The organism is Microbacterium sp. A20, assembly GCF_004794515.1.
In the GTDB taxonomy this organism is placed as follows: Bacteria; Actinomycetota; Actinomycetes; order Actinomycetales; family Microbacteriaceae; genus Microbacterium.
In genome coordinates, this window is the sequence record NZ_SSDF01000091.1 from 114030 (window position 1) to 170651 (window position 56622).

Annotated in this window: 52 protein-coding genes and 2 tRNA genes (2 of these 54 running past the window's edge); 36 read left to right on the forward strand and 18 right to left on the reverse strand. The window is 68.5% G+C overall.

Features of this window, described 5'->3' with window-relative positions:
- The 11 genes from DW298_RS17575 to DW298_RS17625 all read left to right on the forward strand — a co-directional run.
- Nucleotides 1-723, forward strand: the 3' portion of a protein-coding gene (locus tag DW298_RS17575; protein ID WP_136043756.1) for an MFS transporter. Its footprint begins 813 nt before the window's first position; 723 of the gene's 1536 nt are visible here — the last part of the coding sequence; its start codon lies beyond the left edge, outside the window; the stop codon is at nt 721-723.
- Nucleotides 724-802: 79 nt separating this feature from the next.
- A complete protein-coding gene (locus tag DW298_RS17580) occupies nt 803-1846 on the forward strand; it encodes a 3-isopropylmalate dehydrogenase (RefSeq protein ID WP_136043757.1) in 1044 nt (347 codons plus the stop codon).
- A gap of 60 nt (nt 1847-1906) precedes the next feature.
- Complete coding sequence (locus DW298_RS17585) at nt 1907-3007, forward strand: branched-chain amino acid aminotransferase (protein ID WP_136043758.1); 1101 nt, start codon at nt 1907-1909, stop codon at nt 3005-3007.
- An 830-nt stretch (nt 3008-3837) separates the two neighbouring features.
- Nucleotides 3838-4167 (forward strand): hypothetical protein, encoded by a 330-nt coding sequence (locus DW298_RS17590; RefSeq protein ID WP_136043759.1) that lies wholly within the window; start codon nt 3838-3840, stop codon nt 4165-4167.
- 169 nt (nt 4168-4336) lie between these two features.
- Complete coding sequence (locus DW298_RS17595) at nt 4337-5113, forward strand: fumarylacetoacetate hydrolase family protein (RefSeq protein WP_136043760.1); 777 nt, start codon at nt 4337-4339, stop codon at nt 5111-5113.
- Nucleotides 5110-6369, forward strand: a complete 1260-nt coding sequence (locus DW298_RS17600) for an MFS transporter (protein WP_136043761.1) — start codon at nt 5110-5112, stop codon at nt 6367-6369. The genes DW298_RS17595 and DW298_RS17600 overlap by 4 nt, the downstream gene beginning before the upstream one ends.
- 71 nt (nt 6370-6440) lie before the next feature.
- The gene (locus tag DW298_RS17605) at nt 6441-7130 is read left to right on the forward strand and encodes a class I SAM-dependent methyltransferase (RefSeq protein WP_240745184.1); all 690 of its coding nucleotides are present in this window, start codon (nt 6441-6443) and stop codon (nt 7128-7130) included.
- Nucleotides 7131-7183: 53 nt separating this feature from the next.
- The gene (gene gltX, locus DW298_RS17610) at nt 7184-8689 is read left to right on the forward strand and encodes a glutamate--tRNA ligase (RefSeq protein WP_136043763.1); all 1506 of its coding nucleotides are present in this window, start codon (nt 7184-7186) and stop codon (nt 8687-8689) included.
- 98 nt (nt 8690-8787) lie between these two features.
- Nucleotides 8788-8859: transfer RNA gene (locus DW298_RS17615), tRNA-Gln, on the forward strand.
- A gap of 230 nt (nt 8860-9089) precedes the next feature.
- A complete protein-coding gene (locus tag DW298_RS17620) occupies nt 9090-10364 on the forward strand; it encodes an MFS transporter (protein ID WP_240745201.1) in 1275 nt (424 codons plus the stop codon).
- A gap of 125 nt (nt 10365-10489) precedes the next feature.
- Complete coding sequence (locus DW298_RS17625) at nt 10490-11503, forward strand: DNA topoisomerase IB (RefSeq protein ID WP_136043765.1); 1014 nt, start codon at nt 10490-10492, stop codon at nt 11501-11503.
- Here DW298_RS17625 and DW298_RS17630 read toward each other — a convergent pair.
- Nucleotides 11469-12455 carry a hypothetical protein gene (locus DW298_RS17630; RefSeq protein WP_136043766.1) on the reverse strand — a complete coding sequence of 329 codons (987 nt, stop codon included), beginning with the start codon at nt 12453-12455 and terminating at the stop codon, nt 11469-11471. The genes DW298_RS17625 and DW298_RS17630 overlap by 35 nt on opposite strands.
- A gap of 23 nt (nt 12456-12478) precedes the next feature.
- Entirely contained in the window at nt 12479-12976 is a 498-nt protein-coding gene (locus DW298_RS17635) for a hypothetical protein (protein WP_136043767.1), read from the reverse strand.
- A gap of 144 nt (nt 12977-13120) precedes the next feature.
- Between DW298_RS17635 and DW298_RS17640 the strand changes: the two genes are divergently transcribed.
- Nucleotides 13121-15577, forward strand: a complete 2457-nt coding sequence (locus DW298_RS17640) for a tetratricopeptide repeat protein (protein ID WP_136043768.1) — start codon at nt 13121-13123, stop codon at nt 15575-15577.
- 50 nt (nt 15578-15627) lie between these two features.
- A complete protein-coding gene (gene pepN / locus DW298_RS17645) occupies nt 15628-18126 on the forward strand; it encodes an aminopeptidase N (RefSeq protein ID WP_136043769.1) in 2499 nt (832 codons plus the stop codon).
- Here the strand turns inward: pepN and DW298_RS17650 are convergent.
- Both DW298_RS17650 and DW298_RS17655 read right to left on the reverse strand, forming a co-directional pair.
- Nucleotides 18123-18653, reverse strand: coding sequence for a GNAT family N-acetyltransferase (locus DW298_RS17650; RefSeq protein ID WP_240745185.1), 531 nt, complete (start codon nt 18651-18653; stop codon nt 18123-18125). The two genes, pepN and DW298_RS17650, sit on opposite strands and share 4 nt — an antisense overlap.
- Nucleotides 18650-19288 carry an MBL fold metallo-hydrolase gene (locus DW298_RS17655; RefSeq protein WP_136043770.1) on the reverse strand — a complete coding sequence of 213 codons (639 nt, stop codon included), beginning with the start codon at nt 19286-19288 and terminating at the stop codon, nt 18650-18652. The genes DW298_RS17650 and DW298_RS17655 overlap by 4 nt, the downstream gene beginning before the upstream one ends.
- 149 nt (nt 19289-19437) lie before the next feature.
- Here DW298_RS17655 and DW298_RS17660 point away from each other — a divergent pair.
- Nucleotides 19438-19510: transfer RNA gene (locus DW298_RS17660), tRNA-Glu, on the forward strand.
- A gap of 112 nt (nt 19511-19622) precedes the next feature.
- Here DW298_RS17660 and DW298_RS17665 read toward each other — a convergent pair.
- Together DW298_RS17665 and DW298_RS17670 are read right to left on the reverse strand one after the other, a co-directional pair.
- Entirely contained in the window at nt 19623-20741 is a 1119-nt protein-coding gene (locus tag DW298_RS17665; RefSeq protein WP_136043771.1) for a DUF4349 domain-containing protein, read from the reverse strand.
- Nucleotides 20738-21298, reverse strand: coding sequence for a sigma-70 family RNA polymerase sigma factor (locus DW298_RS17670; RefSeq protein WP_136043772.1), 561 nt, complete (start codon nt 21296-21298; stop codon nt 20738-20740). Before DW298_RS17670 ends, DW298_RS17665 begins: the two co-directional genes overlap by 4 nt.
- A gap of 263 nt (nt 21299-21561) precedes the next feature.
- Here DW298_RS17670 and DW298_RS17675 point away from each other — a divergent pair, with 263 nt between their 5' ends.
- Nucleotides 21562-22566 (forward strand): TerC/Alx family metal homeostasis membrane protein, encoded by a 1005-nt coding sequence (locus tag DW298_RS17675; protein ID WP_136043773.1) that lies wholly within the window; start codon nt 21562-21564, stop codon nt 22564-22566.
- 23 nt (nt 22567-22589) lie between these two features.
- Here DW298_RS17675 and DW298_RS17680 read toward each other — a convergent pair whose 3' ends face one another.
- Nucleotides 22590-23903, reverse strand: a complete 1314-nt coding sequence (locus tag DW298_RS17680) for an LLM class flavin-dependent oxidoreductase (protein ID WP_136043774.1) — start codon at nt 23901-23903, stop codon at nt 22590-22592.
- Nucleotides 23900-25195: a PLP-dependent transferase gene (locus tag DW298_RS17685; protein ID WP_136043775.1), complete on the reverse strand. Its 1296-nt coding sequence runs from the start codon at nt 25193-25195 to the stop codon at nt 23900-23902. Before DW298_RS17685 ends, DW298_RS17680 begins: the two co-directional genes overlap by 4 nt.
- A 189-nt stretch (nt 25196-25384) precedes the next feature.
- On the opposite strand from DW298_RS17685, the gene leuC reads away from it, so the two are divergent.
- The 6 genes from leuC (at nt 25385) to DW298_RS17715 (ending at nt 31759) form a co-directional block, all read left to right on the forward strand.
- Nucleotides 25385-26857 (forward strand): 3-isopropylmalate dehydratase large subunit, encoded by a 1473-nt coding sequence (gene leuC, locus DW298_RS17690; protein WP_136043776.1) that lies wholly within the window; start codon nt 25385-25387, stop codon nt 26855-26857.
- Entirely contained in the window at nt 26857-27453 is a 597-nt protein-coding gene (leuD, locus tag DW298_RS17695; protein WP_136043778.1) for a 3-isopropylmalate dehydratase small subunit, read from the forward strand. The genes leuC and leuD overlap by 1 nt, the downstream gene beginning before the upstream one ends.
- Nucleotides 27454-27519: 66 nt before the next feature.
- A complete protein-coding gene (murA, locus tag DW298_RS17700) occupies nt 27520-28887 on the forward strand; it encodes a UDP-N-acetylglucosamine 1-carboxyvinyltransferase (RefSeq protein WP_136043779.1) in 1368 nt (455 codons plus the stop codon).
- Nucleotides 28884-29648 carry a lysophospholipid acyltransferase family protein gene (locus DW298_RS17705; RefSeq protein WP_136043781.1) on the forward strand — a complete coding sequence of 255 codons (765 nt, stop codon included), beginning with the start codon at nt 28884-28886 and terminating at the stop codon, nt 29646-29648. Before murA ends, DW298_RS17705 begins: the two co-directional genes overlap by 4 nt.
- Nucleotides 29638-30771 carry an NAD(P)H-dependent glycerol-3-phosphate dehydrogenase gene (locus tag DW298_RS17710; protein ID WP_240745186.1) on the forward strand — a complete coding sequence of 378 codons (1134 nt, stop codon included), beginning with the start codon at nt 29638-29640 and terminating at the stop codon, nt 30769-30771. The genes DW298_RS17705 and DW298_RS17710 overlap by 11 nt, the downstream gene beginning before the upstream one ends.
- Nucleotides 30677-31759 carry a D-alanine--D-alanine ligase family protein gene (locus tag DW298_RS17715; protein WP_136043784.1) on the forward strand — a complete coding sequence of 361 codons (1083 nt, stop codon included), beginning with the start codon at nt 30677-30679 and terminating at the stop codon, nt 31757-31759. The genes DW298_RS17710 and DW298_RS17715 overlap by 95 nt, the downstream gene beginning before the upstream one ends.
- 21 nt (nt 31760-31780) lie before the next feature.
- Here the strand turns inward: DW298_RS17715 and DW298_RS17720 are convergent, their stop codons facing one another.
- Nucleotides 31781-32266: a DUF3515 family protein gene (locus DW298_RS17720; RefSeq protein ID WP_136043786.1), complete on the reverse strand. Its 486-nt coding sequence runs from the start codon at nt 32264-32266 to the stop codon at nt 31781-31783.
- A 23-nt stretch (nt 32267-32289) separates the two neighbouring features.
- Here DW298_RS17720 and thiL point away from each other — a divergent pair, with 23 nt between their 5' ends.
- Nucleotides 32290-33285, forward strand: a complete 996-nt coding sequence (gene thiL / locus DW298_RS17725) for a thiamine-phosphate kinase (protein WP_136043788.1) — start codon at nt 32290-32292, stop codon at nt 33283-33285.
- On the opposite strand, the gene rsmD is transcribed toward thiL, so the two are convergent.
- Nucleotides 33255-33869, reverse strand: a complete 615-nt coding sequence (gene rsmD, locus DW298_RS17730; protein WP_136043789.1) for a 16S rRNA (guanine(966)-N(2))-methyltransferase RsmD — start codon at nt 33867-33869, stop codon at nt 33255-33257. The genes thiL and rsmD overlap by 31 nt on opposite strands.
- Before the next feature lie 62 nt (nt 33870-33931).
- Here rsmD and DW298_RS17735 point away from each other — a divergent pair, with 62 nt between their 5' ends.
- The 6 genes from DW298_RS17735 (at nt 33932) to mutM (ending at nt 39021) form a co-directional block, all read left to right on the forward strand.
- Complete coding sequence (locus DW298_RS17735) at nt 33932-36106, forward strand: ATP-dependent DNA helicase RecG (RefSeq protein WP_136043791.1); 2175 nt, start codon at nt 33932-33934, stop codon at nt 36104-36106.
- A gap of 27 nt (nt 36107-36133) precedes the next feature.
- Complete coding sequence (gene coaD / locus DW298_RS17740) at nt 36134-36631, forward strand: pantetheine-phosphate adenylyltransferase (protein ID WP_136043793.1); 498 nt, start codon at nt 36134-36136, stop codon at nt 36629-36631.
- A gap of 70 nt (nt 36632-36701) precedes the next feature.
- Complete coding sequence (locus tag DW298_RS17745; RefSeq protein ID WP_136044039.1) at nt 36702-37250, forward strand: DUF177 domain-containing protein; 549 nt, start codon at nt 36702-36704, stop codon at nt 37248-37250.
- Between the two features lie 2 nt (nt 37251-37252).
- Nucleotides 37253-37462 (forward strand): 50S ribosomal protein L32, encoded by a 210-nt coding sequence (gene rpmF / locus DW298_RS17750; RefSeq protein WP_017830754.1) that lies wholly within the window; start codon nt 37253-37255, stop codon nt 37460-37462.
- A 10-nt stretch (nt 37463-37472) separates the two neighbouring features.
- A complete protein-coding gene (gene rnc, locus DW298_RS17755; RefSeq protein ID WP_136043795.1) occupies nt 37473-38165 on the forward strand; it encodes a ribonuclease III in 693 nt (230 codons plus the stop codon).
- Nucleotides 38158-39021 (forward strand): bifunctional DNA-formamidopyrimidine glycosylase/DNA-(apurinic or apyrimidinic site) lyase, encoded by an 864-nt coding sequence (mutM, locus tag DW298_RS17760; RefSeq protein ID WP_136043796.1) that lies wholly within the window; start codon nt 38158-38160, stop codon nt 39019-39021. The genes rnc and mutM overlap by 8 nt, the downstream gene beginning before the upstream one ends.
- 39 nt (nt 39022-39060) lie before the next feature.
- Here mutM and DW298_RS17765 read toward each other — a convergent pair whose 3' ends face one another.
- The 4 genes from DW298_RS17765 to DW298_RS17780 all read right to left on the reverse strand — a co-directional run bounded on the left by DW298_RS17765 (nt 39061) and on the right by DW298_RS17780 (nt 42599).
- Entirely contained in the window at nt 39061-40383 is a 1323-nt protein-coding gene (locus DW298_RS17765; RefSeq protein ID WP_136043797.1) for an FtsX-like permease family protein, read from the reverse strand.
- The gene (locus DW298_RS17770; RefSeq protein WP_136043799.1) at nt 40380-41075 is read right to left on the reverse strand and encodes an ABC transporter ATP-binding protein; all 696 of its coding nucleotides are present in this window, start codon (nt 41073-41075) and stop codon (nt 40380-40382) included. The genes DW298_RS17765 and DW298_RS17770 overlap by 4 nt, the downstream gene beginning before the upstream one ends.
- A 101-nt stretch (nt 41076-41176) precedes the next feature.
- Nucleotides 41177-42256 (reverse strand): GNAT family N-acetyltransferase, encoded by a 1080-nt coding sequence (locus DW298_RS17775; protein WP_136043801.1) that lies wholly within the window; start codon nt 42254-42256, stop codon nt 41177-41179.
- Nucleotides 42257-42317: 61 nt separating this feature from the next.
- On the reverse strand, nt 42318-42599 hold the full coding sequence (locus DW298_RS17780; RefSeq protein ID WP_136043803.1) for a hypothetical protein: 282 nt from the start codon (nt 42597-42599) through the stop codon (nt 42318-42320).
- A gap of 526 nt (nt 42600-43125) precedes the next feature.
- Between DW298_RS17780 and smc the strand changes: the two genes are divergently transcribed.
- Genes smc through DW298_RS17795 form a run of 3 tightly spaced genes read left to right on the forward strand, consistent with a single transcriptional unit; the run spans nt 43126 to nt 48143 of the window.
- The gene (gene smc / locus DW298_RS17785; protein WP_136043804.1) at nt 43126-46671 is read left to right on the forward strand and encodes a chromosome segregation protein SMC; all 3546 of its coding nucleotides are present in this window, start codon (nt 43126-43128) and stop codon (nt 46669-46671) included.
- Nucleotides 46672-46725: 54 nt separating this feature from the next.
- Complete coding sequence (ftsY, locus tag DW298_RS17790) at nt 46726-47598, forward strand: signal recognition particle-docking protein FtsY (protein WP_136043805.1); 873 nt, start codon at nt 46726-46728, stop codon at nt 47596-47598.
- A gap of 44 nt (nt 47599-47642) precedes the next feature.
- Entirely contained in the window at nt 47643-48143 is a 501-nt protein-coding gene (locus DW298_RS17795; RefSeq protein WP_136043807.1) for a DUF2004 domain-containing protein, read from the forward strand.
- A gap of 36 nt (nt 48144-48179) precedes the next feature.
- On the opposite strand, the gene lipA is transcribed toward DW298_RS17795, so the two are convergent.
- Complete coding sequence (gene lipA / locus DW298_RS17800) at nt 48180-49169, reverse strand: lipoyl synthase (RefSeq protein WP_136043809.1); 990 nt, start codon at nt 49167-49169, stop codon at nt 48180-48182.
- Entirely contained in the window at nt 49166-49819 is a 654-nt protein-coding gene (gene lipB / locus DW298_RS17805; RefSeq protein ID WP_136043812.1) for a lipoyl(octanoyl) transferase LipB, read from the reverse strand. The genes lipA and lipB overlap by 4 nt, the downstream gene beginning before the upstream one ends.
- 94 nt (nt 49820-49913) lie before the next feature.
- Between lipB and DW298_RS17810 the strand changes: the two genes are divergently transcribed.
- The 4 genes from DW298_RS17810 (at nt 49914) to ffh (ending at nt 53277) form a co-directional block, all read left to right on the forward strand.
- Complete coding sequence (locus tag DW298_RS17810; RefSeq protein ID WP_136043814.1) at nt 49914-50501, forward strand: TetR/AcrR family transcriptional regulator; 588 nt, start codon at nt 49914-49916, stop codon at nt 50499-50501.
- A 64-nt stretch (nt 50502-50565) separates the two neighbouring features.
- Nucleotides 50566-51201 carry a hypothetical protein gene (locus tag DW298_RS17815; RefSeq protein ID WP_136043815.1) on the forward strand — a complete coding sequence of 212 codons (636 nt, stop codon included), beginning with the start codon at nt 50566-50568 and terminating at the stop codon, nt 51199-51201.
- On the forward strand, nt 51198-51704 hold the full coding sequence (locus DW298_RS17820; RefSeq protein ID WP_136043816.1) for an RNA polymerase sigma factor: 507 nt from the start codon (nt 51198-51200) through the stop codon (nt 51702-51704). The genes DW298_RS17815 and DW298_RS17820 overlap by 4 nt, the downstream gene beginning before the upstream one ends.
- A 13-nt stretch (nt 51705-51717) precedes the next feature.
- Nucleotides 51718-53277: a signal recognition particle protein gene (gene ffh, locus DW298_RS17825; RefSeq protein WP_136043817.1), complete on the forward strand. Its 1560-nt coding sequence runs from the start codon at nt 51718-51720 to the stop codon at nt 53275-53277.
- Nucleotides 53278-53284: 7 nt separating this feature from the next.
- Here the strand turns inward: ffh and DW298_RS17830 are convergent, their stop codons facing one another.
- Nucleotides 53285-54202, reverse strand: coding sequence for an EamA family transporter (locus DW298_RS17830; RefSeq protein ID WP_136043818.1), 918 nt, complete (start codon nt 54200-54202; stop codon nt 53285-53287).
- A 78-nt stretch (nt 54203-54280) separates the two neighbouring features.
- Here DW298_RS17830 and DW298_RS17835 point away from each other — a divergent pair, with 78 nt between their 5' ends.
- Nucleotides 54281-55207, forward strand: coding sequence for a LysR family transcriptional regulator (locus DW298_RS17835; RefSeq protein WP_136043819.1), 927 nt, complete (start codon nt 54281-54283; stop codon nt 55205-55207).
- A 7-nt stretch (nt 55208-55214) separates the two neighbouring features.
- Here the strand turns inward: DW298_RS17835 and glpK are convergent, their stop codons facing one another.
- Nucleotides 55215-56622: the 3' portion of a glycerol kinase GlpK gene (gene glpK / locus DW298_RS17840; protein ID WP_136043820.1), read on the reverse strand. The gene runs 107 nt beyond the window's last position; only the last 1408 of its 1515 coding nucleotides appear in the window; its start codon lies beyond the right edge, outside the window; its stop codon occupies nt 55215-55217.

The window sequence follows — 56622 nt, forward strand, 5'->3', positions numbered from 1 at the left end:
TTCCGGCGCGGTTCGTTCTCCGGGGCGATCCTGGTGAACCTGCTCAGCGTCGTCGCGCTCGTCGGCTTCCTCTACTTCGTGTCGCAGCATCTGCAGCTGGTCCTCGGGCTGTCGCCGATGATGGCGGGCTTGGCGCTCGTGCCCGGCATGCTCGCGATGATCGTCGCCGGCCTCTCGGTCGTGCCTGTCTCGCGCCGTGTCCCGCCGCACATCGTGATCCCGGTCGGACTCGCGTTCTCGGTGGCGGGCTACCTGATCGTGGCGTTCACGACCCATGAGCATGGCGTGCTCCCGCTCGTGGTCGCCTTCGTCGTGCTCGGCATCGGCATCGGCGCGGCCGAGACGATCTCCAACGAGCTGATCCTCTCCAGCGCCCCCGCCGCAAAGGCGGGTGCGGCGAGTGCCGTCTCCGAGACGGCCTACGAACTCGGCGCCGTGCTCGGCACCGCGGTACTGGGCGGCATCATCACGGCGTTCTACCGTGGTGCACTCGTGCTTCCGGAGGGGCTGCCGGCCGACGTCGCGCACGCGGCGGGGGAGACCCTCGCCGGTGCCTACACCGCGGCCCAGGAGCTTCCGGCTGCTCTCGGCACGGCTCTCTGGGACGCCGCGGCCGCCGCGTTCGGCTCGGGCGTCATGGTGACGTCGCTGATCGGCGCCGGCCTCGTGGTCGTCGCCGGCGTCATCGCGGCCGTCACACTGCGCAAGGCCCCCTCGCACTGACCAGTACGCTGGGAGGACCGGCCCGCTCGACCTCGTCGGGCCCGGCCGGTCCATCCCCGTGCAGTGCGCAAGGAGTGTCATGTCGCGTGTCGTGAAGCTGGCCGTCATCCCCGGTGACGGCATCGGTCCCGAGGTCATCGCCGAGGCGGAGAAGGTGCTCGACGCCGTCACCGCCTCCAGCGGCGTGGTCTTCGACAAGACCCGTTTCTCGCTGGGCGCCGGACGCTTCCTCGAGACCGGCGATACCCTCACGGACGAAGACCTCGCGTCGATCTCGGCGAACGACGCGATCCTCCTCGGCGCGGTCGGCGGCACTCCGGGCGACCCGCGTCTGAAGGATGCGAACATCGAGCGGGGACTGCTGCTGAAGCTGCGCTTCACGCTCGACCACTACGTGAACCTGCGGCCGTCAAAGCTCTTCACCGGTGCCCCCGGCCCGCTGGCAGCTCCCGGAGAGATCGACTTCGTCGTGGTCCGCGAGGGCACGGAGGGTCCGTACGTCGGCAACGGGGGCGCGATCCGCAAGGGCACGCCGCAGGAGGTCGCGAACGAGACCTCGGTGAACACGGCCTTCGGCGTGGAGCGCGTCGTGCGATACGCCTTCGAGCTCGCCGAGCGCCGTCGGAAGAAGCTGACGCTCGTGCACAAGACGAATGTCCTCGTGCACGCCGGCGCGATCTGGCAGCGCGTCGTGAACGAGGTCGCCGCCGCGCACCCCGACGTGACCGTCGACTACCTGCACGTCGACGCAGCCACGATCTTCCTTGTCACCGATCCCGCGCGCTTCGACGTGATCGTCACCGACAACCTGTTCGGCGACATCCTCACCGACCTCGCCGGAGCCGTGACCGGCGGCATCGGCCTCGCCGCCTCGGGGAACATCAACCCCGACGGCGCGTTCCCCTCGATGTTCGAGCCCGTGCACGGTTCGGCGCCCGACATCGCTGGCCAGCAGAAGGCCGACCCGACCGCCGCGATCCTCTCGATCGCACTGCTGCTCGACCACCTCGGCCTCGCCGAGGAATCTGCTCGCGTGAGCGCCGCGGTCGAGGCCGACATCGCCGCCCGCTCCGGCGCGCGCACCACTGCGGAGATCGGCTCCGCGATCACTGCACGCCTCTGACTGCAGGCGTAGGCTGAACGGGCGCGAAGATGCGCCCACCCACGAGGAATGGATGATGAGATGACGACCATCGATGCCGAGGCGACCGTGGCTCCACTGGAGTTCCTCGTCATGAAGAACCTGAACGCTGTGTCACCCGACCGTCTCGCCGAGGCGCTGGAGAATCCGGGCTTCGGCGTGGTCTTCACCGATCACATGGTCGACATCTGCTGGTCCGCCAAGGGCGGGTGGCACCGTCCGCGCGTGCAGCCGTACGGTCCGATCCCGCTCGACCCCGCGGCATCCGTCCTGCACTACGCGCAGGAGATCTTCGAGGGCATCAAGGCCTACCGCCACGCCGACGGCTCGATCCACACGTTCCGCCCCGACCGCAACGCGGCGCGCCTGCAGGCCAGCGCCCGCCGACTCGCGCTGCCGGAACTCCCGACCGAGTACTTCATCCAGTCGCTGCGTGAGCTGATCGCCGTCGACGGCCGCTGGGTGCCGTCCGGCGCCGACCAGAGCCTCTACTTGCGGCCGTTCATGTTCGCCAAGGAGGCCTTCCTCGGAGTCCGTGCCGCGCAGAAGGTCGCCTACTACGTCATCGCCAGCCCCGCGGGCGCCTACTTCACCGGTGGTGTGAAGCCGGTGCGCATCTGGCTTTCCGAGGAGTACGCGCGCGCAGGCAAGGGCGGCACGGGCAAGGCGAAGACCGGCGGTAACTACGCGTCGAGCCTCCTCGCGCAGAGCGAGGCCAGCGCGAAGGGCTGCGACCAGGTCGTGTTCCTGAACGAGAAGCGCGACGTCGAGGAGCTCGGCGGCATGAACGTCGTCTTCGTCTTCAAGGACGGACGCGTGGTCACCCCCGAGTCCGACAGCATCCTCGAGGGCATCACCCGCGACTCGCTGCTGCAGCTCGCAGAGGACCGCGGCTACACGGTCGAGAAGCGGCCGATCTCGATCGACGAGTGGCGCGAGGGTGTGGCCTCCGGCGACATCGTCGAGGTGTTCGCGTGCGGGACGGCCGCGGTCGTCACCCCGATCGGCGCACTCGTCGGCGACGGGTTCGACGAGCCGCAGCCGCTGGGCGAGCTCGCGCTCTCGCTGCGCGAAGAGCTGACCGACATCCAGTACGGCCGCCGGGAAGACAAGCACGGCTGGCTCCTGCGCCTCGACGCCTGAGCTCCTCCGCCGAGACCCCGCCTTTCCGTCGAGACCCCGCCTTCTCAACTCCAGGAAGGCGGGGTCTCGGCGTTTACTCGGGGTCTCGGCGGCCGCCAGTCTTCCTACACATCGGTGATCTGCGTCGACGAGCCTGTGGACCGCGGGTTGTCCCGCATTCCGTGCGGCCAGAATGGTGGATGCCACGAAAAATCGACCTCGATCGCGCCGAGTGCCTGCTGCAGTCGCGGGAGGATCTACTGCTTCGAGGATTCTCGGAGAGGACGCTGCGGGACGCGGTCGACCGCGGTGCACTGCGCCGTGTCCACCGAGGGCATTACATCGAGAGTGCCGCCTGGGAGGACCTGTGGCCGGAGGGACGGCAGCTGGTTCACCTTGTCGCCGTCCGGCGGGCGAGCCCAGGTGACGGTCCGGTGTTCTCGCACGCCTCCGCCGCGGCACTGTGGGGTCTGCCGTTGGTCGGACCGGTCAGTGACGTCGTCCACACAGTCATCCGGGGTCGTCGCCACAGCCGCACCGAGTCGGGGGTCGCGCGTCACGCCATATCGCTCGACACCGGGGACATCGTGCGGCACCACGGAATGCTCTGCACGTCCCTTGCGCGCACGCTCTTCGACGTCGCCCGAGTGCTTCGACCTGAGGCCGCGGTCGCCGCGGCGGATGCTGCTCTTCGGCTCGTCTCGATACGGGGGCATGACATCGACCTCGAGGCCGACTCCGCCTGGCGAGATGATTTCCGAGGGAGGTGCGCCGCGGGGTTGCGTGGTGTTCGGCGAGCCAGATGGGTGGGGGACTTCGCGGACTGTCGGGCACAATTGCCGGGCGAGAGCGTGAGCAGACTTCAACTCCACCGGCTCGGGTTCCGAGACATCGAGCTTCAGGTGCCGATCGTGGGCGCAGCCGGAGCGGATTGTTTCGCAGACTTCGGATTCCGCCGCTCCCGCGCATTCGGCGAGTTCGACGGTGAGGGCAAATACCTCGAGTCGGACCTGCGGCTCGCGCCCACGCCCGTGGACGCCGTCCTCGCGGAGAAGCGTCGTGAGGACGACATCCGCGGGGTCACCGGGTGGCGGGTCGTTCGCTGGGGCGGGGCGCACATCCGGACGGCGGAGGCTCTCGGCGCGCGGCTTGCCGCGTTCGGCATCCGTCCGCCGGGGTGAGTGCGCGCCGACACCCCGGGTTCGCGTCGAAGCCCCGACCTACCGTCGTCTGAAACACGGGGCCTCGGCGTCAACACGGGGTCTCGACAGAAGAAGCGGGAGGGGGCGGGGAGCGCGAGGGGGAGCGGGACCGCGAGGGGAAGCGGGAGCGCTCGCTAGGCTGGATGCCATGAAGATCGCCCGGTTCAGCCACGACGAAGCCATCATGTACGGGATCATCGACGAGCGCGAGCTCGTGGTGCTCGCCGGAGACCCGATGTTCACCGGGTACGAGACCACCGGCGCGCGTGTACCGCTCGCGGATGCTGCTCTGCTCGCCCCGGTGATCCCACGGTCGAAGGTGGTCTGCGTCGGCAAGAACTATCACGATCACGCGGCGGAGATGGGGGGAGTCGCTCCCGAGGAGCCGCTGCTCTTCCTGAAGCCCAACACCTCCGTGATCGGTCCCGGCGACGCGATCGTGCGCCCGACCCTTTCGGAGCGTACCGAGTACGAGGGCGAGCTCGTCGTCGTGATCGGGAAGATCGCGAAGAACGTGAAAGCCGAGAACGCGCTCGACTACGTGCTGGGCTACACGATCGGAAACGACGTGACTGCTCGTGACCTGCAGCGCAAAGACGGCCAGTGGTCCCGCGCGAAGGGCTTCGACACGTTCTGTCCCCTCGGACCCGTGATCGAGACCGACTTCGACCCGGCGAACGCCACGATCGAGACGCGGGTGAACGGCGAGGTGCGACAGCACGCGCCGCTCACCGACATGATCCACTCGGTGCCGGCGATCATCGAGTACGCGTCCGCTGTCTTCACGCTGCTGCCCGGTGACGTCATCATGACCGGCACCCCGGCCGGAGTCGGCGCGTTCGAGGCGGGCGATGTGGTCGAGGTCGAGATCTCCGGGCTGGGCATCCTGCGCAACACCGCGCGCGACGCCGTCCCCGCGCCATGAGTGATGTCGCCCTGACGGCGGCGCAGCAGACGGCGGTCCAGCGACGCACCGTGCTGGTGCTGTCGTTCGGGCAGGTTCTCGGCGGCATCGCCTTCGGGGCCACGGTCTCACTCGGCGCGCTCCTGGCCGCGGACATCTCGGGGAACGATGCCCTTTCCGGCCTGGCGACGGCGTCGGTCACGCTGGGGGCGGCGGCGTGCGCGATCCCGCTCGCACGGCTCGCTGCGCGCGTCGGACGTCGGCGCGCGCTCACCCTCGGCAATCTCTTCGCGCTGGTCGGCATCGCCGTCGTCATCCTCGCCGCTTCCCTGCGCGTCTTCCCCCTGCTGCTCGCCGGCATCCTGATGATCGGCGCCGGAAATGCGGGCAACCTACAGTCCCGATTCGCGGCGACCGACCTGGCAGCTCCGCAGCACCGGGGCCGTGATCTCTCGATCGTCGTCTGGTCGACGACCATCGGCGGCGTCGCCGGGCCTCTGCTCCTCGGACCCGGAGAGATCGTGGGGCAGGCGGTGGGCATGCCGCCGCAGACCGGCTCCTATCTCTTCTCGTTCGTCGCGCAGTGCGCGGCTCTGGTGCTGTACATCGTCGCGCTCCGACCGGATCCGCTGCTGGCAGCGCAGCGCCTCGCCAAGGTGGCCGCGGCGACGACCGGAGCGGTGGTGCTCGACCGTCCTCGCGTGGCCCGCTACGCGATCTTCGCGGTCGCCGGATCCCACGTGGTGATGGCATCCGTGATGGCGATGACGCCGGTGCACCTGTCGCACATGGCGCACGGTGCGCACGGCATGGCGGCCACCCCGGCGGATGTGTCCGCGCTCGTGGGGATCACGATCGCCCTGCATGTCGGAGGCATGTATGCCCTGTCGCCGGTGTTCGGCGTGCTGGCCGACCGCTGGGGGCGGCTGCGCGTGGTGCTGCTGGGGCAGGCGCTGCTCGCCGGCGCACTGGCTTTCGCGGTGTTCACCGGCACGGAGGCATGGGGCGTCATAGTCGCGCTCATCCTGCTGGGGCTGGGATGGAGTGCGGCGACGGTCGCCGGCGCCGCACTGCTCACCGAGGCTTCGGCGCCCGAGCTGCGCACCCGTCGGCAGGGGCGCAGTGACTCGCTGATGAGCCTGTCCGCGGCAGCAGGATCAGTGCTGGCAGGGGTCGTGCTGGCGAACTTCCAATATGCGGGGCTCGGCGTGGCGGCGTCCATTCTGGTCATCGCGATCGTCGCGCTTTCTCCGCTGGCCCGCTCCGGCACCCGATGAAGGACTGGGTCGGAGTCGGCGAGGCCTTCTCCGCCTCGTACGCGGACCTCTGCGCGGGGACCTTCTCGACGATGCAACGCGCACTCGGCGCGCCCGCCGGCCGCAGCCTGCTCGATGTCGGTGCGGGCGACGGCAGGCTCGCTGCTGCCTGGGCAGATGCGGGCTGGATCGTCCGGTCGTGCGAGCCCGAGGCATCGATGCGTGCAGTGTCGCGGCGCCGCCATCCGCAGGTCGACACGGTCAGCGGGGCACTCCCGGATCTGCCGTTCGAGGACGGCGCGTTCGACGTGGTCGTCGCGAACTTCGTCCTGAATCACGTCGCATCTCCGCGGAGATCGGCAGCCGGGCTGCGGCGCGTGAGCCGTGGCGCCGTGGTCGCGACGACGTGGACGCTCTCGCCGTCGTGGTTCTGGGCCGAGATCACGGAACGCGCCGGGGTGGAGCCGTTCGCCGGCGCGAAGCTCTCCGGCGCTGAGGACTTCGAGCGGACGGCAGACGGATTCGCGCGGATGCTGCGGGAGGCGGGCCTGGAGCGCGTCACCGTCGCCGAGCATGTTTGGACCTGGAACGCGGAGCCCGATGCGCTCTGGCTCTCGGTCGAAGGCGGAGTGGCCGGTGCGGGCGCTCTATACACCGGACTGAATGCGGGGGATCGTCGACGATTCCGCGCGGCGTTCGACCTCGTCATCGAGGAGCGGCGCACGGGTGGTGTTCTGCCCCTCGAGCACCGGGCAGCGATAGCCGTGGCGACGGCCGGCTGAGCGCCCACCACCCGCCAGCGGAGACGACCCCGCCCCCGTAGAATCGAAGGGCTATGGCTACCCCTCACCCCCTCACCACGACTGTCAGTGGTGCCGACGTCCGCGTCCGCTTCTGCCCATCGCCGACCGGACTGCCGCACGTCGGCATGGTCCGCACGGCGCTCTACAACTGGGCGTACGCACGCCACAACGGCGGGAAGATGGTGTTCCGCATCGAGGACACCGATGCCGCCCGCGACAGCGAGGAGAGCTTCCGTCAGCTCGTCGACGCGCTCACCTGGCTCAAGATCGACTGGGATGAGGGTGTCGAGGTGGGAGGGCCGCATGCTCCCTACCGGCAGTCCGAGCGCCACGACATCTACCGCGGCGTGATCGACAAGCTCATCGCCACCGGAGCGCTGTACGAGAGCTACTCCACCGCGGAGGAGATCGACGCCCGCAACGAGGCCGCCGGCCGTGCCAAGCAGCTCGGTTACGACAACTTCGATCGCGACCTCACCGACGAGCAGAAGGCGGCGTTCCGCGCCGAGGGGCGTCAGCCCGCGCTGCGACTGCGCGTGCCGGACGAGGACCTCACCTACGTCGACCTCATCCGCGGCGAGGTCACCTTCCCCGCCGGTTCGTTCCCCGACTTCGTGGTCGTGCGACCGAACGGCGTGCCGCTGTACACGTTCGTGAACCCCGTCGACGACGCGCTCATGGGCATCACCCACGTGCTGCGCGGCGAGGATCTCATGCCCTCCACCGCACGCCAGCTCTCGCTGTATGCGGCGCTGATCGAGGCCGGTGTCACGACGTTCGTGCCGCGCTTCGCCCACATGCCGCTCGTGCTCGGTGAGACCGGAAACAAGAAGCTCTCCAAGCGCGACCCGCAGGCCGACCTGTTCCTGCACCGCGACCGCGGTTTCATTCCGGAGGGGCTGCTCAACTACCTCGCGCTGCTCGGCTGGTCGATCGGCCCCGACCGCGACGTCTTCTCGCTGGACGAGTTCACGGCGGCATTCGACATCGTGAACGTGAACCCGAACCCGGCCCGCTTCGACCAGAAGAAGGCCGAGTCGATCAACGGCGACCACATCCGGATGCTCGGGGAGAAGGACTTCGCCGAGCGCACGATCCCGTACCTCGCCGCAGCCGGCCTCTTCGACGAGCCCACGCACGAGCAGCTGGTGATAGCCTTCCGTGTGGCACCGCTCGTGCAGGAGCGCGTGCAACTGCTGGGCGAGGTCCCCGGCATGGTCGGCTTCCTGTTCGAGGACGAGGTGTCCTACGCCGAAGACGCCCTCAAGGGTCTGCCGGCGAATGCCGCCGAGGTTCTCGATGCGTGTGTCACCGCTCTCGAGCCGGTGGAGGAGTTCACGCCCGAGAAGATCCAGGAGGCGTTGGCGACCGCGCTCGTCGAGCAGCTCGAGCTCAAGCCGCGCGTCGCGTACGGTCCGCCCCGCGTCGCCATCACCGGCCGTCGGATCTCGCCGCCGCTGTTCGAATCGATGGAGCTGCTCGGCAAGGAGGAGTCGCTGCGTCGTCTGCGCTCTCTGTCGGCGTTCCTCGGAAGCTGAGCGCGACGCGCCCGAGCGGCAGCAGACGCCGGTGGTTTTGGTGTTCGGCCGCCGCTCGGGTAGGCTTGATTCTCGGTGCGAGGCTCCGGTTTCGCCCTTGGGGTATGGTGTAATTGGCAACACGACGGTTTCTGGTTCCGTTATTCTTGGTTCGAGTCCAGGTACCCCAGCAAGACGAAAACCCCCGCTCAGGCGGGGGTTTCGTCGTTTCCGGAGGACGGTTCTCTTGGCGCGGGGCGGCGTCACATGAGCAGCTGCAGCGGTTCTTCGATCATGCGGGCGCAGGAACTGGGCGCCGAGGGCTCCGTCGATGCCGTGGCGAGCAGCCGTTTCGGCGGAGGACGTTGACGCCCTGGTCGGCGATGTCCCCGGCATCCGGAAGAATGTCGAGGTGATCGGAATGAAGAGCTTCTGGAGCGCCTTGCCCACCGAGGGGCGGTGGCTGCTGTCGACCGCGGCGATCCAGACGCTCGGACGCGGGATGACGCTGCCGTTCACCATCATCTACTTCCACGAGGTACGCGGCTTCGATCTCGGAGTCTCGGGTGCGCTGATGAGTCTCATCGCGATCACCGGCCTCATCGTGACGGGCCCCGGTGGAACACTCATCGACCGGTTCGGTGCACGTCGCGTCTTGGTCGTGGGCCTCCTGTCGATGATCGCCGGCTGCACGCTGCTGGCGTATGCGACCCATCCGGTCGTCGCCGCCGTCGCGGTGATGCTCATCGGAGTGAATTTCGGGGTCTCATGGCCCGGATTCAATGCCCTCATCGCCTCCGTGGTCGACGGAGAGGTGCGCCAACAATACTTCGGAGTCAACTTCGCGCTCGTCAATCTGGGTATCGGCGTGGGCGGGATCATCGGCGGCTTCTTCGTCGACGTCACCGACCCTTCGACGTTCACGACGATCTTCCTGGTCGATGCCGCGACCAGCTTGATCCCCCTCGCGCTGCTGCTAGGACCGCTGCGGCGCGTGCGGACACAGCATGAGGCCGAGGTCGGCGCGCCCCCGGTCGGCGGCTATCGCGAGATCCTGCGCCGACCTGCTGTCCTGTGGCTCACGCTTCTCACGTTCCTCGCGATCTTCATCGGCTACGGGCAGATGGAGGCCGGGCTGCCCGCGTTCGCCCGACAGGTCTCGGAAGTCTCGACCCAGGTCGTGGGTCTGGCCTTCGCCGTGAACACCGCGGTGATCGTGCTGTTGCAGTTCGCCGTTCTCGCACTCATCTCCGGCAAGAGACGCACCAGGGTCATGCAGTTCATGGCGCTCGTCTGGGCGCTGTCTTGGGTGGTGCTGGGCGCCACGGGGTTTCTCCCCGGCTCACTCGCGGCGGCGATCGGTGTGATCGCCTTCATGGGCATCTTCGCGTTCGTCGAGACGATGATGCAGCCCACGATCCCCGCCATCTACAACGATCTCGCCTCGGACCGCACGCGGGGCCGGTACAACGCCATCAACTCCGCTGCCTTCCAAGCGGGTGCCATCTCGGGTCCGCTCGTCGCCGGTGTGATGCTCGGCGGCGGCCTGGACGAGTGGTTCATCGGCGTGATGATCGCGGGGAGCCTCGCGATCGGAGTGCTGGCGCTCGTGCTCGAGCGATCCGTCACTCCTGCGGCGAACGGTGTATCCGTCACCGACGCCGCGGCCGAAGATTCATCGTCAGTTCGCTCCTGACGATGCCGATCGCCGCGTTCAGCCCCGATATCGGATAGCACGGCGGGGCGTGCGACGCCACTCCCTACCGCTGTCTTGCCGGGACCTGCATCCTCGACGGAGACGAGATCAGGGGAGGAACACGGATGGCCAGACTGGTTCGAGTCGCACCGGATGAGGATCCGGGGTTCCGGCGGGTTCGCTCGGGGTCGGGCTTCCGCTATGTCGACCCCGCAGGCGAGACCGCACCCGAGGCGGACCGCGAACGCATCAGCGATCTGGTCATCCCGCCCGCGTGGCACGACGTGTGGATCGCGGCGGACCCGCTCGCGCACATCCAGGCGGTGGGGATCGACGGCGCGGGGCGCAAGCAGTACCTGTATCACCCGCTGTGGCGCGTGAGTCGTGACCGTCGCAAGTTCGTGCGGGCGCTCGACCTCGCCGCCGCGCTTCCCAGCGCCAGAGCTCAGGTTACGAGGGCGCTCAAGGAGGAGGGACAGACCAAGGAGCGCGCTCTGGCGATCGCCTTCCGCCTGCTCGACGACGCGGCGCTCCGCATCGGCTCCGAGCGATACCTCGTGCGGCACGGCAGCCGTGGGCTCACGACGCTCCGCCGGCGCGACGTGCGCGTGTCCGGCAGCGACGTGGCGTTGTCCTTCCCCGCGAAGAGCGGCCGAACCGCCTCGATCGAGATCACCGACGAATCCCTCGCCGATGCGCTGACCGATTTCGCGGCGGGGAAGTCGGCGGCTTTCCTACTGGCCTATCGACGCGGTCGCCGCCGCGTGCGCATCACTCCGGCCGAGGTCAACTCGTATCTTCGCGAGGTGACGGGGGCGTCTTTCACCGCCAAGGACTTCCGGACCCTGCACGGAACCGTCATCGCAGCCGATGCACTGGCGCGGATCGGCGAGCTCGACCGGCGCAAGGATCGGGACCAGGCTGAGCGGCTCGCCGTGCAGGCAGCTGCGACCGCGCTCGGGAACACGACCGCCGTCGCGCGCGGCAGCTACATCGATCCACGGGTCTTCCGCCAGTACGCACGCGGACGCACGCTGGACCTTTCGGTGACGCCGGAGACGGCCATCCGACGGCTCCTGGGTGGACCGGAGATCTCGAAGAAGGTCACCCGGCGAGCTGCAGCCAGACGACCGCGATGAGCATCGGGATGAGTGGCGTGACCACCGCGGCGATCACCGGCCACCACCCCACGCGGGTGTCCACGGTCCGGGCGCGCTCGGTGAGGGTGTCGCCTTCGCGGCGGTAGGACTGCGGATCGAGAGGTTCAGCGGCCCCATCGCGGTACAGCAGCGTCCGCCGTCCGAACCGATCGTGCAGCGCGGCGATCACGGTGAGGAACCTGCGGAGCTCGATCTCATCCGTGAGATCGACCGCGGGAAGGTACAGGTGCAGCGTGCGGTCGACGATCTCCAGATCGAGGTCGGCGCTCTCATCGAGGAGGATCGCCATCAGGTCGGGGGTGAGCACATAAAGCGCGTCGGTCTCATAGCCGTGCGGGACGGACACCTCGAACACGTCGCTGAAGTCGCCCTCCAGCCGCAGCTGCGAGCGGCCGGTCGGACGCCGCGGAAGCACGCTGAGCGCTCCGCCTCCCCGTCGCGAACGGAGCGTGATCCTCGGCGCTTCCGCGGGGAGGGGGATGCGCACCGCTCGCGCGGTGTGTGTCGTCGCTCCCTCTCGATCGCCGACGACGAAGATGCGCTCGACGCTGTCGAACGGGAGATCGGTGTGGAGAGCATCGAGATGATCCTGGGCGGTCCTGCTCCCGCGGTCTATCTGCTCATCGATGGATCCGCCCCAGATTCGGTCGCCGACGTCTGCGCGGTATGTCCACCCGAGCGTGTGCGCGATGGCTTCGAGGTTGGCGCGTCGCCGCCGATGCTGCACGATCGTGAAGGCCGAGGTGGCGACGAGTGCGGCGCCCGCGATGATCGTCCCCAGCTGAGCGAGCAGCAGGGCGGCGCCGTCGAGCCCGAACCCGACCGGCAGCAGATAGAAGGCGACGCTGCCGGCGATCGCCAGGTAGGCCGCCGACGCGGTGATCAGTCGGACGCCGCCCCGCACGCGGGTTCCTGCGTGCGGGGCGGGCATCGGGTCCGAGTGCGCGAGCACCGTCAGGGCTTGTAGACGATGGCGATGTTCAGTTGGCCCTTCTCGCGTGCCCAGGCGAGCCAGCGGGGTTCGTTCAGCCCGTTGAGACGCTGGATCGGGACGACGTAGATGCCCTGATCGATGCGGCTCAATGCGCGGAACTCCGGCTTCTTCGAGATCCAGATGGTGCCCCCGCCGTCCCACGGCTCGAGGCACGTGTACACATACCCGTGCTCGCGGAGATTGATCCGGTCGGTGAGACTCTCCGCCTCCTGCCGGAGCTCGGCGACGACGTCGGCGGGAACCGTTCCGTCGAGGGTGAACGCGGCGACGTCGTACACGTTGCCCTCGCCGAAGTCCCGCGTGGTGAGGATGGTCAACTCCGTGACCCCCTTGTCGGAGGTTCGGGTCCAGAGCGCGTGCGAGTTCTTCGCGCGCTTGTTCATCAGGAACCCGCCGAAGTTCACCTTCTGGAACGCGAAGTCGTCGAGCTTCGCGGCGATCTCTGCGCGTGTCGTCATGAGGGAGTCTCTCCTTGTCCGGGAGGTCGGGCGGCCTCTCCGTCGAGCGAGCCTAGGCGCCGGCGTCGAGGCGCCGTCGGACCCCGAACGAGTCCGAACGAAGCTCCGCGCAGATGCCGCCGCAGCCTGCCATAGGCTCGACTCATGCCCGCCCCGCGCACCCTCGATGAGCTCTGCGCCGGGCTGGGGCGGATGCGTACGGATGCCGGATCCCCCTCGTACGCGGAGATCGCCCGGCGTATCGGACGGCTGCGCGGGGGAGCGGAACCGGCGAAGGTCACGGTCTACGACTGTTTCCGTCCTGGCAGGAGACGGGTCGACGATCGGCTCGTCGGAGACATCGTCCGAGCCCTCGGCGGCGAGGAGACCGATTCCGAGCTCTGGCGCGAGACGGCGCGCGTGCTCAACGGCGAGCGGTCGGGAGTGCACATCGAGGTCGCGCACGCTGCGCGGAACTCTCCCGGTGCGGAGATCGGTCGGGAAGCGCTGCTCGCCTCCGTGCCCGCGGCGGACGTGCTCGTTCTCACCGGGCTGCCCGGCTCGGGGAAGAGCACCTTCGCCTCCGCGCTGGTCGGCACGGAATCCGTGCTCACGGTGCAGCTGCGCGAATCCGAACCCGATCGTCCGCACGCCGACCCCATCGACATCATGAGACGCATGCTGGGTGCGCTCGGCGTCCGTTCGCTGCCCTACGAGTTGCCCCGGCTGCGCGAGACTCTCCAGCTCGTCGCTCGCGGCACGACCGTGATCGTCGAGGATGCGGGTGACGCACGGCGCCTTGCGGCCCTGATCGTCCCGGGGGTGCGGTTCCTCGTCACCTCCCGGGTCGACCTCGCCGAGCTCGAGCAGCGCCTGCGCCCACTGACCCTGACCGTCGCTCGTGTCGTCGTTCCGCCGATGACGGATGCCGACGCGCAACGGCTCCTCTCGCATCTCATCCCGGAAGAGGGGACGGAGCCGCTCGCCGGCTCGGACGTCGACGTCCGTGCAGGCGCGCTCCGACGCATCGTGGCCGTCGGGGGTGGTCTCCCGCTCGACCTCGTGATGCTCGCGGGGATCGTCCGGGAGCACGAGGGGTGGTCGTTCCAGGATCTCGCGTCGCGCTTCGAGCACGAGCCGCGTGATGCGCGGATCCGTCCTGTGCTCGAAGCCGCCACCCGCTCGTTGTCGCAGAGCGAGGCTGATCTGCTCGCAGACGCCGCGCTGTTGGACAGAGACATCGACGCCGAGGTGCTGCTCGCGGCCGGCGGTCCGTCGGCCGAGGCGGATCTGCGTCGCCTGCATGCCCGCCATCTCGTGGAGCTCCGCGACGGGCATCTGTACATCCATGCCACCGTCTTGGCATTCGCCGCGGAGAGATCGCGCTCGCTTCGTCCGTCCTCGGAGCGCCAGGCGTTCGTGCGGAAGGCGGCGGCTGCGGCGGTGGCGAAGATCCGCTCGGATCCGGACTATGCGGCGCGGGAGGTCGTGACCGTGCTGGCAGTCGCGGCGGCAGCGCGAGAGCATGCCGCCGATTCCGCGGTGGAACAGCTCGCCATCGAGGCGCACCCCGGGCTCTCGCGGTGGTCGTTGTGGAACGAGTCGCTGCGTCTGCATGACCTCGCAGCGCGCGGGGAGGGGCTCGACCTCGTGCCGGAGATCGCACTGGGCGTCGCGCACTGCGCCGAGAAGCTGGGGCGTCTGGATGAGGCGCTGATCACTCTGCATCGGGTGCGACGCATCGCGACCGGGGCGTCACTCGCACGCACCTGGAATCAGATCGGCAACGTCCAGCGGTGGATGAGCCATCTCGACGAGGCGCTGCGCTCGTACGAGGTCGCTATCGGTCATGCGCGGGCCGCGGGGGATCGGATCGTGGAGGGGCGGGCGACCGGCAACCATGCCGACACGCTGCGCATACTCGCCCGCTACCCGGAGGCACGCGACCGTTACGCGGTGGCCTTGAGGATGGCTCAGGAGGAGGGCGATGACCTCAACGTCGCGGTCGTCCGCGGCAACCTGCCGCTGCTCCTCCTGGCCACGGGGCAGCTCGATGACGCGGCCGACGAGCTGCAGGAGCTGCTCGACGAGTCGAGCGTCGACTCGCTGCCGTTCGTGCGGAGGACACTGGCCCTGGTGGCCGAGGCGACGGGCGACGACGAGCGTGCCCGCGAGCTGTGCGCGACAGCGAGACAGGCGCTGCAGACGGCGGGGGAGTTCGCGACCTCGGCGGACCTCGACCTGCTGGAAGCACGGATGGACGGCCGCGCCGGCGACTTCGTGAGCGCGCGATCCATCGCCGAACGGACGCTGCGCGAGGCCGAACGCGCCGGCTCGCCGTTGATCGCGACCGAGGCGGCGAACTCGCTGGCTGAGATCCTGGCGCGCGCTGCGGCGAGCGACTCGACGGCCGCCCACCACCTGCTGGACGACGCGGAGCGGCACGCCGCGGAGGCGCGGAGCATCGCTGAGGCGACCGGCGATCGGGCGGAGGTGGCACGCAGCGACGCCGTCCTCTCGTCGATCGCGGCTCTGCGGGGCGATCACGCGACGGCTGAGATCCTCGCGGCGGCTTCGACGCGGCTCTACGCGGAGATCCGCCATCGCCTGCGCGGTGCCTGAGGTGTGAAGGTGGGGCGGTCCGCGTCTCGTCCGGATGCCAGGATGGAGGAATGGACACCGCCAACCTCACCCGGGAGGAGACCGCCGCGCGATCCGCCGCGGTCACCCTGCATCGCATCCGCGTCGAACTCGACCTGACGGGGGCGCCCGAGCGGGCTCGCACCGGGTTCCCGACGGTGACGACGCTCGAGTTCGACGCCACGGCGGAGTCGACCTGGCTCGACTTCATCGGCGAAGAGGTCCGCCGTGTCGAGGTGAACGGCGTCGACCAGGATGTCCTGTGGGACGGAGCACGGATCTCGCTCGCCGGCCTCGCCGCCTCCAACGTCGTCCGCGTCGAGGCGATCGGGGCGTACAGCCGTTCCGGCGAGGGACTGCACCGCTTCCACGACCCGGCCGACGACGAGACGTACCTGTACACGCAGTATGAACCGGCGGATTCACGTCGCGTCATGGCGTGCTTCGAGCAGCCCGACATGAAGGCCGAATACACCTTCGTCGTCGATTCCCCCTCCGAGTGGGAGGTGCTCTCCAACCAGTCGCCCGCGCACGTCGACCTCGGCGTCGGCGTGCAGCGGGTGGAGTTCGCGCCCACCCTGCCGATCTCGAGCTACATCACCGCGGTCGCCGCCGGCCCTTACACGCGTGTCGACGGCGAGTGGCGGCGCGACGAGCAGCAGATCCGCCTGGGGGTCTTCGTCCGCCGGTCCCTGGCGCCGTACCTGGAGGCCGACGAGATCCTCGACGTCACCCGGCAGGGGCTCGACTTCTTCACTGACGCCTTCGCGTACCCCTATCCGTGGGGCAAGTACGACCAGATCTTCGTTCCCGAGTACAACCTCGGGGCGATGGAGAACCCCGGCCTCGTGACGTTCACGGAGTCGTATCTCTCCCGCGGCGCGGCGACGGAAGCGCAGCGCGCCGCACGGGCGAACACGATCCTGCACGAGATGGCCCACATGTGGTTCGGCGACCTCGTCACGATGACCTGGTGGGACGACCTCTGGCTCAAGGAGTCGTTCGCCGACTACATGGGGGCGCACGCCTCCGCCGTCGCCACCCGTTTCCATGACGCCTGGGTGAAGTTCGCCGCGAGCCGGAAGGCCTGGGCGTATCAACAGGATCAGCTGCCCACGACACACCCGATCGTGGCGGACATCACCGACCTCGAGGCCGCGAAGCTGAACTTCGACGGGATCACGTATGCCAAGGGCGCTGCGGTCCTCAAGCAGCTGGTCGCCTTCGTCGGCGATGACGCGTTCTTCGAGGGCGCTCGGCGCTACTTCGCGGCGAATGCGTTCGGGAACACCACGCTCGACGACTTCCTGGTGCAGCTCAGTGCCGTCTCCGGCCGCGACATGAGCGACTGGTCGGCGGCATGGCTGCAGACCTCCGGTGTGTCGACGCTGTGGACCGAGACGGATGACGAGGGCCGCAGCGTCCTCGTGCAGACCGATCCGCGCCCGCACCGACTGCGCATCGGCCTGTACGAGCACCAGGACGGACGCGTCGTCCGGCGCGAGCAGCGGGAACTCGACGTGATCGGCGAGCGGACCCCGCTGGACCTGCCCGAAGCCGATCTGGTGCTCCTCAACGACGACGACCTCACCTACGCCAAGGCGCGGCTCGACGAGCGGTCTCTGCGTACGGTCGAGGCGTCGCTCTCGGAGATCGAGGAGCCCCTCGCGCGGGCGCTGGTGTGGTCGTCGCTGTGGAACGCCACGAGAGACGGAGAGCTCGATGCAGCGCGGTACGTGGCGATCGTGCGCACGCACGGCCCCGCCGAGTCCAACATCGGGCTCTTGACGGGTGTCCTCGCGAACGCCGCGTACGCCATCCGGCACTTCGTCGCGGACGACGACCGTGCTGCAGAACAGCGCAGCTGGACGGACGCCGTGTGGGATGCGCTGCAGGCCGCGGACGCCGGCAGCGACGCGCAGCTGTCGTGGGCGCGGGCACTCGCGACCGCATCCGCATACGACGACGCGCACCACGAGCAGGTGCGCGCCCTCCTCGACGGAGACGTGCCCACAGGACTCGTGGTCGACCCCGACCTGCGCTGGCAGTTGCTGACGGCGCTCGTCACGACGGGACACGCCGACCTCGCGGACATCAGCGCCGAGCAGGAGCGCGACGACACGGGCAGCGGACGGACGGCAGCGCGGCGCGCACGGTCGTCGCGGCCCGATGCCGCCGTCCGGCGCGAGGCCTGGGACTCCGCGTGGAACGACCTCTCGCTCAGCAACGATCACCTCGACGCCGAGATCGAAGGATTCCGGGCCGGTGGCCGCCGCGATCTGACCGAGGCGTTCGACGCCGAGTACTTCGCCCGTATCGCGGGAGTCTGGGGGGATCGCAGCATCGAGATCGCTCGGCGACTGGTGCTCGGTCTGTTCCCGGCGACCGAGTCGTTGCAGGCCGTCGACACCTGGCTCGCCGAGAATACGGAGGCGCCTGCGGCTCTGCGGCGGCTCATCGTTGAGCAGCGCGATCACCTGGAGCGCGACCTCAGGGTACGCGCCGCGCAGGGTGCCACCGCACGCGATTAGGCGGGAGAGACCTGCATCCCCATCACGGTGCGCACGATCCACGGGTGGGCGTGGTCGTCGTCGATGTGCGTCATGCCGATGTTCTCCGCGACGCCCCGCGAGGCGTCGTTGGCGGGGTGGATGATCGCGGTCAGCAGTGTCGGCGCGAACTCACGGGCGACGAGTTCGACGCAGGCGCGAGCCGCCTCGGTCGCATACCCCTGGCGCTGCATGGACCGGCTCACGTGATAGCCGACCTCCAGCACCGGATCGCCGTTGACGGACTGCCAGGTCAACCCGCAGTCGCCCACGAACGCGCCCGCATGCGTCTCGATGATCCACAATCCGTGGCCGTGCTCCCGGTACCGCTTCTGCATGCCCGCGAGCCACTCGGCTGTCTCGGTGCGGCTCTTCGGCGCCGGATAGAACGCCATCACTTCCGGATCGCCGAGGAGGTCGGCCATCCGGTCCAGGTCGTCCTCCGTCATCTCCCGGAAGACGAGTCGCTCGGTCGGTGGGGGGAGGAGCCGTCGCGTCGTGCCGCTCACAGATCGAGCGATTCGCCGGGCTCCAGCACGAAGAACTCGCCGCCGCCCTGCTCGGTGGCCCACTGCAGCCGCTGACGGTGCATGTTCTTCCCGATGACCGAGAGCGTCATGTCGTGGGTGCCGAAGGCGCGACGCGGCGCAACGGCGAGCACGTAGTCCATCGCCTCGCCGATCTTCAGCCAGGGCGCTCCGAGCGGCGCGGCGAGCGTGCCGACCGCGATCCCTTCCGGTACCGCATAGGAATCGCCGGGGTAGTAGAGCTCGTCGTTCACCAGCACGCCGACGTTCTCGACGACGGGCAGCGACGAGTGGATGACCTCGTGCGTGCCGCCGAAGAACCGGAGTGAGAAGTCGCCGACCTCGACCGAGTCCCCGGGGGAGACCACGGTGATGTCGTATCCCTCGGCCGCGCGAGCCACCCCCGACGGCGCGAAGATGGGCGTGCCCGGCGCGGCGCGCAGGAGGCGGTCGAAGTGATCGGACGTCCAGTGGTCGGGGTGCTCGTGAGTGATCACGATCCCGACCAGGCTGTCGAGATCCACCAGCGGTGCGGTGAAGGAGCCCGGGTCGATCAGGAGGGTCTTCCCGCCGACATCGAGGCGGAGGGCGGCATGTTCGAACTTGGTGACGCGCATGAGACGAGTCAACTCCTTCATCCGGCGCACGGCAAACGGATTCTGCGCGCCACGCCCGGGAGTCAGGTCGGCGTGGCGTCGATTTGGCGGACCGAGAAATGCCATGGCATACTTGAACGGTTGTCGCGCGACGGAAACGTCCGCCAGACGGCCCCATCGTATAGCGGCCTAGTACGCTGCCCTCTCACGGCGGTAACGCGGGTTCGAATCCCGCTGGGGTCACACAACATGAGAAAGCCTCCGGTTCGCCGGGGGCTTTCTTGTTTTCCGCACATGCGAAGAGGCCGCTTCCTGTTATCGGAAGCGGCCTCCGCGGGGTTTTCGCCCGACGACGTCAAGCGTCCTCGGCGCCCGCCTGCTCCGCATTCGTCGGGGGAGCGGAACGACGGTTCCGGCGCGCTCGACGGATCAGCCACACGATCAGCACCACGACGCCCACGACCGCGAGCCACGGGAGGACGAAGCCCACCGCGATCACGAGGGCGTTGAGCGAGACGACGAGGCCATTCCATCCGGCGAGCAGACCGTCGGCGAATCCCGCGGGGTCGGCGGTGGTGGCCGTCGTCTCCCGGGTGAGTTGCACCTGAAGCGATGACATGGCGACCTGATCCTGCAGAGCCTCGAGCTGCTGCTCATACGACTCGAGCTGCGCCTGCCGGTCGGTCAGTGCGACCTCCGCCTCGATCAGCTCGGAGACGCTGCCCGACTGCGACATCAGCTCGGTGAGACGATCGACGGAGGCCCGCGTGGAGTCGACGCGCGCCTGGAGATCGATGGAAACCGACGTCACGTCCTGCTTCGACGTGGACGACGAGAGGACCTCACCGGTTTCGCCGAGCGCGGCGATCACCTCCGGCAGATCCGCGGAGGGTACGCGGATGCTGATCCAGCCGTACGCCGAGTCGGCGGGCGCAGGTTCCGACGTGGTGTCGAGGGCGACCGATTTCCCAACCTCGGTGCTCTCGACGTAGCCGTCGTGCTCCTCCGCGAGCGCGGCGATCGCCGACGCAGCGTCCGCGATGCTCTTCACCTGGACGGTCGCCTGCGCGGTCGCGATGATCTCGCGGTCGGCCTCGGCACTGTCGTTGCCGGCGACGGCGGAGTCGGAGACATTCCCGGGAAGCGATTCGGGTGCCGACTCGGACATCTGATCCGGGGATGACGACGAGGAGTCCATCGAGACGCCGCCGGGGAGGCTTCCCCCATCGGCCGTCGACGATGCACTGCCGCCGACGGCGCCCAGTATCGGGGGAGTGACGAGGACGCCGACGACGAAGGCGGCGGCGATGCCGGCGCCGGTGAGCCAGCGCCGGCGGCGCTTCCTGGCGCGCTCGGCCCTCGGATGCGCAGGGGAGCGTTCTGCGGCGATCTCGGTGAACACGGCGGTCTCCATGCGGGCGATGGTCTCGTCCGACAGCACGGGCAGATCGCTGCGGGGAATCTGGTCGTTCATGCGTCTCTCACTTCCTTCACGGCGCCGCGCAACCGGGTGCGCACTCGGGAGAGACGATTGCGGACGACCGCGTGCGTGATGCCCAGTTCTTCGGCCGCGGCCTGGTAGGCGTATCCCTCGGATGCGCACAGGCGGAAGATCTCACGGTCGAGATCGTTCAGGTTGCCCACCTCAGCGGCGATCCGCGCGGCGAGCTCGGCCGTGATGACCTGTTCTTCCACGCTGACGATGTCGGGGAGCAGGGTCTCATCGACGGCATCGGCGGTGTGCGCCTGGTCACGGCGTCGCTGGCGCAGCCGATTCGCGGCCTGGAAGCGGCAGATCGTGGCCAGCCAGGGCAGGATCGACTCGCCCTGGAGCTCGAGGGCGGGGAGTTTGCGCCATGCGACGACGAACGTCTCCTGCGTGACGTCCTCCGCATCGGCGGGCGACGCGAGGATGCCCTGGGCGATCCAGTAGACCGGCCGCACGTGTGCGCGGTACAGCTCGCGGAAGGCGTTCTCGTCGCCGGCCGCGGCCTGCGCCGCCCATTTCTGATCACTCGTCTGCACGGGCATCCTGATTCCGTTCGGTGTCTCTCACCAGGGAAGTGTCGATCGCTGCCTCATCGTCTCAGATTCGGTCGTCGCGTTCGCGTGTTCGCTGTTCCCCGAGATGCCGCGGCTCCGGTAGCATTGCCCGGCGAGAGGGAGTATCCCGGATCCGCGCGTAACGTCATCACGAGCACCGTCATCGCTGCTCCGGGCGCGCGACGCACATCTGTGCGGGGGAGAGACTTTCGACGTATTCCCGACCCCTCCGCGAAAGGCCCAGTGCGCCCTTGGAAATCCCTGTCTGGTTCGAGATCACCTCGATGGTCGTCCTCACGATCATCCTGATCGGCGACCTGCTCCTCATCCGGCTGCGGCCGCACATCCCCTCGACGAAGGAGTCCACCCTGTGGGTGGTCTTCTATGTGGGCCTCGCACTGCTGTTCGCGGTGCTCCTGGGCAACGTCGGCGGCTGGCAGAACGCCGGCGACTTCATCACCGGCTGGGCCCTCGAATACAGCCTGTCGATCGACAACCTCTTCGTCTTCGTCCTGATCATGGCTCAGTTCGCGGTGCCACGGCGCCTGCAGCAGCAGGTCCTCATGGTCGGCATCATCATCGCGCTGGTGCTGCGTGGCCTCTTCATCCTCGCCGGTGTGGCGATCGTCGAGAACTTCTCGCCGATCTTCTACATCTTCGGTGCGTTCCTCATCTGGACGGCGATCCGTCAGGCCATGCCCGACGGCGACCACGAGGGCGAGGTCAAGCGTGAGAACTTCATCGTGCGGTTGCTGCGGCGCCGCGTCGACATCAGCGAGGAGTACGACGGATCGAAGATCCGCACCACGGTCAACGGCAAGCGCATGTGGACGCCGATGGTGATCGTCTTCATCACGATCGGTGTCACCGACCTGATCTTCGCGATCGACTCGATCCCCGCGATCTTCGAGATCACCACGAACGGCTTCCTCGTCTTCGCGGCCAACATCTTCGCGCTCATGGGTCTGCGCCAGCTCTACTTCCTGCTCGGCGACCTGCTCGATCGTCTCCGCTACCTGCACTACGGCATCGCGGTGATCCTCGGCTTCATCGGCATCAAGCTGATCCTGCACGCGCTGCACGTGAACGAGCTTCCGTTCATCAACGGCGGAGAGCACGTCGAGTGGGTTCCCGACATCAGCAACATGGTCTCGCTCGGCGTGATCCTGGCCTCGATGACCATCGCGACGGTCGCGAGCCTCATCGCCTCCTCGCGCGACAAGCGCGCGGAGAAGAAGGCCGCGCTCAGCGAGTAGTCCTTGCGGCGGACCTGCGCGCTTCAGAACGCGCGCAGGTTCGTCTGCAGGCCGCCGTCCGCGTACTCGCGACGGAGGATGCCACGGCGCCGCAGGACGGGCACGAGCTCGTCGAGCGTGCGGTGCAGGGTGACCGGGTGGAAGTCACCCCAGAGCAGCACGCCGTCATTGCCCCACTCGCCGAGTTCCTCGATCAGGTCGGCGAACTCCTCGGCCGTTCCCACGAACCCGGAGCGGTCCGTGATCCGGCCCGTGCGTGCCAGCGCCGTCAGATGAGCGCGCAGCGGGGCCTCCTCGCCGCGGTCTCCGATCAGACGCTGGATGCTTCCGCGGGAGACGTGGGCGCCGAAGATCGAGAGGTCGAGCGCGGTGTCGAGGTCGAGGGACGTCAGGTCGGTCTCGAGGTCGCTGGACTGCTTGCGGGCGATCTGCACCAGTGCTGCGTCGTCGGGGTGGGCGGAGGCGGCGACGATGCGATCCGCCTCCTCGCGCGATGAGGTGATCACGGGCTGGATGGCGAAGAGGATCTTGATGTCCTCGGGCCGCCGCCCCTTCGCGATCGCCGCCTCGTGCACTCTGGCGCGGTAGTCGCGGACGGACTTCTCGTTCAACGGGGCCAGAGCGAGCTGGACATCGGAGTTCGCACCCGCGAAGCCCAGTCCACGCCCGGAACCGCCGGGGGAGACGATCGCGGGATCCCCATCCGTGAACGGGAGGGCGTTGAGCGGGCCGTCGAAGGCGAAGTGCTCGCCTCGGTGGCGGACCGGCTGCAGCTTCGCGCCGTCTGCGTAGACGCCGGTGTCTCGGTCGGACACGAGCGCACCGTCGTCCCAGCTGTGCCACAGGGCGCGGATGCCGGCGAGCCATTCCTCCGCCCGGTCGTACGCCTCGTCGTGACCGAGCTGCGGCGCGTCGGAGAAGTGTCGCGCGCTTCCGGTGTCCGTGACCACGTTGAGACCGAGCCGATGCCCGCTCAGGTGCTGCAGCGTCGCGAACTGGCGCGCCGCGGTGTATGGCAGGTACGCGGCGGGATTGACGGTCGGCACCACGCCCAGGTGCCTCGTCGCCTGGAACAGGTACGGGGCGAGGAGGAGCGGATCGTGCTTGGGGCCGCCGAAAGCATGGCGGACCCGCAGGTCGATCGTGGACGGCGACCCCAACGACGGCGCGTCCTCGATGATGACCAGGTCGAAACCCGCCTGCTCGAGGGTGCGAGCAGCGTCCTGGTACACCTCCGGACGCGTCCAGTCGTAGTCCCAGTCGAGCGAGGGATAGCCCCAGCCCTGCGGACCGAAACCGCGCGCGAGGAACCAGCCGAAGTGCTGGGGGCGGCTCATGCCACCGTCTCCCGCACGCCCTGGAGCACGTGCGACAGGTCGGCGATGAGATCGTCGACATCCTCGATGCCGATCGACAGACGCAGGGTTCCCGGTCGTACGCCGAGAACCTCGCGCTCCTCATCGGTGCGCTGCGCATGACTCGTCGTCCCTGGATGCAGCACCAGGGAGCGGACGTCGCCGATATGGGTCATGTGCGTGAAGACCTGCACGTTCTCGACGAATCGGCGTGCCGCGGGGAGCCCGCCGCGCAGGGTGAACGTGAAGATCGACCCCGATCCACCGTCGAGGTACCGCTTCCCGAGCTCATGGTCGGGATGAGAGGGAAGCCCGACGTAGTCGACGCTCTCGACAGCGTCGTGCTGTTCCAACCACTGGGCGATCTGGAGGGCGTTGCGGGACTGCCGCTCGACGCGGAGGCCGAGCGTCTCCACACCCTGGCCGATCAGGAAGGCGTTCAGCGGAGACGGCGACGCTCCGAAACGCGGTGCCACCGACTCCCGGGCATAGGCGATGCGAGCGCGACCGCCGTGACGAGCGAAGACGCTGGGCGCGTCGCCGCGTCCGGGAAGGACGAGGTGCGGCGCGTTGTGTCCCGCGAGCTCGGCGTCGAAGCGACCGTCGTCGATGATCACGCCGCCGAGGACGGATCCGTGGCCGGCCAGGAACTTCGACGCGGAGTGGACGACGATCGCCGCGCCGTGCTCGATCGGTCGCAGCAGGGCCGGGGTCGCCAGGGTGTTGTCCACGACCAGCGGGATCGCGAGATCATCGGCGATGTCGCTGATGGCACGCACGTCGAGCACATCGTTGCGCGCGTTCGCGAGTGACTCGGCGAACAGCGCGCGCGTATTCGGACGGATCGCCGCACGCCAGGCATCCGGGTCCGAGATGTCTTCGACGAACGTCACGTCGATGTCGAGACGCGCCAGGTTGTCGAGGAAGAGGCCCCTGGTGCCCTCATAGATGTGCGTGGAGGAGACGATGTGATCGCCGGCGCCCACGACGGTGAGCAGGGCGGTCGCTACCGCCGCCTGTCCGCTCGCGACCAGCACCGCGTCCGCGCCCGACTCCAGAGCCGCGAGCTGGCGCTCCACGGCCCGAACCGTCGGGTTGCCCGTGCGGGTGTATCCGAAGCCGGTGCCGGTGCTGAAGTGGTCCGCTGCGTGATCGAAGTCATCGAACTCGAAGCCTGCCGTGAGGTAGATCGGGGTCGCGCGAGAGGACGCCGTCTCACGGCTTCTCGCCGCGTGGACCGCACGGGTGGCGAAGCGGGCGGTGTCGACGGTCATGCGGTGCCTCTCAGTCGTTCGGGTGTCAACAGAGTGTCATGACGGGTCGGAGCGCGTCCGAGCGGTGGTAATCTGACGTCATGCGGACCGTGCTCCTTCTTCTTAGCGGCCGCGACGAGACCTCGATCTGAGCCCCTCCTCGTCGCGGAGTCCATCGTGGGCCGAACCGCCAGCCACAGGAGACACGCAATGACCACCCCCGCAAACGGTGCCGATTCCGCACGCCGCCGGACCCTCGCCGAGAAGGTCTGGGACGAGCACCTGGTCGTCAAGGGCGAGAACGGCGAGCCCGACCTCATCTACATCGATCTGCACCTCGTGCACGAGGTCACCAGCCCGCAGGCGTTCGACGGCCTCCGCAGCGAGGGGCGGCCGCTGCGTCGCCTGGACCTGACCATCGCGACCGAGGACCACAACACCCCGACGCTGGAGATCCACAAGCCGATCGCCGATCTGACCAGCCGCACGCAGATCGAGACACTGCGCCGCAACGCCGCCGAGTTCGGGGTGCGTCTGCACTCTCTCGGTGACGCGGAGCAGGGCATCGTGCACGTCGTGGGACCCCAGCTCGGACTGACGATGCCCGGCATCACGGTGGTCTGCGGCGACTCGCACACCTCGACGCACGGCGCGTTCGGAGCCATGGCCTTCGGCATCGGGACCAGCGAGGTCGAGCACGTCATGGCCACGCAGACGCTACCGCTGAAGCCGTTCAAGACGATGGCGATCAACGTCGAAGGCACACTGCGCGAAGGCGTCACCGCGAAGGACATCATCCTCGCCGTGATCGCGAAGATCGGCACCGGCGGCGGTCAGGGCTACGTGCTCGAGTATCGCGGCAGCGCCATCCGCGCCCTCTCCATGGAGGGCCGCATGACGATCTGCAACATGTCGATCGAGGCGGGAGCGCGGGCCGGGATGGTCGCGCCCGACGAGACCACCTTCGCCTACCTCGAAGGTCGTCCGCACGCCCCGAATGGCGCGGACTGGGACGACGCCGTCGCCTACTGGCGCACCCTGCCGACCGACGAGGGCGCGACGTTCGATGCGGAGGTCTTCATCGACGCCGACGAGCTCGAGCCGTTCGTGACCTGGGGGACGAATCCGGGTCAGGGAAGCTCGCTGTCGTCGTCGGTGCCGAATCCCGCCGAGATCGCAGACCCGAACGAGCGGGCTGCGGCCGAGCGGGCGCTGGAGTACATGGACCTCACGCCGGGAACGCCTCTCAAGGAGGTCCCGGTGGACGCGGTCTTCATGGGCTCGTGCACCAACAGTCGCATCGAGGACCTGCGCGCCTTCGCCTCGATCATCCAGGGCAAGAAGAAGGCCGACGGCGTGCGCGTCATGGTCGTCCCCGGGTCCGCGCGCGTGCGCCTCGAGGCCGAGGCCGAGGGCCTCGACAAGGTCATCACCGACTTCGGAGCGGAATGGCGCTTCGCCGGCTGTTCGATGTGTCTGGGCATGAATCCCGACCAGCTCGCACCGGGGGAGCGCTGTGCTTCCACGTCGAACCGCAACTTCGAAGGACGACAGGGCAAGGGAGGGCGCACACACCTCGTATCGCCGCTCGTCGCCGCCGCGACCGCGATCCGCGGCACGCTTTCGAGCCCGAGCGACCTGACGGATGCTTCGACAGGCTCAGCAACCCAGGAGGGAAACTGATGGAGAAGTTCATCACGCACACGGGCATCGCGGCACCTCTGAAGCGCTCGAACGTCGACACCGACCAGATCATCCCGGCTGTGTTCCTGAAGCGCGTCACGAAGACGGGCTTCGAAGACGCGCTGTTCCACGGCTGGCGGCAGGACCCCGATTTCGTGCTCAACCAGGCGCCGTTCCAGGGTGCATCCGTGCTGCTCGCCGGACCCGATTTCGGCACGGGGTCCAGCCGAGAGCACGCGGTCTGGGCGCTGCGGGACTTCGGCTTCAAGGTCGTGCTCAGCCCTCGGTTCGCCGACATCTTCCGCGGGAACTCCGGCAAGCAGGGGCTGCTCGCGGCGACGATCTCAGAAGAGGATCTCGAGCGTTTCTGGGCCGAGATCGACCGGAATCCCGGGGTTCGGATGACCGTCGACCTCGAGGCGCGCAGCGCGTCGATCGGTGACGTCCAGGCCGACATCGGGATCGACGATTACACTAGATGGCGGCTCCTCGAAGGGCTCGATGACATCGGGCTCACGCTGCGCAACGAAGACAAGATCGCGCAGTTCGAGGCCCGTCGCGAGTCGTGGCGGCCCCGAACCCTTCCCGTTCAGTAGACGGCGGGGGCGGGGGAGCCCAGGGGCAACCCGCCCCCGAAATCCGTAGATGAAGTGAGGCTCCGAATGACGACACCTGTGCGCGACGCTCTCCCGGACGGAGTCCCTGCACTCACCGGAGACGTCCTCGCCATTCGAGGCGGACGCCCGCTTCGCGGTCGCGTCGACGTCAAGGGGGCGAAGAACCTGGCGACCAAGGCCATGGTCGCCTCGCTCCTCGGCGAGACCGTGAGCACCCTGCGCGACGTGCCGGCGATCAGCGACGTCGCCGTCGTGCGCTCCCTGCTCGAGGTGCACGGTGTGCGAGTGACTGAGGGCGATGAGCCCGGCTCCCTCATCTTCGACCCGAGCGACGTCGAATCCGCCCACTTCGAGGAGATCGACGCGCACGCGGGTGCATCGCGCATTCCGATCCTGTTCTGCGGCCCGCTCCTGCACCGCCTCGGTCAGGCGTTCATCCCCGACCTCGGCGGATGCCGCATCGGCGACCGCCCGATCGACTTCCACCTGGATGCGCTCCGCAAGTTCGGTGCCATCGTCGAGAAGCTCCCCAGCGGCATCCGCCTCTCCAGGGGCGGAAACCGCCTGCACGGGGCGAACATCCACCTCCCGTACCCGAGCGTCGGTGCGACCGAGCAGGTGCTGCTCACCGCCGTCCGAGCCGAGGGCGTCACGGAGCTGCGCAACGCCGCCATCGAGCCCGAGATCATGGACCTGATCGCGGTCCTCCAGAAGATGGGCGCGATCATCTCCTACGAGCCGAATCGCGTCATCGTCATCGAGGGCGTCGAGAAGCTCCGCGGGTACGACCACCGGTCGATCTTCGACCGCAACGAGGCGGCGTCCTGGGCATCTGCAGCTCTGGCGACCGACGGCGAGATCTTCGTCGGCGGAGCCAAGCAGCAGGAGATGCTGACGTTCCTCAACGTCTTCCGCAAGGCGGGCGGCTGGTTCGACATCCAGGAGGACGGCATCCTCTTCCGCCGCGACGGCGAGATCAAGCCCGTCGTCGTCGAGACCGACGTGCACCCCGGCTTCATGACCGACTGGCAGCAGCCGCTCGTGGTGGCGCTGACGCAGGCCCACGGGCGTTCGGTGGTGCACGAGACGGTGTACGAGAACCGGATGGGTTTCACCGACGCGCTGGTCAAGATGGGCGCCGACATCGTCGTGCACCCGCACGGTCTGCAGGCGGGACCGCGTCGCGTTCCGCGCCGTGAGCTCGAGCAGGCCGCTGTCATCACCGGTCCGACGCCGCTGCACGGAGCCGAGATCGTGGTTCCCGACCTTCGTGGCGGTTACAGCCACGTGATCGCGGCCCTCACGGCCACCGGCGAGTCGCAGGTGTCGGGAGTAGACATCCTCAGCCGCGGCTACGAGAAGTTCCTCGCCAAGCTCGACGCGCTCGGCGCCGACTTCGACGTCATCCGGTGAGCCGGATGGCACGGCGGTCGGCGGAGACGACGCGACCGAGCGTCTTCTGGCCGCTCGCCGCACTGGTGATCCCGCCGGTCGCGCTGATCGCGAAGATCCGCGTCTCCGGCGGCGAGAAGCTCCCGCAGGAGGGGTCGTTCATCCTCGCGCCGAACCACTATTCGGAGTTCGATCCGCTCATCGTGGCGGTCGCCGTGTGGCGGATCGGTCGTGCGCCGCGGTTCATGGCGAAGGAGAGCCTTTTCAAGGTCCCCGTCCTCGGGTGGTTCCTGCGTCGTACGGGCATGATCCCGGTGGCACGCACCTCTTCCGCGGCATCTGCGCGGCAGACGATGAAGCAGTCCGAGGAGCTGGTGGAGCACGGTCGCGGAGTCATCGTCTATCCCGAGGGAACCCTCACACGTGACCCCGACCTGTGGCCGATGCGCGGCAAGTCCGGTGCGGTGCGTCTGGCCCTCGCCGACGGCATCCCCCTGATCCCGATGGCGCAGTGGGGTACCCAGGAGATCATGGGGCGCTACCAGAAGGGCCTGAGCCTCTGGCCGCTGCGCAAGCCCGTGCGAGTGCTCGTCGGCGATCCTGTCGACGTGTCGGACCTGCGCGGACGCGCGGGCGAACCGGCGGCGCTCACCGAGGCGACGAACCGGCTGATGAACGCGATCACGGCGCTCCTGGAAGAGCTGCGTGACGAGAAGGCGCCGGCCGAGCGCTGGAACCCGGCAAGCCATGGGCAGAAGGAGACCGGACGCCTTGACTCCTAAGAGAACAGCGCCTGTCGGGCCGCGCGTCACCGTCATCGGAGCCGGCAGCTGGGGGACGACTTTCGGCAAGATCCTCGCCGACGGCGGCGCCCAGGTGACGATGTGGGCCCGCCGCGCCGAGCTCGCGCAGGAGATCAACGAGGCCAAGCGCAACTCCCGCTACCTGCCCGGCATCAATCTTCCCCGCACGATGGCCGCCACTCATGAGCTCGCGACATCGCTCGACGGCGTCGAACAGGTTTACCTGTCGGTGCCCAGCCAGTCACTGCGCGAGAACCTGAAGGCGCTGCGTCCGCTGCTCGCCGACAGCGACACCAAGGTCATCAGTCTCATGAAGGGTGTCGAGCGCGGCACCGGATTGCGCATGAGCCAGGTGATCCAGCAGGAGCTCCGCTGCGACCCCGACCGCATCGCCGTGGCGTCCGGCCCGAACCTCGCGCTGGAGATCGCCCGCGAGCAGCCGACCGCCGCCGTGATCTCCTCGCGCAGCCAGGAGACGGCCGAGATCGTCGCGCGTGCCGCTCGCAACAGCTATTTCCGCACGTTCGTGAACACCGACGTGATCGGCACCGAGTTCGGTGGAGTGCTCAAGAACCTGATCGCGGTCGCCATCGGCATCGTCGATGGCGTGGGCTACGGCGAGAACACCAAGGCGTCGATCATCACGAGAGGTCTCGTCGAGATGACGGACTTCGCCGTGGCGAACGGCGCGCATCCGGAGACGCTGCAGGGGCTCGCCGGCCTCGGTGACCTGATCGCCACCTGCCAGTCGCCGCTGAGCCGCAACAACACGGCCGGGCGCCTGCTCGGGCAGGGATACAGCTTCCAGGACGTCGTGAAGCAGATGCAGCAGACGGCGGAGGGGCTGGCATCGGTCGCGCCGATCCTGCAGCTCGCACGCGAGGCTGAGGTCGACATGCCCATCGTCGAGCAGGTGAAGATGGTGCTCGACGGCAAGATGGATCCGCGAGACATCGCACCCCACCTGACGACGGACGACGACACCCCGCAGGGTGAGAGGACCAACCATGGACAAGCAGACGGTGGTGGTGCTCTTCGGCGGGCGCTCCAGCGAGCATTCGATCAGTTCCGCAACGGCGGGGGGCGTGCTGGGCGCGATTGATCGCGACCGCTACACGGTGATCCCGGTGGGTATCACCCGCGAGGGAGCCTTCGTCCTGGAAGACGACGATCCCGCGAAGTTCCCGCTGGACGCCGCACATCTTCCCGAGGTCGTCGACAACGGCACCCGCGTGTTGTGGCCCGAGCCCGGTGGCGACCGCACACTGCGCGTCGTGCAGGTCGACGGCTCGGTCGAGGGCCTCGGCGCCGTCGATGTCGTGCTCCCGATCCTGCACGGGCAGCACGGCGAGGACGGCACGATCCAGGGGTACTTCGACACACTCGAGGTGCCGTACGCCGGTGGCGGTGTCCTCGACTCCGCCCTGTGCATGGACAAGCACTTCATGAAGATCGCCCTCCAGGCCGCGGGCATCTCGGTGGCGCCCTGGGTGACCGTGCGCCGCGCGGACTGGGATCGCGATTCAGCGGACATCCGCGCGCGTGCCGCCGCCCTCGGCCTGCCGCTGTTCGTGAAGCCGGCCCGCGCGGGCTCGAGCGTCGGCGTGTCCAAGGTCGACGTCGCCGAGGAACTCGATGCGGCACTGGCGGTGGCGTTCGCCGAAGACGACAAGGTGCTCATCGAGACCGGTGTGAGCGGCCGCGAGATCGAGGTCGCCGTGCTGGAGACCGCCGAAGGCGTGCGTGCCTCTCTTCCGGGGGAGGTCGTGCTCACCTCGCGCGGGTTCTACGACTTCGAGGGCAAGTACCTCGGCGGTGACGGCGTCGACGTCGTCTGCCCGGCCGAGGTGAGTCCAGACGAGACGGCGGCCATCCAGGAGGCGGGCCTGCGCGCGTTCGAGGCTGTCGACGGCCGGGGACTCGCCCGCGTCGACATGTTCCTGACGCCCGAGGGCGAGCTGGTCGTCAACGAGCTCAACACGATGCCGGGCTTCACGCCGATCTCGATGTTCCCGAAGTGCTGGGTGGCATCCGGCCTGAGCTACGGCGAACTGATCACCGAACTCATCGAGGCGGGTCTGCGCCGCTGACGTCGGCGCCTCCGCCCGCGGTCAGCTCGCGGGGAACTCGACGCGGTCGGTGCACTTCGCCGTCGCCGGCGCCAGTCCGGACTGGATGCTCGTGGAGATCGAGTCCACGATGGACTGGAAGTCGACCTGCTCGCCGCGACGGATGTTGACCTCGACGGCGGGCTCGCGCCCGTAGGTGACCAGGCGCTGCCGCTCCTCCTCCTGCTCGAGGACCAGCCAGTCCACACCCCCGAGTGTCGTGCAGACGAGTGCGGAGGGGGCGGGCGGCTCGACGCCACAGCGCAGCGCGACCGTGGTGGGCTCTCCCCACGCTCCGGTGGCCTGAGCATCCGTCCAGACCCGGTCGAAGCCGCCGACGCTGTCCGGCAGCAGCACCGAGACCGAGGCGCAGGCCGGATCGTTCGCATCATCGGCCGGCTCGAGGTGCACGGTCGTGGAGCATCCGGCGAGGGCGGCGGAGAGGATCACCGCGCCTGCGAGGGCAGCGAGGCGACGGGAACGGAGCATGCTTCCAGGCTACCTTTGACAGCATGCCCTCCCGACCCGATGCCGATGATCCGCGCCTGGGCGATGTCTCCGAAGGACGCATCCTGCAGGCGATCCTGACCCGCACCGCACCGGCCGCGCACACCTTGATCGGGCCGGGTGATGATGCGGCCGTGATCGCGACGCCGTCGGGCAGCGTGGTGGCGACGACCGACACGCTCGTGCACGGACCCGACTTCCGCCTCGCGTGGTCCAGCGGGTACGACCTCGGCTGGAAGGCCGCAGCCGTGAACCTGGCGGATGTCGCGGCGATGGGGGCCCGGCCGACGGCTCTTCTGGTCGCGCTGGCTGTTCCGCGGGACCTGCGTCTTTCCTTCGTCGAGCGTCTCGCCGACGGCTTCCGTGACGCGTGTGACGCTTTGGCGCCGGGCTGTGCCGTGGTCGGCGGAGACCTCACGGTGTCCGATGTGCTGACCATCGCGGTGACGGCACTCGGGGATCTCGAGGGTCGCGCTCCGGTCACCCGCAGCGGCGCTCGTCCCGGTGACGTCGTCGCCGTCGCCGGCGAGCTGGGCCATGCTGCACGCGGGCTCGCCGTGCTGTTCGGACGTTTCCGCGACGGCGACGTCCCGGTGCCGGTCGATGTCGCGCAGTTGGCCGCGGGGGAGTCCGCTGCTGTGGCCGCGCAGCTGCGCCCCTCGCCCCCGATCGGTCTCGGCACGGTGGCGGCGACGGTCGGCGCCACGGCGATGATGGACATCTCCGACGGGCTCGCTCTCGATGCGCGCCGGATGGCGGCGGCATCCGGAGTCACGATCGCTCTCGACCGGGCGGCGCTGGGCACAGATCCGGAGCGGGCGATCGCCGGGGGAGAAGACCATGCACTGCTCGCGACGTTCCCCGAGGGACTGCTCCCGCCCGGGTTCCGCGTGATCGGACGGGTCATCCCGAGCGGCGACGACGATCTGCTGTGCGACGGACTTCCCGTCGACCTCAGCGGATGGGATCCCTATCGGGACTGGGACTCTGTCTCCGGCTGACCATCCGATGACGAGCTCTCGTCCGCCGCGGGCTCCGCCCACCAGAGCGTGGTGTCGCCGTAGGACTTCTCCCGGAACAGCTCCAGACCCGCGGCGCCGAAGTCCGGAGGCGTCGAGCGGCGTGCTCGTTCCACGACGACGACCGCGTCCGCGGACAGCAGCGGGGCGAGGGCGACGAGGTCGGCCGTCATGGTCGCGTCGTCGAGGTCGTATGGCGGGTCGGTGAAGACCAGATCGAAGGGGCCGGTCGCGCGCTGCAGGAACGCATGGACCGTGCCCTCATGCACCCGACCGGCCGACACGCCACCGGCCTTGGCGACGACGGCGGCGTTGCGGCGGACGATGGCCGCAGCCGGGCGGCCGCGCTCGACGAGGTCCGCGCTGACCGCACCCCTGCTGAGCGCCTCGAGGCCCAGGGCGCCGGAGCCGGCATACAGGTCGAGGACGCGTGCGCCGCTGATGGCGCTCAGCGCCTCGAGCGCCCCGAAGAGCGACTCCCGGACGCGGTCGCTGGTCGGTCGTGTGCCGGCCCCCGGCACTTCCAGCCGGGCGCCCCTGGCAGCCCCTGCGATGATCCTCGTCACCACTTCACGATACGACAGCGCGAGTGCCCGGCGGTGTCGGTCGCGTTCCCTAGACTCGGAGCATGTCGCTCACGCTCGATTCCTCGTTGGAGGATGCGCTCGGTGCGGCGTCTGCCAAGACGCTCAGACGCGCTTTCGGCATGCAGAACGTGGGCGACCTGCTCTCGCACTACCCGCGGCGCTACGCCGATCCGGGTGAGCTCACCCCGATCCGCGACCTTCCCCTCGGCGAGACGGTGACCATCGTCGCCGAGGTCCTGTCGTCGAGCTTCCGACGCATGCGCAATCGGCCGGGGGCGATGGTCGACGTGGTCATCGGCGATGGCATCGGGCGGATGTCCCTCACGTTCTTCGCGAAGAACGTCGGGGCGGCGGAGTGGCGTTCCAAAGACCTCGCCGTCGGGCGCCGCGGCGTGTTCTCCGGCAAGGTGGGGGAGTTCAACGGCGTCACCCAGTTCGCGCACCCCGAGTACGAGCTGTTCGACGATGAGGATTCCGCCCGACGGAGCGCTGATGCGCGTGCGGCGGTTCCGATTCCGATCTATCCCGCGACCTCGGCGATCCAGACATGGCAGATCGCTCGACTCATCGGTCGGGTGCTGGACGATCTCGAGAGGGTGCCCGACCCGCTCACGGCCGAGATCAGGGAACAGGAAGAGCTGCTCACCGCCGACGAGGCACTCGAGCGGATCCATCGCCCACGCACGCGCAATGACATCGATCCGGCGGTTCGCACCCTCCGCATGCACGAGGCGCTCACGCTGCAGACCGCGCTCCTGCAGCAGCGCGATGCGGTGCGCGCGCTCTCCGCGACGTCGAGGCCCGCTCGGCCGGGCGGCCTTCTCGAGCGGTTCGACGCCGCGATGCCCTACACGCTCACGCCGGATCAGGAGACCGTCGGGGCGCAGATCGCCGCAGATCTCGTCGGCTCATGGCCGATGAACCGGCTGGTTCAGGGTGAGGTCGGTTCCGGCAAGACGCTGGTCGCGCTGCGAGCGATGCTGCAGGTGGCCGAGAGCGGCGGACAGGCGGCGCTGATCGCTCCGACAGAGGTGCTGGCCGGCCAGCACCTGCGCTCGATCGCGAAGATGCTCGGTCCCGACCTCGCCCCACAGCTGATGCCGACACTGCTCACGGGCCAGCTTCCGGCCGCGGAGCGACGCAAGGCTGCGCTCCGGGTCGCGTCGGGTCAATCGCTCATCGTCGTCGGCACGCACGCGCTGCTCGGCGAGAAGACGACCTTCGCCGACCTCGGCCTCGTCGTGGTCGACGAGCAGCACCGGTTCGGCGTCGAGCAGCGGGAGGCCCTCCGCGCGAAGGGGTCGAGTCCCCACGCGCTGGTGCTCACGGCGACCCCCATCCCGCGGACGGTGGCGATGACCGTGTTCGGCGACCTCGACACCTCCGTCATCCGCACGATGCCGGCAGGTCGCGCGGGCATCGAGTCGTTCGTCGCCCCGCTGGCCGAGCACCCCGGATGGTTCAACCGCGTCTGGGAACGCGCTGCCGAGGAGATCGCCCAGGGGCGGCAGGTGTTCGCCGTGTGTGCGGCGATCGACACGACGAAGAAGACCGCGGAGCCGGCTGATCCCTCCGCTCTGGTGCCGGAGGGTGCATCCGGTCCCCGTTGGGGTGTGGTGCAGCTCGACGAGGCGCTCGCGACCCATCCCACTCTCGGCGGCATCCGTCGCGCGGTGCTCCACGGCCGGATGCCGTCCGATGAGAAGGATGCCGTGATGCAGGCCTTCGCCCGGGGAGACATCGACCTGCTGCTGGCCACCACGGTGATCGAGGTCGGCGTCGATGTCCCGAACGCGTCCACGATGATCGTGCTCGACGCCGACCGATTCGGCGTCTCCCAGCTGCACCAGCTGCGGGGGCGCGTGGGTCGCGGCGGTGTCCCCGGGCTCTGCCTGCTGGTCACCGAGGCCGAGTCGGGCTCGCTCGCTCGAGACCGTGTCGACGCCGTCGCGGCGACGCTCGACGGTTTCGCTCTCGCCGAGGTCGATCTCGAGCTGCGGGGCGAGGGCGACGTGCTCGGTGCGGCGCAGGCCGGCGTCCGCTCGTCGCTCAAGCTGCTGCGCGTGGTCAAGGATGCGGGTCTCATCACCCGCGCCCGTGAGGTGGCCGAGACGATCCTCGCGGCCGACCCGACGCTCCAGCAGCACCCGGGTCTTCATGACGCCATCGCGCGGCGGGTGACCGATGAAGATCGTGCGGCGCTCGCGAAGAACTGACTTCCGTTCCTGCCCTAGGCTGGTGGCATGAGCAGCCGGATCGCCGTCGTCCCGGGTTCCTTCGATCCGCCGACCCTGGGTCATCTCGATGTGATCCGCCGGGCAGCAGCCCTGTATGACGAACTGCACGTGCTGGTGGTGCACAACCCCGGCAAAGAGGCGATGCTCCCGATCGCGCAGCGGCTTTCTCTCCTCGAGCGTTCGATCGCCGAGGACGGCATGCCCGGCAACATCGTGATCGGTTCGTGGAGCATGGGACTCCTCGTCGACTATGCGCGCGATGTCGACGCGGGCGTGCTCGTGAAGGGCATCCGCTCGCAGATCGACGTCGCCTACGAATCGCCGATGGCGATCGTCAACCGCCATCTCGCCGACATCGAGACCGTGTTCCTCCTGCCGGATCCGTCTCATGCGATGGTCTCGAGCTCGCTGGTGCGTCAGGTCGCCTCGCTCGGCGGCGACGTGACACCGTTCGTTCCTCCCGCGGTGGCAGACTTCCTCGACACCGGTGGGCGCGGCATCTGAGTCCTCCCCGAGGACGACGGTCAGCCCGGCCGCAGGTGCAGCCGAGTAGCATGGAACAGTGCGCTCTCGAATGAACGGCCCTTTCGTGCTTCCCGTCCGTGACATCGTCCGACGTCCGGGAGAGATGCGGGAACACGAGTTCACCGTGGCTCTCAAGGAGACGTGGGGGGAGGGAATCGTCACCTTCGAAGCGGGCTCGGACATCGATCTCGATGTGCGCCTTGAGTCGGTCCACGAGGGCATCCTGGTGTCCGGAACCGCCGATGCGGAGTACGTCGGAGTGTGCGGCAGATGCCTGATCGACATCGCCCGGCCCGTCGAAGTCGAGTTCCAGGAGCTTTTCGCGTATCCTGGTGAGGAAGAAACTGACTTCGAGGTTCAAGACGACCACGTGGATCTTGAAACTCTCGTCAGGGATGCGGCCGTATTGTCGCTTCCTTTTCAGCCGGTGTGTCAGCCGGATTGCCCGGGTCTCGACCCGAAAACGGGTGAACGACTGGCCATGAGCACCGGAACGGAGCAGGTGGCTCCCATCGATCCTCGGTGGAGCGCGCTCCAGAACATCACAGACCAAGACGGCACGGAAGAATCTCGTGCCGCCGAGAAAGAAGAGAGCTAGTCATGGCTGGTAACCCCCCGAAGCGCAAGGTTTCCCGTTCGAACACCCGCTCGCGCCGCGCGCAGTGGAAGGCGGCTCCCGTCGCCCTTGTGAAGACCATCGAGAACGGCCAGGTCGTCTACAGCCGTCCCCACCAGGCGAAGGTCGTCACCGACTCGCAGGGCACCGAGCTCTTCCTCGAGTACAAGGGCCGCAAGGTCGCCGACGTCTGAGTCGCGTACCGTGACGGAGGTCCCCGGGGGGACGAGACCTCTCCCAGATAAGCTCCGCGTCGATATCGACGCGGAGCTTCTGGAGTTGGCCCTCACCCACCGCTCCTACGCGTACGAGCACGGCGGGATCCCGCACAACGAGCGCCTGGAGTTCCTCGGCGACTCGGTGCTGGGTCAGGCCGTGACGGTGATGCTCTTCACCACGCACCCCGACCTCGACGAGGGGGAACTGGCGAAGCGGCGCGCGAGCGTCGTCTCCACCGTCGCTCTCGCGGAGGTCGCTCGCGGCATCGATCTCGGCAGTCATCTGCTGCTGGGACGCGGCGAGGAGCAGACCGGCGGTCGGGATAAGGATTCGATCTTGGCCGACACGATGGAAGCCGTGATCGGCGCCACGTATCTGTCGGCCGGCCCCGAGGCCGCCACAGCGCTCGTGCTGCGGTTGACCAAGCCTCTGCTCGCAGATCCGGAACGCTACGGCGCGGCCATGGACCCGAAGACCAGCCTGCAAGAGCTCGCCGCTCGCGTCGGCGCGACGCCTCCGCAGTATTCGGTGGAGGCGAGCGGCCCGGATCACGACCGCCGCTTCACCGCCACGGTGTCTGTCGGCGACGTCAGCATGACCGGCCGCGGCAGCAGCAAGAAGACGGCTGAGATGGCGGCGGCCCTCAGCGCCTGGCGCACGCTCAGCGAGCGTGCCTGAGCTTCCCGAGGTCGAGGTCGTCCGCGCCGGCCTCGAGCCGGCCGCCGTCGGTTCCCTGATCACCTCGGTCAGCGTCTTCGATGAGCGTGCGCTCACCCGCCACACGGCCGGTGCCGCCGATTTCGTCGGCAGGTTGGAGGGGAGGAGCTTCACCGCGGCTTCCCGCCGCGGAAAGTTCCTCTGGCTCCCGCTCGACGATTCCCGGTCGGCATTGATCGCACATCTCGGCATGAGTGGACAGATGCTGCTTCGGGCACCGACCGCCGGTGCGGAACGGCACGAACGCGTGCGCATCGGCATCGAGCACCCCGCGCACGGCGAACTGGCCATCGTTTTCGCCGACCAACGCACCTTCGGTTCTCTCGCCGTCGACGCTCTGATCGACGACGGGGAGTCGCCGATCCCGACGCAGGTCGCGCACATCGCGCGTGATCCCCTGGACGAGAAGTTCGACGACGCGGCGTTCCGCGCGGCTCTCGCCCGACGCGGCAGCGCGATCAAGCGGGTCCTCCTGGATCAGGGCGTCGTGAGTGGGATCGGGAACATCTATGCGGACGAGTCCCTCTGGGCGGCCCGCATCCATCCGGAGACACCGGCGAATCACCTATCCTCCCGGGCGGTCCATCGCCTGTTGGCGGAGGTGCGGATCGTGCTCGCGAAGGCACTGGCCGAGGGCGGGACGAGCTTCGACGCGCAGTACGTCAACGTCAACGGGCAGGCGGGTTACTTCGCGCATTCTTTGAATGCCTACGGCCAACAGGGCAAACCCTGCCCGCGCTGCGGAACGGCTATCGTGCGCGAGAGCTTCATGAACCGGGGCTCGCACTTCTGCCCGTCCTGCCAACGACGCCGCTGACCTGCTTCCGACGGAGCGGGTCGACGGCGTCGAGGTCGGTCACGCCGGCTGGAACGCTCCACGGAGCAGCGGACGGGTCGCCCAGGTGCTCGCCCAGACGGTGCCGATCCCCACAGCGACCACGGCGGCGATCGTGAGGAGCGAGAGCGGTGCCGTGATCAGGGCGATCCCGATCAGGGGGATCACGAGGACGGCCGCGACCAGCGCCGAGCCGATCGCCGTCACCAGTAGCGGTGACATGATCGCACGCCTCCGTGCGCGGTCCACGGTGTCCAGCGGCATGCCCAGATGGTGGAGGCTGCGGTGCAGCTCGCGCTGATCGAGCACGTCGGACGCCTGGTTGACTCCGACGGATGCCGCCACCATGAGGAACGAGCCGATCAGGGTGATGATGAGCCCGGTGCGGATGTCGCCGGCGAGGGCGAAGTCGGACTCCGACGCCTCCGGCCCCGTCATCACGTTCATCAGTGCCACGCCCGTGCCGGCGAAGACAGCCATGAAGCTCGCCATCGCGATGCCGCCCACCTGCCGCCACGCGGCTTTCGGGGAGTCGAGGACAAGGCGTGCGGCGAGCAGCCGTTCCGGCTGTTCGGCGCGGCGAAGCTGGCGTGTCGCCGTCACCTTGAGGACCCACGGACCGACGACGTTGAGTACGGCGAGCGCGGCGGCGAAGAGCCCGGCCAGGACGACGATGGTCGTGACCAACCCGCCGATGGAGGGGAAGACCTTGATGAGCACCACGGCGATCGCGATGGCGCCGGCCGCGATCAGTGCGCGGATCCAGTGCACGTTGCTGGTCGTGGCACGGGTGCGGACTCCGAGCGGGGAGATCACCACACGACGAAGGCCGACGACCGCACTCGCCGAGGCGAGGAGGAGCACACTCGCGAGAACCATCGCGATCTGAGCCGGGGGCAGCACGACCGCGCCGAAGCCGAGTGCCTCACCGCGGAACGGGATCAGCCCGATGAGCGGACTCAGCGCGAGGTGGCCGACGACACCGGCGAGGGCTCCGACTGCGGCCACCAGAACGGACTCGGCGACGGTGGCGACCGTGACCCCTGCGGGGGAGACCCCGAGCAGACGCAGGGTCGAGAGGCGCTCATCTCGTCGCCGGGCAGAGAGTCGGGCGGCTGCGCCGCCGAGCGACATCAGCGGAACGACCAGGAGGACGAGCGCGATCGCAGCTAGGGCCTGGTAGACGGGGGCCTCAGGATCGGTCCAGCCCCAGAACGACTGGGCGCCGCCGATCACCGTCAACACCAGGGTGGTCACCACGCCGAACGCGACGACGGGAAGGGCGAGAACGCTGTTCTGCCCGGGGGCGGGGCGCAGCAGCAGCACGAGGACGTTGCGGTTCACGCGGCCACCGCCGAGGAGACGATGCGTCCGTCGCGGACGGCGATCGTGCGAGTGCAGCGACTGGCGACCTCGGGGTCGTGGGTGACCACGACGAGGGTCCGACCCTGGCTCGTGGTCGACCACAGCAGGGCGTCCATGACCTCGGACGACGTGCGCGAGTCGAGTGCGCCGGTCGGTTCATCGGCGAAGACGAGCTCCGCGCCGGTCGCCTGCGCGCGGGCGATCGCGACGCGCTGTGCCTGACCGCCGGAGAGCTCGCCGATCCGGCGGTCCTCCATGCCCGCGAGTCCGAGCGCGGCCAGCCAGGACGCCGCGTGCTGGATGGCATCCTGCCTACGGATGCCGTTGATCATCGAAGCGAGGGCGACGTTCTCCACTGCCGTCAACTCCGGGATGAGCAGTCCCTGCTGGAACACGAATCCGAACCGCTCACGGCGCAGACGGGAACGCGCGGACTCGTTGAGCGCGGTGATCTCGATCGGAGCGCCCTCTGCGGGGCGGAAGAGGACGCTGCCCGCATCGGGTGCGGTGATTCCGGCCAGTACGTGCAAGAGGGTCGTCTTGCCCGAACCCGAGGCGCCCATGATCGCGACGGACTCGCCGCGGTGGATCGCGAGATCGACTCCGGCGAGAGCGCGCGTCATCCCGAAGGTCTTGGTCAGGGCATGGGCTTCGATCACGGGGATGTTCATATCTCCACTTTCGTCACCGCGCCGGCGAGTGTCGTCGCTCCGGCGGATGAGGATGCGGACCCGGCCTCATCCTCCAGAATGAGATCGGGTCCGCACGCCCATCAGAGCTTCTTCTGCCACGCTCCGGCGTACGAGACCGGACGGAAGCCGATCTTCTCGTTGATGCTGAGCATGGGGCGGTTCTCCTCCGCATTGAACGTGGAGACGACGGGCGATTCCGGCATCAACTCCTGCCACCGGAGAAGGTTGACGCACTTCACGACCGTCCCGAGCCGATGGCCTCGGTGGTCTTTCGACACCAGGGTGCCGTACTGATGGGTGACGCCGGTGCGGTCGGTCCCGATCAGCAGCTCGTTGTAGGCGACGATGTCCCCGGTGGGGACGTGCTGCACGGCCACGACCGAGACGACGCGCCCGGACTCCATGATCCGTGCATCTCGCCGCGCCACGCGATCCGCATCCCACACCTCAGCGACGAAGTCCATCTCGCCGCTCGGGGCGTCCGTCGACAGCCGCGCGAGAATGTCGGCGTATCCCGCGCGCAGTTCCGGAGGCGTCGGAAGCATCCATTCAAGGGTGCGGTACTCCGAACCGGCGTGAGCGTTCGCCTCCGCCAACGCCGTGCGCAGAAGCGTCGGGTCGGAATGCAGGTCGAACTCGCTGTTCCGTTCGACCTGCTCGAGCGTGTATCCGGCGGATTCGGCGAGATCGCTCAGGGGTGTGGCCGGAATCCGGCCCCACCCCGTCCGCGGCTCGAGCATGCGCTCGGCTTCCTCCGGCCGGTGCAGGCTCCACAGCTGCACGACGCTGCGACCGCGCGCCCGGGCCTCGTCCTCGGCGTGCGCCAGCAGCGCATTCTCGATTCCGCGGCCCCAGTTCGCCTCGGGCACCAGCATGTCGATCTCGCCGGCGTTCGCCTCCTCCTCCTGCGCGAAGGAGATGGTCACCATGCCGACGATCTCGCCGTCGACGCGGGCGACGAAGCCGCGGTCCAGCGAATCGGTGTCGTCCTGCCAACCAGGCAGGACCTGTGCGGCCTCCAGAGCGAGTCCGGGAAGTCCGACCTGCTCATCACAGATCTGACGGTTGAGCTCGCCGTATGCGCGGAACTCCGCTGCCGTGTCGTCGTCGATCGAGGCCGGCACGATCAGGGGAGTGATCGTCGGTTCAACGATGGTCATGTCAGTCCTTACTGTGGGGGTTCAACGGGAAGGGGGGATCGTCGTCCGCTGGTTCCGAGAATCAGCGGATCCCGCGCTGCAGGGCGAATGCCGTGAGGACGCCCAGTTCATGCTCGGCGCGGCGACGCTGTTCGGTGATCAGCAGTTCCGCCGACTCGATGTGCACGGTGCGACGTTGCCGCCGCGGGCGCTGAGATCGCTGGAGCAGCCACAGGCCGATCCGGAGGGAGATGCGATCTGAGAGCGCCAACCGGCGGAGCTCGTCGTCGCGGGGGATCTGGAAGACCTCGCGGTCCTCGGTATCGGGCGGGTGGGTGATGTTGCGGCGCAACGTGGTGTTCACGAGAGAGTCCTTTGAAAGAGGTGAGGGAGTGCAAGAGCAGGAGGCGTCGCGCGCCGGTGGGGCGCGTGACGCGTGGGTGCGAGGGTGGGCAGCATTCGGGCCACGGGACGTGGGCGCCGAATGCGGCGAGATCCGTGATCCGGACGCGGATCAGAGGGTGGGGCGCGGGTGCACCGACCGGAGAAGGCCCACTATGGGCCGAGATTCTCGGGGTGCGCTGCTACGAGAGCGCGCTGAAGCGGACGCCGGCGGTCACCGAGAACGCAGGGCGCGGCACGAAGTGCGCTGGCGCTTTGAGGCCAGTGGCCTGTGCGTTGAGCTGAATCATCATCATCGGTAACCTCCTTTCGTGCGTCGATCCGGAGGACACGGTAGCGAACTCCGTCGGGCAGCGTCAAGCATTTTCCTCTCCCACGGCGTGTCGCCGAGCGGTACCGGTTCGATGAACGCCCGCGCGGGATGACGGCTGAGGCCCGGGATTCCGGTAGCGTAGCGGCGTGATTCTCCCCGGACGAGCGGTGCCCGCATGCATCTGAAGAGCCTGACGCTCAAAGGGTTCAAGTCGTTCGCGCAGCCGACGAGCTTCGTCTTCGAACCCGGCGTGACCTGCATCGTCGGTCCGAACGGATCCGGCAAGTCGAACGTCGTCGACGCCCTCGCCTGGGTGATGGGTGAGCAGGGCGCGAAGACGCTCCGCGGCGGCAAGATGGAGGACGTCATCTTCGCGGGTACCTCGACGCGGGGCCCTCTGGGGCGCGCCGAAGTGCAGCTGACGATCGACAACGCCGACGGCGCCCTCCCGATCGAGTTCGCCGAAGTGACGATCAGTCGCACGCTGTTCCGCAACGGGTCGAGCGAGTACGCGATCAACGGCGAAGGATGCCGACTCCTCGACGTCCAGGAGCTGCTCAGCGACTCCGGACTGGGTCGGGAGATGCACGTGATCGTCGGCCAGGGGCGCCTCGACACGGTGCTCCAGGCTTCTCCGGAAGACCGACGAGGCTTCATCGAAGAGGCGGCGGGAATTCTCAAGCACCGCCGCCGCAAGGAGAAGACCCTTCGCAAGCTCGACGCGATGGAGGCGAACCTCACGCGTCTCAGCGACCTGGCGGGGGAGATCCGCCGTCAGCTCAAGCCACTCGGTCGCCAGGCCGAGATCGCCCGGGAGGCGCAGACGATCGCTGCCGTCGTGCGAGATGCGAAGGCGCGGATCTTCGCGGACGACGTCGTCGCGTTGCGCACCGCCCTCGCCGACCACACCCGCACAGAGCACGAACGCCACACGGAGCGGCTCGTCCTCTCCGACCAGGCAGAGACGGTGCGAGCGAGCATCGCGCGGCTCGAACAGGATCAGAACTCGGTCGCCGTCGATCAGGCTCGGAGCGTGGCCTTCGGTCTGGAGCAGGTTCAGGAGCGTATGCGCGGGTTGTACACGCTCGCGAACCAGCGCCTGGCACTGCTCGGTTCCGAAGACGACGACGCCGCCGTCACCGCCGTCACGGTGACCCAGGCCACGATCGACGAGGCGAAGGAGGAGATAGACGTGATCTCCGCCGGCCTCGGCGACGCGCAGGACGCCGCCGCGTCAGCGAGCCGGGACGTCGTCCATGCCCGGGCCGAGCTCGACACGCTCGATGTGGACATCGCCGAGCAAAGTGCGCTCGTGTCGGAGTACGACATGCGTCTCTCGGCGCTGCGCGGTACGGCCGACGCCGCGGCATCGGCTCTCGCCGCCGTGCGCGGCGCGGTGCTTCGCCAGGAGAACGCACTGGAGGCGGCGAACGCGCGCAGGCGCGAGGCGGCCGAGGCGCTCGAGGCGATCGACGATGCCGAAGCGCCCGAGGGCACCGCCGTCGAACACGCAGCGGCCTACGACAGTGCGCAGCGAGCGGCGACGGCCGCGGAGGCCGAGCGGGAGACTCTGCGGGAACGGCTGCACGCGGCTGAGCGCGAGGTCGACTCACTGACCGCGAAGGCCGCAGCCCTGAGCAGTGCTCTGGCGCTGTCGGGCGGCGCCGCCGAGATCGTCAAGGCCGGCGGTAAGGGCGTTCGCGGACTCGTCGGAGACGCCGTTCAAGTCCGCGCCGGCTTCGAAGCGGCCATCGCCGCTGTGCTCGGCCCGCTCACCGAGGGCGTACTGATCGACACCGCCGCCGATGCGTTCGCCCAGGCTGCGGAGGCGGCCGAGAACCGCCGGGGAGTCGTCGACTTCGTCGTCGCCGACGCACTGCGTCCGAAGCCGGTGGCCGCTCCGATCGAAGGGGTCACACCCGCGGTCGAGACCGTGACGGCCCCCGATGGTGTGCTGGGCATCCTGTCGCACGTGCTGATCGCGGACGATCTGGATTCCGCCCGTGCCGCGCGCACCGCGCTCGACGGCGCAGGGGATACATCGACGACGATCGTGACGGTCGGCGGAGACGTGATCACCGCCCAGACGCTGCGCACCGGATCCGGGGGCGAGCGATCTCGTCTGGAGCTCGCGGCCGAGCGGGATGCGGCGGCCGAGCGGCTGGCAGAGATCCAGATCGTGGTGGACTCGCTGCGCGAGGCGCGTGAGGACGCGAACGAAGCGGTCGAGACGACCAGACGACAGGCCAAGGACGCGCTCCGCGCACTGCGCGAGCACGACGCGGCCCTCGCCACCCACGCCGAGCAGGTGAACCGGGTCACCGTCCGCCACGAATCAGCGGTGGCCGAGTGCGAGCGACTGGAGACCGGACTCGCACAGGCGCAGGCCGCGGTATCCGATGCCGAGGCGAAGGCGGAGACGGCCAAGGCAGCGCTGGACGAGGCGATCGCGGCTCCGCGTCCCGTCCTCGACGCCTCTGCGCGAGACGGGCTGCTCGAAACACTGGAGCTGGCGCGCGAGGGCGAGGTGCGGGCGAGGCTGGAGATCGAGACGCTGCGTGAACGCGTGCGTGCGGCTCAGGCGCGGGTCACGAGCCTCGAACGGCAGCGCGAGCAGGAGCGCGACGCCGCGGCCGAAGCGGCGCGGCGAGCGGTCATCCGTCGTGCCCAGCGCGAAGCGGCGTCGGGCGTCGCGGAGGAGCTGCCGCGAATCCTCGATTCCCTCGACCGGTCGGTCACCGAGGCCCGCGTGGCCCTGGCCGAGGCGGAGGCCGCGCGTTCGGCCCAGAACGAGGAGCTCGTCGGGCTCCGCGCTCAGGAGACGTCGCTGCGGGAGCGCCTCGCGGGTCTGACCGAAAGCGTGCACGGCCTCGAGCTGCAGATCCACGAGAAGAAGCTGCACCTCAACAGTCTGCTCGAGCGCGTGTCGTCGGAACTCTCCCTCGACGAAGATATTCTCGTTGCGGAATATGGCCCGGATCAGCTGGTACCTCGTGATCCGGGAGTCGAACCCCCGGCGGATGAGCTGCTCGACGACACGGCGATCCCGTTCGATCGTCGCATCCAGCAGCGCCGGCTGGCCGACGCCGAGCGCAAGCTCGCCCAGCTCGGACGCGTCAATCCGCTGGCGCTCGAGGAGTTCGCGGCGCTCGAGCAGCGCCACGCCTTCCTCACCGAGCAGCTGGCCGACCTCACGCAGACGCGCCAGGACCTGCTGACGATCATCGCCGACCTCGATGAGCGCATGCAGACCATCTTCGCGAGTGCCTTCGAAGACACGAAGGAGGCTTTCGGCCAGGTCTTCCCGCTGCTGTTCCCTGGCGGCACGGGGAGCATCTCCCTGACCGATCCCGAGAACATGCTGACCACCGGCATCGAGGTGTCGGTGCGCCCCGTCGGGAAGAAGATCGAACGGCTGTCGTTGCTCTCCGGTGGGGAGCGTTCACTCGCCGCGGTCGCCCTGCTCGTGGCGATCTTCAAGGCGCGGCCGAGCCCGTTCTACATCCTCGACGAGGTCGAGGCCGCGCTCGATGATGCGAACCTGGGTCGCCTGCTCACGGTGTTCGAGCAGCTGCGCGAGAGCTCGCAGCTCCTGATCATCACGCACCAGAAGCGCACGATGGAGATCGCTGACGCCCTCTACGGTGTCTCGATGCGCCAGGACGGCGTGTCCGCGGTCGTGGGACAGCGTGTGGGGGATCGCGCCGCAGCTGCCGTCTGACCCGCCTCGCTCGGGGAGGCGTTTTTCGGCCCGCGCTACCCGTAGGCTGGAGGGATGGCGGAGAAGTCCTGGTCTCTCGGTCGCGCACTGCGCGGCATGTTCGTCAAGCCCACCATCGATGAGACGACGTGGGAGGACCTCGAGACCGCCCTCATCACCGCGGACTTCGGCCCCGACATCAGTGAGCGCGTCGTCGACGAACTTCGGGCCAAGGTCGACAAGTACCGCACGACCGATCCTCGCGACCTCCAGCGCATGCTCCGCGAGACTCTCGAGGAGCACTTCGCGAAGTTCGACACGACGCTCAAGCTCACGGAGCGTCCGGCAGTCGTGCTGGTCGTCGGCGTCAACGGCGTCGGCAAGACGACGACCATCGGAAAGTTCACGAAGTTCCTGCGTGGGTACCAGCGCAGCGTGGTCGTCGGCGCCGCGGACACATTCCGTGCGGCAGCTGTCGATCAGCTCGCCACCTGGGCGCAGCGCGGGGGAGCGGCGATCGTGCGCCCGCAGCAAGAAGGGCAGGATCCCGCATCCGTGGCCTTCCAGACCGTCGAGTACGCCAAGCGCGAAGGCATCGAGATCGCGATCATCGACACCGCCGGGCGTCTGCACACCAAGGGCGGGCTCATGGACGAGCTCTCCAAGGTCAGGCGCGTCATCGAGAAGCAGGCTCCCATCAGCGAGGTGCTGCTCGTCCTCGATGCCACGACGGGCCAGAACGGCGTGATGCAGGCCGAGGCTTTCCTCGAGCACGCGGGCGTCACGGGCCTCGTCCTCACGAAGCTCGACGGGTCGGCCAAGGGCGGGTTCGTGCTCGCTGTCCAGGAGCGCACGGGCATCCCGGTCAAGCTGCTCGGCCAGGGCGAGGGAATCGATGATCTCACCGGATTCACCCCCCATGTGTTCGTCCAATCGCTGGTCGGTTGATGACGGGACTACCGCAGTGAGCACGAGGCTGGTTTCATAGCGTTATGGCGATCGAACACGACTACTTCGGACTCCTGTCCTCGGGCCCCGACGGCTCGATCTTCTGGTCGGAGACCGTCGAGCTCGGAGACCAGAGCGTCACCGTCGACCTGACCGCTCCGGACCAGGACGACGTGTCGTCGGACGCACTGGACATCGCCGCGGGTCTGATCGCCGGACTGGAGAACGTCGACGACACCGCACGTCGCGGCATGCTCGCCGAGGTCGATGACCGCACGAGCGAGGTGACCGAGTACATCCTCCAGCAGCAGGAGGCATACGGCGACGAACTCCCCGAGGTCCTCGTCGATGTGTCGGGGGATGCGGCCGTGGACATCATCCGCTCGCTGCGACTGATGAGCATGACGATCCTCGCCGACGAGCACGGCGGCTCGGAGCCGTTCGCAGTCCTCGAATATGCCCTGGACGACAGCTCATCCGATGATGTCCTGCTCGTGAACCTCGGCTCGGACGGCACCGTGCAGTCGGTGATGAGCGCCGACTGAGCCGCCGCCCCGGGGCGCACCCGGGACGGCGGTCGATCAGACGGCCTGCGCGAACCCGAGGTCGGCGCTCTCCGCGATGTGCGACAAGTGCTCGGGGATCTCTCGTCCCTTGGACACCATCGACTGCGCCCACAGGCGTCCCGCGCGGTACGACGACCGCACCAGGGGGCCTGCCAGCACGCCGAGGAAGCCGATTCGCTCCGCCTCCTCCTTGAACTCGACGAATTCCGCCGGCTTCACCCATCGCGCGACCGGGAGGTGGCGCGGCGTGGGTCGGAGGTACTGCGTGATCGTGATGATGTCGCACCCGGCCTCGTGCAGATCGTTGAGGGCCTGGACGACTTCCTCCGGCTCCTCGCCCATGCCGAGGATCAGGTTCGACTTCGTGATCAGTCCGGCGTCACGTGCCTGGGTGAGGACGTTCAGGGAGCGCTCATAGCGGAACGCGGGACGGATTCGCTTGAAGATGCGGGGCACCGTCTCCACATTGTGAGCGAACACCTCGGGGCGGGCGTCGAAGATCTGGCCGAGGAAGGCAGGGTCGGCGTTGTGCTCGTTCGCCAGCAGCTCGACTCCGGTGTTCGGGTTGAGTTCGTGGATCTTCCGCACGGTCTCCGCGTTGAGCCAGGCGCCGGTGTCGGGCAGGTCGTCGCGGGCGACGCTCGTCACGGTGGCATAGCGCAGGTTCATGCGGGCCACGCTTTCGGCGACGCGGCGAGGCTCGTCGGTGTCGTAGGCGTCGGGCTTGCCGGTGTCGATCTGGCAGAAGTCGCATCGACGGGTGCACTGAGAGCCGCCGATGAGGAATGTCGCCTCGCGATCCTCCCAGCACTCGTAGATGTTCGGACAGCCGGCTTCCTGACAGACCGTGTGCAGATCCTCGCTCTTCACGAGGGAGTGGAGTGCGGTGTACTCCGGACCCATCTTCGCCTTGGTCTTGATCCACTCCGGCTTGCGTTCGATCGGCGTCTCGGCATTCCGGATCTCGAGACGGAGGAGCTTGCGCCCCTCGGGGGCGGCGGTCATGCGCGTGCTCCCGCCAGTGTCGTTCCCGCGTACTCGACGATGAACGCCTCCCGCACGGCATCGACGATGTCGACCGGGGAGACGCTCGACCCCGTCACCTCGCTCACCGTCGTGACCCCGGCGTCGGTGATGCCGCACGGGATGATGCCGCGGAATCCGGCGAGGGAGTTGTCGCAGTTGATCGCGAAGCCGTGCATGGTCACGCCCTGTTGGACGCGCACGCCGATCGCCGCGACCTTGTCCTCCGACAGCGGGCGGCGCACCCACACGCCGCTCCGGCCGTCGACCTGGTACCCCTCGACGCCGAAGGGTCGCAGCACATCGATCAGAATCCGCTCGAGTCGGCGCACATGCGCGACGACGTCGATGGGCTCGACGAGTCGGACGATGGGGTATCCCACCAGCTGGCCGGGGCCGTGCCAGGTGATCTTGCCCCCGCGGTCCACGTCGATCACGGGGGTGCCGTCCTGCGGCCGCTCTTGAGGCTCGGTCCGCTTGCCCGCGGTGTAGACGGCCTCGTGTTCGAGGAGGATCAGCGTGTCCGGACGGCTGCCCGCGACCACGTCGGCATGGACGCGTCTCTGCAGCTCCCACCCTTCGACGTACGGCACGGGTGTCGGAGCGAACCCCGGAGTGAGGATGTCGAGCATCACGCTCTCCTTCTCTATAAATGGACTGAGGGCAACAATACTCCTCGGTTGGTCACCGAGGGGCCTTCGGGCCGCGCCGCGGTAGCGTGAGGGCATGAATTCCACCGGCAGGGCGGGGCGCCCGAAGGCGTCATCGCGAGAGACGCTCGCTGAGGCGGCGTGCGAGCTCTTCCTGGAGCGCGGGTACGAGGCGACCTCGGTGGCGGACATCACCCAGCGCGCCGGGGTGAGCCGGTCGAGCTTCTTCAACTACTTCACATCGAAGAGCGACGTGCTCTGGTCCGGCGTGGACGAGCGCATCGGCGAGGCGATCCGGTCGCTCGGCGCGCTGGGGGGTGGGGCATCCGGCGATACGGTGCGCCGGATCCTGCTGCTCGTCGTGCACGGCTTCGAGCCGGACCCGCTCGCCCTCGCGCTCCGCAACGCCACGGCGATGGGATTGCAGGATGAGCTCGTGCGGGACACGGGGCTCCGCCTGGCGAGGCTGTCCGATGCCGTGGCCGCCGCGGCGCGAACTGCGGGGATCGACGTCATCCGTGCCGACATCCTCGGCGCGGCGTATGCCGCAGCGGTGTTGTCGGCCCTGCGTGTCTGGGCCGAGCAGGGTGCGGGGCGAGGAACGCCGGAGGCGGTGTTGCACGACGCGCTCCAGGTGATCAACGACCTTCCCTGGCGAGAGTGACTCCGCGGACGAAACGTCGCGAACCGGACAGGTCATGAGTGAACCCACCCCTGAGGAGGAACTCATGATGCGAGACCATCTGGACGAACTGCTGGCGTCGTCGGCCCCGGCGCCCCACGCGGCGATCGAACCGGCGGACCTGCGCGCGATGCTCGCCGAAGCGAAGACCGTCGTGCGTCCGCCACGGAAGAAGCGTCGCACCGCGGTGCTGAGCGGAGCGCTGGGGCTCCTCCTCGCCGGCGGTGCGGGTATCGCGACCGCGTCGTCGGATTGGCTCTGGAATGCGGGGCTGGAAAACCCTGACCGCAGCTACTCCTACACGTCACCCACCTGGGGCGAGTGCGAGATCCGTTACAGCGGTTGGGATACACACGACCCGCTCACGCAGTCCCAGGTCGATCGGATCATCGACGAGTGGTTCGCGAACACGGACGTCGAGGCGGCCGCAGCACCCTACGTGGCGGAGTATCTCGCCGCCGTCGAGGCGGACATGGCCGGCTCGGAGGAGGCGATCTCGGATCCTCGGGCGGCCGACCTGAATGCGTGGCGGGCGCACGATCAGGCCCTCTCCATGGCGCTCTACGAGGAGCTGAAGGCGAACGGCTTCGACACCGGACGCGGTGACCTGGAAGGCTCGGACGCGCACAGTCAGCTGCACTGCGAGGGTGAGGACTGGGGCGGCGAGGGTGGTGCGCTATGAGCCGGCACCCGGAGGACGCGGCGCTCATCGCTGTCTTCGAGGCGAACGCGTCGGACCTGCTCGCGTACCTGTCTCGGCGAGTCGGCCCTGACGACGCCGCAGACCTCCTGGGGGAGACCATGGTCGTCGCGTGGCGGCGAGTCCGTCAGCTTCCGACCGACTCGGAGCGTGCACGCATGTGGCTCTTCGGCGTCGCGCGCGGAACGCTGCTCAACCACGCACGGGGGGAGCGGAGGCGGTGGGCACTGGCTGACCGCATCCGCTCCCACACCGCGGAGGAGCTGTCAGCGGCACCGGCCGATACCGGTAGTGAGGTGCGCGACGCCATCGCTCGACTCGACCCCGACCTGTCCGAACTCGTCCGTCTGGTGCACTGGGACGGCTTCTCGCTGACGGATGCGGCGGAGCTGATGGGTATTCCTGCCTCGACGGCGCGAGGGCGCTACCAGAGGGCGAAGGCGGAACTCCGTGCCGCGCTGAGTGTGGAGGCTCCACTCGCGTAGAATCGACAGCACCATGGCTACCTTTGGCACGCTCTCCGATCGCCTCACCGAGACCTTCCGCAACTTGCGCACGAAGGGAAAGCTCACTGCTGCCGACGTCGACGGCACAGTGCGCGAGATCCGTCGCGCTCTGCTCGACGCCGACGTCGCGCTCGTCGTCGTCAAGGAGTTCACCGCGAAGGTGCGCGAACGCGCCCTCGGTGACGAGGTCAACAAGGCGCTGAACCCCGCGCAGCAGGTCGTGCAGATCGTCAACGAGGAACTCGTGCAGATCCTCGGCGGCGAGCAGCGGCGTCTCCAGTTCGCGAAGACCGCGCCGACCGTCATCATGCTCGCGGGTCTGCAGGGTTCCGGTAAGACGACTTTCGCGGGCAAGCTCGCTAAGCAGCTCGAGGGGGAGGGGCACACTCCCCTCCTGGTCGCGGCCGACCTCCAGCGCCCGAACGCCGTCAACCAGCTGCAGGTGGTGGCCGAGCAGGCGGGTGCCGCGGTCTACGCGCCCGAGCCCGGCAACGGCGTCGGCGACCCCGTGAAGGTCTCGCGCGAGGGCGTCGAGTACGCGCGTCGTCAGCAGCACGACGTCGTGATCATCGACACGGCGGGCCGTCTCGGCGTCGATGCCGAGCTCATGAAGCAGGCCGCCGACATCCGCAAGGCCGTCGACCCCGATGAGGTCCTGTTCGTCATCGACGCGATGATCGGTCAGGATGCCGTGAACACGGCGAAGGCCTTCCAGGAGGGCGTCGACTTCACCGGCGTCGTCCTCTCGAAGCTCGACGGCGACGCCCGCGGTGGTGCGGCGCTGTCGGTGGCTTCGGTCACCGGCCGCCCGATCATCTTCGCTTCGACGGGTGAGCGTCTCGAAGACCTCGAGCCTTTCCACCCGGACCGCATGGCGAGCCGCATCCTCGACCTCGGCGACATCCTGACCCTCATCGAGCAGGCCCAGCAGGCCTTCGACGAGGAAGAGGCCATGAAGATGGCCGAGAAGCTCGCCACCGAGGCCTTCACCCTCGAGGACTTCCTCGACCAGCTTCAGCAGATGAAGAAGATGGGCTCGATGAAGAAGATGCTCGGGATGCTCCCGGGCATGGGGCAGATGAAGCAGCAGCTCGAGGACTTCGACGAGCGCGAGATCGACCGCACCGAGGCCATCATCCGTTCGATGACGCCGGGGGAGCGTCGCAACCCCAAGGTGCTCAACGGCTCGCGTCGTCTGCGCATCGCGCGCGGTTCCGGCATGACCGTCACCGACGTCAACCAGCTCGTCCAGCGTTTCGAGCAGGCCGCGAAGATGATGAAGACGGTTGCGCGCGGTGGCACCCCGAACATTCCCGGCATGGGCGCGGTACCCGGGATGGGCCGCCCGGGAGCCTCCTCGAAGCGTGGCAAGAAGGGCAAGGCATCGAAGGGCTCCCGTTCGGGCAACCCGGCAAAGCGTGCGGCGGAGAACGCGGGGATCACCGCGACCTCGACGCCGACCGGCTCCGGCTTCGGCCTCGGGGGAGGCGCGGGTCAGGCGCCGAGCGAAGCGGACCTGGCCGAGATCCAGAAGCTGTTCGGCAAGGGCTGAGTCGCACTCAGCGCGGAGCAGCCAGGGCGGCTGCGGACGAGGTCTTCCGCGATCTCCTGGCGTCTGCGGACGACGGCCGCGCGACGATCTGTCCGAGGATGAGCGCGCCGATCGTCAGCGCGAGGCCGATCGCCTGGATTCCGGTGAAGCGCTCGCCCGCCACCAGCACACCGAGGGTGGTCGCGACGATGGGGGAGAGCAGCGCGAGCAGGCCCGGTGCGATCACGGGGAGCTGTTGGACACCGCGGAACCACAGCGTGTAGGCGACGATCCCACCCGCGGTGCCGAGCCACAGATAGCCGAGCGCGGCGCCACCATCGATCTCAGCGGGCACGCCTTCGACAGCGAGCGTGAGCGGGAGGAGCAGCAGGCCCCCGGCCGACAACTGCCATCCGGCGTACGCGACCGGACCGACCCCGTCCGGCCGTCCCCAGCGCTTGGTGAGGATCATGCCCGCCCCCGTGGCCGTGACGCCGCCGATGGCGGCCAGCACCCCCCAGAAGTCGAGCTCTGCAGCCGGCCCCAGGACGACGAGTGCCACCCCGCCCGCTCCGATGACGGCGGCCGCTGCGGTGAGGGGTCTGATCTTCTCCTGCAGGACGAGGGCACCGAGCGCCAGCACGATAAAGGGCTGAGCTCCCGCGACCGCCGCCGCGACTCCGCCGGGAAGCCGCTCGGCCGCGAGGAAGAGGAGGGGGAAGAAGGCGCCGATGTTGAGAGCTCCGAGCACGAAGGACTTCCACCACCATGAGCCGTGCGGCAGGCGGCGGCTGATGAGCACGGCGAGCAGCCCGGCCGGGAGGGCGCGGAGCAGACCGGCGAAGAGCGGGTGCCCCGGCGGAAGCAGCTCGGTGGTGACGAGGTACGTCGTTCCCCACGCGATGGGGGCGAGTGCGGTGAGCAGCACGAGCATCAGGCGATTCATGTCTCCAGCGTGCGCCGCCCGCTCGCATGAGTCCAACGCATCCTTGTCACCGTATTCATGAAGTGAGATCATCGGCGAATGGAACTCCAACAGCTCCGATATGTCGTCGAGGTAGCCGACACATCCAGCTTCACCCGGGCAGCCCAACGCTGCTTCGTCACGCAGTCGGCGTTGAGCCATCAGATCGCCGCTCTCGAACGAGAGCTCGGTCAGCGGCTGTTCGTGAGATCGAGTCGCAGCGTCCGCCTGAGCGAGGCAGGGGAGGCGTTTCTCGGCCACGCACGAACCGCGCTCCGGGCGGCGGAACAAGCGCGGGAGGGAGCGGCCGCGGCCGCGGGCGTGGTGACCGGCACGCTCCGTATCGGAGTCATCCCGACGGTCACCGCTGTCGACATCCCGGGGGTGCTGGCCGCATATCGTGCCGCGCACCCGCTCGCACGAGTGGAGCTGCAGGTGGGCAACAGCGAGGTGCTGATGGCGCGCCTCCGTCATGGTGAGCTCGATGTCGCCCTGCTCGGCCTGCGCGAAGGGGTGGAGCCGAGCGGCGTGGCTTCGCGCGTCCTCTCGCGAGATCGACTGGTGGCGGCGTTTCCGCATGGAGACGAGCGGTCGGAGAGGGACGTCGTGGCTCTCCAAGATCTCGCCGGTGCGACGTTCGCCGATTTCCCGGCAGGCACATCGGGGCGCGCGCAGAGTGATGCCGCCTTCGCCGCCGCTGGACTGACGCGGGATGTCGCCTTCGAGGCCGACTCCGCGACCCTTCTCCTCGGCCTGGTCGCCGCCGGTTTGGCGGTGACTCTGCTCGCGCCGGGGACGATCGCACGGTCAGCGGCGGATGTGGCGACCGCGGAGGTCCGTGACGGCCCCGTACGCGTGGAGTATCTGGCATGGGACGGCGCGGCACCGCGGAATGTGGCGAGAGCCTTCCTCGCCGTCATCGACCACTTCGTTCCCGGGAGCGCGAAAGCGGGCCCGGAGAAGAACTCCGGACCCGCTTCCGACTGACGTCAGATCACTTGACGTCGTCGTCGACCCAGTCCATCGACTTGGTGACGGCCTTGCGCCACAGGCGCAGCTGGCGGTCGCGCTCATCCCCGTCCATCGACGGCTCCCAGCGCTTGTCCTCCTGCCAGTTCGCCGACAGGTCGTCCAGGCCGTTCCAGAATCCGACAGCGAGACCGGCCGCGTAGGCAGCACCGAGCGCCGTGGTCTCCGCGACGACCGGACGTACGACCGGAACCCCGAGGACGTCGGCCTGGAACTGCATGAGCGCGTCGTTCGCGACCATGCCGCCATCGACCTTGAGCTCGGTCAGGTCCACTCCGGCGTCGGCGTTGACCGCATCGAGCACGTCCCGGGTCTGGAAGGCCACGGCCTCCAGCGCTGCGCGCGCGATGTGGTTCTTGTTCGCGTATCGGGTGAGGCCGACGATCGCGCCACGGGCGTCCGAGCGCCAGTACGGTGCGAACAGACCGGAGAACGCCGGGACGATGTACACGCCGCCGTTGTCGTCGACCTGCTCGGCCAGCTTTTCCACCTCGGGAGCCGAGGAGATGATGCCGAGCTGGTCGCGCAGCCACTGGATGAGCGATCCGGTGACGGCGATCGATCCCTCCAGCGCGTAGTGCGTGGGCTGGTCGCCGAGCTTGTAGCCGACGGTGGTCAGCAGCCCGTTCTTCGAGTGGACGATCTCCTCGCCCGTGTTGAAGATCAGGAAGCAGCCCGTGCCGTAGGTGTTCTTGCTCTCGCCGGTCTGGAACGCTGCCTGTCCGAACGTCGCCGCCTGCTGGTCACCCAGGATTCCGGCGATCGGCGTCTCGCGCAGCAGCGACGAACTCTCGGCGGTGCCGTACACCTCGGAGGAGGAGCGGATCTCCGGCATCATCGAGCGAGGCACGCCGAACGCCTCGAGGATGTCGTCGCGCCACTCGAGCGTCTCGAGGTCCATGAACATCGTTCGCGAGGCGTTGGTGACGTCCGTGACGTGCACTCCGCCGTCGACGCCACCGGTGAGGTTCCAGAGCACCCAGCTGTCGGTGGTGCCGAAGATCAGGTCGCCGGCCTCCGCTTTCTCGCGCGCACCTTCGACGTTCTCGAGGATCCACGCGATCTTGGTGCCGGAGAAATACGTCGCCAGCGGCAGGCCCACGACCGGCTTGAACCGCTCGACGCCGCCGTCGGCTGCCAGGCGGTCGACGATGTCCTGAGTGCGGGTGTCCTGCCAGACGATCGCGTTGTATGCCGGCTTGCCGGTCTTCTTGTCCCACACGACAGCCGTCTCGCGCTGGTTCGTGATGCCGACGGCGGCGATGTCATGGCGGGTCAGATCGGCGCGACCGAGGGCCAGACCGATGACCTCCTGCACGTTGCGCCAGATCTCGGCAGCGTCGTGCTCGACCCAACCGGCCTTCGGAAGGATC

Bases quoted from the DNA above. Each gene is read 5' to 3' on its own strand.
- ftsY (WP_136043805.1), top strand. From the start codon at position 46,726: ATGGCGGAGAAGTCCTGGTCTCTCGGTCGCGCACTGCGCGGCATGTTC.
- DW298_RS17640 (WP_136043768.1), top strand. From the start codon at position 13,121: ATGCCCGCCCCGCGCACCCTCGATGAGCTCTGCGCCGGGCTGGGGCGG.
- DW298_RS17715 (WP_136043784.1), top strand. From the start codon at position 30,677: ATGGACAAGCAGACGGTGGTGGTGCTCTTCGGCGGGCGCTCCAGCGAG.
- smc (WP_136043804.1), top strand. From the start codon at position 43,126: ATGCATCTGAAGAGCCTGACGCTCAAAGGGTTCAAGTCGTTCGCGCAG.
- rpmF (WP_017830754.1), top strand. From the start codon at position 37,253: ATGGCTGGTAACCCCCCGAAGCGCAAGGTTTCCCGTTCGAACACCCGC.
- DW298_RS17815 (WP_136043815.1), top strand. From the start codon at position 50,566: ATGATGCGAGACCATCTGGACGAACTGCTGGCGTCGTCGGCCCCGGCG.
- DW298_RS17810 (WP_136043814.1), top strand. From the start codon at position 49,914: ATGAATTCCACCGGCAGGGCGGGGCGCCCGAAGGCGTCATCGCGAGAG.
- murA (WP_136043779.1), top strand. From the start codon at position 27,520: ATGACGACACCTGTGCGCGACGCTCTCCCGGACGGAGTCCCTGCACTC.
- pepN (WP_136043769.1), top strand. From the start codon at position 15,628: ATGGACACCGCCAACCTCACCCGGGAGGAGACCGCCGCGCGATCCGCC.
- DW298_RS17670 (WP_136043772.1), bottom strand. From the start codon at position 21,298: ATGCCCGTGCAGACGAGTGATCAGAAATGGGCGGCGCAGGCCGCGGCC.
- DW298_RS17775 (WP_136043801.1), bottom strand. From the start codon at position 42,256: ATGACCATCGTTGAACCGACGATCACTCCCCTGATCGTGCCGGCCTCG.
- ffh (WP_136043817.1), top strand. From the start codon at position 51,718: ATGGCTACCTTTGGCACGCTCTCCGATCGCCTCACCGAGACCTTCCGC.
- DW298_RS17580 (WP_136043757.1), top strand. From the start codon at position 803: ATGTCGCGTGTCGTGAAGCTGGCCGTCATCCCCGGTGACGGCATCGGT.
- DW298_RS17820 (WP_136043816.1), top strand. From the start codon at position 51,198: ATGAGCCGGCACCCGGAGGACGCGGCGCTCATCGCTGTCTTCGAGGCG.
- DW298_RS17830 (WP_136043818.1), bottom strand. From the start codon at position 54,202: ATGAATCGCCTGATGCTCGTGCTGCTCACCGCACTCGCCCCCATCGCG.
- DW298_RS17835 (WP_136043819.1), top strand. From the start codon at position 54,281: ATGGAACTCCAACAGCTCCGATATGTCGTCGAGGTAGCCGACACATCC.
- coaD (WP_136043793.1), top strand. From the start codon at position 36,134: ATGAGCAGCCGGATCGCCGTCGTCCCGGGTTCCTTCGATCCGCCGACC.
- gltX (WP_136043763.1), top strand. From the start codon at position 7,184: ATGGCTACCCCTCACCCCCTCACCACGACTGTCAGTGGTGCCGACGTC.
- DW298_RS17625 (WP_136043765.1), top strand. From the start codon at position 10,490: ATGGCCAGACTGGTTCGAGTCGCACCGGATGAGGATCCGGGGTTCCGG.
- DW298_RS17635 (WP_136043767.1), bottom strand. From the start codon at position 12,976: ATGACGACACGCGCAGAGATCGCCGCGAAGCTCGACGACTTCGCGTTC.
- thiL (WP_136043788.1), top strand. From the start codon at position 32,290: ATGCCCTCCCGACCCGATGCCGATGATCCGCGCCTGGGCGATGTCTCC.
- DW298_RS17630 (WP_136043766.1), bottom strand. From the start codon at position 12,455: ATGCCCGCCCCGCACGCAGGAACCCGCGTGCGGGGCGGCGTCCGACTG.
- DW298_RS17720 (WP_136043786.1), bottom strand. From the start codon at position 32,266: ATGCTCCGTTCCCGTCGCCTCGCTGCCCTCGCAGGCGCGGTGATCCTC.
- DW298_RS17600 (WP_136043761.1), top strand. From the start codon at position 5,110: ATGAGTGATGTCGCCCTGACGGCGGCGCAGCAGACGGCGGTCCAGCGA.
- DW298_RS17770 (WP_136043799.1), bottom strand. From the start codon at position 41,075: ATGAACATCCCCGTGATCGAAGCCCATGCCCTGACCAAGACCTTCGGG.
- DW298_RS17680 (WP_136043774.1), bottom strand. From the start codon at position 23,903: ATGAGCCGCCCCCAGCACTTCGGCTGGTTCCTCGCGCGCGGTTTCGGT.
- DW298_RS17585 (WP_136043758.1), top strand. From the start codon at position 1,907: ATGACGACCATCGATGCCGAGGCGACCGTGGCTCCACTGGAGTTCCTC.
- DW298_RS17665 (WP_136043771.1), bottom strand. From the start codon at position 20,741: ATGAACGACCAGATTCCCCGCAGCGATCTGCCCGTGCTGTCGGACGAG.
- DW298_RS17655 (WP_136043770.1), bottom strand. From the start codon at position 19,288: ATGCGCGTCACCAAGTTCGAACATGCCGCCCTCCGCCTCGATGTCGGC.
- DW298_RS17620 (WP_240745201.1), top strand. From the start codon at position 9,090: ATGAAGAGCTTCTGGAGCGCCTTGCCCACCGAGGGGCGGTGGCTGCTG.
- leuC (WP_136043776.1), top strand. From the start codon at position 25,385: ATGACCACCCCCGCAAACGGTGCCGATTCCGCACGCCGCCGGACCCTC.
- lipA (WP_136043809.1), bottom strand. From the start codon at position 49,169: ATGACCGCCGCCCCCGAGGGGCGCAAGCTCCTCCGTCTCGAGATCCGG.
- leuD (WP_136043778.1), top strand. From the start codon at position 26,857: ATGGAGAAGTTCATCACGCACACGGGCATCGCGGCACCTCTGAAGCGC.
- lipB (WP_136043812.1), bottom strand. From the start codon at position 49,819: ATGCTCGACATCCTCACTCCGGGGTTCGCTCCGACACCCGTGCCGTAC.
- DW298_RS17745 (WP_136044039.1), top strand. From the start codon at position 36,702: ATGAACGGCCCTTTCGTGCTTCCCGTCCGTGACATCGTCCGACGTCCG.
- DW298_RS17685 (WP_136043775.1), bottom strand. From the start codon at position 25,195: ATGACCGTCGACACCGCCCGCTTCGCCACCCGTGCGGTCCACGCGGCG.
- DW298_RS17735 (WP_136043791.1), top strand. From the start codon at position 33,932: ATGTCGCTCACGCTCGATTCCTCGTTGGAGGATGCGCTCGGTGCGGCG.
- DW298_RS17605 (WP_240745184.1), top strand. From the start codon at position 6,441: ATGCAACGCGCACTCGGCGCGCCCGCCGGCCGCAGCCTGCTCGATGTC.
- DW298_RS17795 (WP_136043807.1), top strand. From the start codon at position 47,643: ATGGCGATCGAACACGACTACTTCGGACTCCTGTCCTCGGGCCCCGAC.
- DW298_RS17595 (WP_136043760.1), top strand. From the start codon at position 4,337: ATGAAGATCGCCCGGTTCAGCCACGACGAAGCCATCATGTACGGGATC.